General features: G+C 67.7%; 39 protein-coding genes (2 of these 39 cut by a window edge). 21 read left to right on the top strand and 18 right to left on the bottom strand.

Translation table 11 applies throughout. The features are described from left to right. The 3 genes from WC555_RS04200 to kduD form a co-directional block, all read left to right on the top strand. Window positions 1–626, top strand: the 3' portion of a protein-coding gene (locus tag WC555_RS04200) for an HWE histidine kinase domain-containing protein (protein ID WP_373251419.1). The gene continues 364 nt to the left of window position 1, outside the view; only the last 626 of its 990 coding nucleotides appear in the window; the start codon falls outside the window, past its left edge; it ends in the stop codon at window positions 624–626. 193 nt (window positions 627–819) lie between these two features. After that, on the top strand, window positions 820–1,653 hold the full coding sequence (gene kduI, locus WC555_RS04195; RefSeq protein ID WP_373251417.1) for a 5-dehydro-4-deoxy-D-glucuronate isomerase: 834 nt from the start codon (window positions 820–822) through the stop codon (window positions 1,651–1,653). After that, window positions 1,650–2,393 carry a 2-dehydro-3-deoxy-D-gluconate 5-dehydrogenase KduD gene (gene kduD, locus WC555_RS04190; protein ID WP_373251415.1) on the top strand — a complete coding sequence of 248 codons (744 nt, stop codon included), beginning with the start codon at window positions 1,650–1,652 and terminating at the stop codon, window positions 2,391–2,393. The genes kduI and kduD overlap by 4 nt, the downstream gene beginning before the upstream one ends. Window positions 2,394–2,435: 42 nt before the next feature. Here kduD and WC555_RS04185 read toward each other — a convergent pair whose 3' ends face one another. Continuing rightward, window positions 2,436–3,626, bottom strand: coding sequence for a polysaccharide lyase family 1 protein (locus WC555_RS04185; RefSeq protein ID WP_373251411.1), 1,191 nt, complete (start codon window positions 3,624–3,626; stop codon window positions 2,436–2,438). Between the two features lie 339 nt (window positions 3,627–3,965). On the opposite strand from WC555_RS04185, the gene WC555_RS04180 reads away from it, so the two are divergent. The 3 genes from WC555_RS04180 (at window position 3,966) to WC555_RS04170 (ending at window position 9,746) form a co-directional block, all read left to right on the top strand. Next, window positions 3,966–6,971, top strand: a complete 3,006-nt coding sequence (locus WC555_RS04180; protein ID WP_373251408.1) for a TonB-dependent receptor — start codon at window positions 3,966–3,968, stop codon at window positions 6,969–6,971. A gap of 104 nt (window positions 6,972–7,075) precedes the next feature. Continuing rightward, window positions 7,076–8,182, top strand: coding sequence for a PfkB family carbohydrate kinase (locus WC555_RS04175; RefSeq protein ID WP_373251406.1), 1,107 nt, complete (start codon window positions 7,076–7,078; stop codon window positions 8,180–8,182). Window positions 8,183–8,186: 4 nt separating this feature from the next. After that, on the top strand, window positions 8,187–9,746 hold the full coding sequence (locus WC555_RS04170) for a carboxylesterase/lipase family protein (protein WP_373251403.1): 1,560 nt from the start codon (window positions 8,187–8,189) through the stop codon (window positions 9,744–9,746). Here WC555_RS04170 and WC555_RS04165 read toward each other — a convergent pair. Continuing rightward, entirely contained in the window at window positions 9,743–11,179 is a 1,437-nt protein-coding gene (locus tag WC555_RS04165; protein ID WP_373251401.1) for an aldehyde dehydrogenase family protein, read from the bottom strand. The two genes, WC555_RS04170 and WC555_RS04165, sit on opposite strands and share 4 nt — an antisense overlap. 184 nt (window positions 11,180–11,363) lie before the next feature. Continuing rightward, a complete protein-coding gene (locus WC555_RS04160; RefSeq protein WP_373251399.1) occupies window positions 11,364–12,665 on the bottom strand; it encodes an MFS transporter in 1,302 nt (433 codons plus the stop codon). 365 nt (window positions 12,666–13,030) lie between these two features. Here WC555_RS04160 and WC555_RS04155 point away from each other — a divergent pair, with 365 nt between their 5' ends. From WC555_RS04155 to WC555_RS04125, 7 genes are read left to right on the top strand one after another with little or no spacing between them, the layout of a single operon-like run. Further along, window positions 13,031–15,337, top strand: a complete 2,307-nt coding sequence (locus WC555_RS04155) for a TonB-dependent receptor (RefSeq protein ID WP_373251397.1) — start codon at window positions 13,031–13,033, stop codon at window positions 15,335–15,337. Window position 15,338: 1 nt separating this feature from the next. Then, window positions 15,339–16,667, top strand: a complete 1,329-nt coding sequence (locus tag WC555_RS04150) for a spinster family MFS transporter (RefSeq protein WP_373251395.1) — start codon at window positions 15,339–15,341, stop codon at window positions 16,665–16,667. Continuing rightward, window positions 16,664–18,313, top strand: a complete 1,650-nt coding sequence (locus WC555_RS04145; protein ID WP_373251392.1) for a carboxylesterase/lipase family protein — start codon at window positions 16,664–16,666, stop codon at window positions 18,311–18,313. The genes WC555_RS04150 and WC555_RS04145 overlap by 4 nt, the downstream gene beginning before the upstream one ends. After that, window positions 18,310–19,887: an AMP-binding protein gene (locus WC555_RS04140; protein ID WP_373251389.1), complete on the top strand. Its 1,578-nt coding sequence runs from the start codon at window positions 18,310–18,312 to the stop codon at window positions 19,885–19,887. Before WC555_RS04145 ends, WC555_RS04140 begins: the two co-directional genes overlap by 4 nt. Then, entirely contained in the window at window positions 19,874–20,617 is a 744-nt protein-coding gene (locus WC555_RS04135) for a TetR/AcrR family transcriptional regulator (protein WP_373251387.1), read from the top strand. Before WC555_RS04140 ends, WC555_RS04135 begins: the two co-directional genes overlap by 14 nt. Window positions 20,618–20,667: 50 nt before the next feature. After that, window positions 20,668–21,552, top strand: coding sequence for an SDR family NAD(P)-dependent oxidoreductase (locus WC555_RS04130; RefSeq protein ID WP_373251385.1), 885 nt, complete (start codon window positions 20,668–20,670; stop codon window positions 21,550–21,552). Next, a complete protein-coding gene (locus tag WC555_RS04125; RefSeq protein ID WP_373251383.1) occupies window positions 21,552–22,592 on the top strand; it encodes a serine hydrolase domain-containing protein in 1,041 nt (346 codons plus the stop codon). The genes WC555_RS04130 and WC555_RS04125 overlap by 1 nt, the downstream gene beginning before the upstream one ends. 52 nt (window positions 22,593–22,644) lie before the next feature. Here WC555_RS04125 and WC555_RS04120 read toward each other — a convergent pair whose 3' ends face one another. The 9 genes from WC555_RS04120 to WC555_RS04080 form a co-directional block, all read right to left on the bottom strand. Beyond that, entirely contained in the window at window positions 22,645–23,190 is a 546-nt protein-coding gene (locus WC555_RS04120) for a hypothetical protein (RefSeq protein WP_373251381.1), read from the bottom strand. Next, complete coding sequence (locus WC555_RS04115; protein ID WP_373251379.1) at window positions 23,187–25,883, bottom strand: hypothetical protein; 2,697 nt, start codon at window positions 25,881–25,883, stop codon at window positions 23,187–23,189. Before WC555_RS04115 ends, WC555_RS04120 begins: the two co-directional genes overlap by 4 nt. A 62-nt stretch (window positions 25,884–25,945) precedes the next feature. Then, window positions 25,946–26,812 (bottom strand): hypothetical protein, encoded by an 867-nt coding sequence (locus tag WC555_RS04110; protein ID WP_373251378.1) that lies wholly within the window; start codon window positions 26,810–26,812, stop codon window positions 25,946–25,948. Between the two features lie 93 nt (window positions 26,813–26,905). Next, window positions 26,906–27,469, bottom strand: a complete 564-nt coding sequence (locus WC555_RS04105; protein ID WP_373251375.1) for a hypothetical protein — start codon at window positions 27,467–27,469, stop codon at window positions 26,906–26,908. 190 nt (window positions 27,470–27,659) lie between these two features. Next, the gene (locus WC555_RS04100; protein ID WP_373251373.1) at window positions 27,660–28,433 is read right to left on the bottom strand and encodes a L,D-transpeptidase; all 774 of its coding nucleotides are present in this window, start codon (window positions 28,431–28,433) and stop codon (window positions 27,660–27,662) included. A gap of 2 nt (window positions 28,434–28,435) precedes the next feature. Beyond that, complete coding sequence (locus WC555_RS04095) at window positions 28,436–30,814, bottom strand: filamentous hemagglutinin N-terminal domain-containing protein (RefSeq protein ID WP_373251371.1); 2,379 nt, start codon at window positions 30,812–30,814, stop codon at window positions 28,436–28,438. Window positions 30,815–30,866: 52 nt separating this feature from the next. After that, on the bottom strand, window positions 30,867–32,534 hold the full coding sequence (locus tag WC555_RS04090; protein ID WP_373251369.1) for a ShlB/FhaC/HecB family hemolysin secretion/activation protein: 1,668 nt from the start codon (window positions 32,532–32,534) through the stop codon (window positions 30,867–30,869). 584 nt (window positions 32,535–33,118) lie between these two features. Next, entirely contained in the window at window positions 33,119–35,011 is a 1,893-nt protein-coding gene (gene acs / locus WC555_RS04085) for an acetate--CoA ligase (RefSeq protein ID WP_373251448.1), read from the bottom strand. A gap of 74 nt (window positions 35,012–35,085) precedes the next feature. Then, entirely contained in the window at window positions 35,086–36,444 is a 1,359-nt protein-coding gene (locus WC555_RS04080; protein WP_373251367.1) for a DcaP family trimeric outer membrane transporter, read from the bottom strand. Window positions 36,445–36,615: 171 nt separating this feature from the next. Here WC555_RS04080 and WC555_RS04075 point away from each other — a divergent pair, with 171 nt between their 5' ends. Next, window positions 36,616–37,239 (top strand): response regulator, encoded by a 624-nt coding sequence (locus WC555_RS04075; protein ID WP_373251365.1) that lies wholly within the window; start codon window positions 36,616–36,618, stop codon window positions 37,237–37,239. Window positions 37,240–37,244: 5 nt separating this feature from the next. Here the strand turns inward: WC555_RS04075 and WC555_RS04070 are convergent, their stop codons facing one another. Both WC555_RS04070 and WC555_RS04065 read right to left on the bottom strand, forming a co-directional pair. Next, window positions 37,245–40,619 (bottom strand): PAS-domain containing protein, encoded by a 3,375-nt coding sequence (locus tag WC555_RS04070; protein WP_373251362.1) that lies wholly within the window; start codon window positions 40,617–40,619, stop codon window positions 37,245–37,247. A gap of 102 nt (window positions 40,620–40,721) precedes the next feature. After that, a complete protein-coding gene (locus WC555_RS04065; protein ID WP_373251361.1) occupies window positions 40,722–42,395 on the bottom strand; it encodes an MFS transporter in 1,674 nt (557 codons plus the stop codon). Between the two features lie 401 nt (window positions 42,396–42,796). On the opposite strand from WC555_RS04065, the gene WC555_RS04060 reads away from it, so the two are divergent. The 4 genes from WC555_RS04060 (at window position 42,797) to gltB (ending at window position 50,971) form a co-directional block, all read left to right on the top strand. After that, window positions 42,797–44,152 carry an ammonium transporter gene (locus WC555_RS04060; RefSeq protein WP_373251360.1) on the top strand — a complete coding sequence of 452 codons (1,356 nt, stop codon included), beginning with the start codon at window positions 42,797–42,799 and terminating at the stop codon, window positions 44,150–44,152. A 92-nt stretch (window positions 44,153–44,244) separates the two neighbouring features. Continuing rightward, window positions 44,245–44,922, top strand: a complete 678-nt coding sequence (locus WC555_RS04055) for a TorF family putative porin (RefSeq protein WP_373251358.1) — start codon at window positions 44,245–44,247, stop codon at window positions 44,920–44,922. Window positions 44,923–45,077: 155 nt separating this feature from the next. Beyond that, entirely contained in the window at window positions 45,078–46,511 is a 1,434-nt protein-coding gene (locus tag WC555_RS04050; RefSeq protein WP_373251356.1) for an NAD(P)-dependent oxidoreductase, read from the top strand. After that, a complete protein-coding gene (gene gltB / locus WC555_RS04045) occupies window positions 46,508–50,971 on the top strand; it encodes a glutamate synthase large subunit (RefSeq protein ID WP_373251355.1) in 4,464 nt (1,487 codons plus the stop codon). The genes WC555_RS04050 and gltB overlap by 4 nt, the downstream gene beginning before the upstream one ends. Before the next feature lie 4 nt (window positions 50,972–50,975). On the opposite strand, the gene WC555_RS04040 is transcribed toward gltB, so the two are convergent. Genes WC555_RS04040 through WC555_RS04025 form a run of 4 tightly spaced genes read right to left on the bottom strand, consistent with a single transcriptional unit; the run spans window position 50,976 to window position 52,775 of the window. Next, window positions 50,976–51,437, bottom strand: a complete 462-nt coding sequence (locus WC555_RS04040) for a hypothetical protein (protein ID WP_373251353.1) — start codon at window positions 51,435–51,437, stop codon at window positions 50,976–50,978. Window positions 51,438–51,445: 8 nt separating this feature from the next. Next, window positions 51,446–52,015, bottom strand: a complete 570-nt coding sequence (locus tag WC555_RS04035) for a response regulator (protein ID WP_373251351.1) — start codon at window positions 52,013–52,015, stop codon at window positions 51,446–51,448. A 36-nt stretch (window positions 52,016–52,051) separates the two neighbouring features. Beyond that, window positions 52,052–52,387 carry a hypothetical protein gene (locus tag WC555_RS04030; protein ID WP_373251348.1) on the bottom strand — a complete coding sequence of 112 codons (336 nt, stop codon included), beginning with the start codon at window positions 52,385–52,387 and terminating at the stop codon, window positions 52,052–52,054. Between the two features lies 1 nt (window position 52,388). Further along, window positions 52,389–52,775: a response regulator gene (locus tag WC555_RS04025; protein WP_373251346.1), complete on the bottom strand. Its 387-nt coding sequence runs from the start codon at window positions 52,773–52,775 to the stop codon at window positions 52,389–52,391. A 314-nt stretch (window positions 52,776–53,089) separates the two neighbouring features. On the opposite strand from WC555_RS04025, the gene WC555_RS04020 reads away from it, so the two are divergent. The 3 genes from WC555_RS04020 to WC555_RS04010 form a co-directional block, all read left to right on the top strand. Beyond that, window positions 53,090–56,062, top strand: a complete 2,973-nt coding sequence (locus WC555_RS04020; protein WP_373251344.1) for a chemotaxis protein CheW — start codon at window positions 53,090–53,092, stop codon at window positions 56,060–56,062. Further along, window positions 56,059–56,541 carry a chemotaxis protein CheW gene (locus WC555_RS04015; RefSeq protein ID WP_373251342.1) on the top strand — a complete coding sequence of 161 codons (483 nt, stop codon included), beginning with the start codon at window positions 56,059–56,061 and terminating at the stop codon, window positions 56,539–56,541. Before WC555_RS04020 ends, WC555_RS04015 begins: the two co-directional genes overlap by 4 nt. A gap of 62 nt (window positions 56,542–56,603) precedes the next feature. Next, window positions 56,604–57,671 carry the 5' portion of a PAS domain S-box protein gene (locus WC555_RS04010; protein WP_373251341.1) on the top strand. Its footprint extends 900 nt past the window's final position, so the window shows 1,068 of its 1,968 coding nt (coding positions 1–1,068); the start codon lies at window positions 56,604–56,606; its stop codon lies beyond the right edge, outside the window.

Below are 57,671 nucleotides of genomic sequence, written 5' to 3'. Positions count from 1 at the left end.
CCCTGCTTACCGTCGTCGTCCGGGATATGAGCTACCGGAACGCGCTGGACGAGCAACGGAACCTGATTGCGTCGGAAATGGCGCACCGGTTCAAGAATATCATGGCGGTCGTCAATGCGGTGATCTCGCTGACAGCGCGCTCGGTCTCGTCCGTCGAGGAATTTCGCGATGTCCTTGAAGGTCGACTGCGATCAATATCGCGGACCCAGGATGCACTGCTGGGGCCATGGCAAGACGTTCAGCTGATCGAGCTTTTGGAACTCGAGCTGGCCCCGTTTCGAAACGACGCCGGCGACCGTGTCGGACTCCATGGCCCGGTAGTGACCATTCCTCCACAACAGGCGGTGTCGATGTCTCTGGTGCTGCACGAGCTGGCGACAAACGCGGCCAAATATGGCTCGCTCAGCAACAGTGAAGGGTCTGTGCAGCTGGACTGGACGGTCGAACACGATGGCGATGCCGACTACCTCTTGCTTGATTGGACCGAGACGGGCGGGCCGCGCGTCGCGCTTCCGGTCCGGCGCGGGTTTGGCAGTGACCTGATCGAGCGATGTTTCGGGCCGTCCAGCAGCGTCATCAAATACAATCCGGAAGGCCTCACGGCGCATTTCCGCATCCGGCTTTGAACGCCACGATTTGCGGTCGGCCCGATCCTGTCAATCTCGCTCGAGCCAGTCGCCCACCGTTGGTCCGGAGCATCGAACCCCTGGCTGACGCCGGCGATGGGTCGGAAGCCGACCCAACCCTCCCGCCAGCCTTGCTCCCATCCATGACACCGGTTACCTAGACGTCGCGTTCCGACCCGGACAAGGTGATCCCATGTACTGCAAGACCTATCACGCCACCCACCCGGACATGATGGACGGGGTCACCAACGACCAGCTGCGCGAGCGCTATCTGATCGACGGTCTGTTCGAGGGCGGGCGCATCCGCCTGACCTACACCCACTACGAGCGCTTCGTGATCGGCGGCGTCGAGCCGGAGGCGGCGACGGTGAGACTGCCCGACCAGACCGAGCCGGCCTCGGCCGCGGGCCGTCCCTTCCTCGAGCGGCGCGAGCTCGGCGTGGTCAATGTCGGCGGCGCGACCGGCACCGTCACGGTCGACGGTCAGGCCTATACACTGGAGCCCAATGACGGCCTCTACATCGCTATGGGCTCGAAGGACGTCACCTTCGCCGGCGACACCCGCTTCTATCTGGCGTCGACGCCGGCCCACGTCCGCTACGAGACGAAGCACATCTCGCTCAGCCAGGCCGTGCCGCTGGAACGAGGCGCGCTGGAGACCTCGAACGAACGGACCATCTACCAGTACATCGTCCCGACCACCTGCCAGTCGTGCCAGCTGCTGCTGGGGCTGACGATCCTCAAGACCGGCAGCGTCTGGAACACCATGCCGCCGCACCTGCATGACCGGCGGTCCGAGGTCTATTTCTACTTCGGCCTCGGCGAGAACGACCGCGTCTTCCACTTCATGGGCGAGCCGGACGCCCAGCGGCATATCGTGGTCGCCGACGGCGAGGCCGTGGTGTCGCCGCCGTGGTCGATCCACATGGGTTCGGGCACGTCCAACTACACCTTCATCTGGGCCATGGGCGGCGAGAACCTCGACTACACCGACATGCACGTCCTCGACATCTGCCAGCTGAAATGAGCGGCTTCGACCTCAGCGGGCGAGTCGCCCTGGTCACCGGCGCCAACACCGGGCTGGGCCAGGCCATCGCGGTCGGACTGGCCGGGGCGGGGGCCGACATCGTCGCCGTCGGCCGGTCGGCGCCGACCGAGACCGAGGCCCTCGTCACTGGTCTGGACCGCGCCTTCAAGGCCGTCTCCGCCGACCTTGGCTCCATCGCCCCGATCGCCGACGTGGTCGCCCAGGCGGGCCCGGTCGACATCCTCGTCAACAACGCCGGCATCATCCGTCGCGCCGACAGCCTCGACTTCACCGAGGAAGACTGGGACGCGGTGATGGACACCAATCTGAAGACCGCCTTCTTCCTCAGCCAGGCTGTGGCCCGCACCTGGGTCGCCGACGGCCGGGGCGGCAAGATCATCAACATCTGCTCGATGCTGTCCTTCCAGGGCGGCATCCGTGTGCCGTCCTACACGGCGTCCAAGAGCGGCCTCGCCGGCCTGACCCGCCTGCTGGCCTGCGAGTGGGCGTCGAAAGGCATCAACGTCAACGGCATCGCGCCGGGCTATTTCGCGACCAACAACACCGAGGCCCTGCGCGCCGACGAGACCCGCAATCGCGACATCCTGGCCCGCATTCCCGCCGGCCATTGGGGCCAGCCGTCCGATCTGGCGGGGGCCGCGGTCTTCCTGTCTTCGGACGCCGCCAGCTATGTTCACGGCACGGTCCTGGCCGTCGACGGCGGCTGGCTGGCCCGGTAGGTTTTCGCCCCGGTCCGGATCTGACGCAGGTGGAAGGGTCCCTCAGTCCGCCAGACTGTTCATCCAGTCCTCGAGATTGGTCCAGCCGTCGCCGTTGCGGTCGGCCGGACCGTCCCCGGCGTCGGCAGGGTCCAGCCCGTTGGCCCGCTCCCAGTCGTCGGGCATGCCGTCGTCGTCGCCATCGATCCACGGCGTCCCGGCCTCCAGCGCGGGCCAGCCGCCGACCTGGCTCTGGCTGTCGATGATGCGCAGCGACCGCGAACGGACGCCGGCCACGATCCGCGCGTCCACGGCGTCGCGGACGGGACCGGCGCCCGCGCGCGCCAGCACCTTCGCCCCGGTCTCGCCCACCGGTCCGGCCACGGGGTCAGCCCAGTCCGGACGCGCCGCCATCCGGTAGCCGGGGCGGTCCGAATCCTTCACCAGACTCCACGGATCCGCCGGGACCTCGTCGTCCATTGCATTGCCTTCGAACCAGGCGCGGGCGAGGGGATTGGATTCCTCGAAGGCCCAGCGGCCCGTCGAGTCAGGACCCGGGATGTAGGCGTTGCCGATGAAGGCGTAGGTCGACAGGCTTTCGGTGTCGGCGTTGTAGCCCGCATGCGATCCTCCCCAGTCGTGGAAAACGTTTGAGCGGAACTCGAACCTCGGGCCTTCCGGATCGACCGACGGCGGATTGTAGTTGCCGGGCCGGGGCATCCGCGCCCGGTGCGCCGCCCACAGATTGTGGTGGAAGGTCATCCGCGCGCCATGCCCGCCCCGGACCAGCGACCCATAGCCGTGCTCGCCCTTGGCGTGGGCCGAGGCGTTCAGGGACTCGGCGATGATCGACCACTGCACGGTGACGTCATAAATCCCGCGCTCGGGCGGATCGTAGCGGCTGCCGACCGACAGGGTCTCGTCCACCGACCATGAGGCCGAGACGTGGTCCAGAATGATGCGCCGGCCGCGCTCGACAGAGATGGCGTCCGATTCGCTCCCGCTCTCGTCGCCGAGCCGCGATCGGATATGACGGACGACGACATCGTCCGCGGCGATGACCAGCGGATGGTCGCGCAGGGTGACCCCGCCGCCCGGCGCCGTCTGGCCGGCGAGGGTGATCCGCCCGCGCCGGATCGTCAGCGGCGACGCCAGCTGTATCGTCCCGCCAATATCGAAGACCACGGTGCGCGGCCCGTCGGCCTCGACCGCCGCGCGCAGGCTGCCCGGCCCCGCATCGTTCAGGTTTGTCACCCGGAGGACGCGTCCGCCTCGTCCGCCCAGCGCCATCCGGCCCGCGCCTTCCGCGCCTGGAAATGCGACAGGGCCGGCCGCCGCCGCCTGGGCCCGCGCGGGGTGTGCTTCCAAAGCCACGCAAACCAGCGTTATGGCCGCGCTTGCCAGGGTCGTGCGCAAAACCGGGGTTGCGAAAACGCGGATCATGAGGGTAGGCTCCGATTGATACCGGTGTCAGGAACTATTCCACGCCAATATGACACCGGTGTCAAACGGGACGGCCAACGATGTCGGCCCGCAAAAATCGATAGACCGGGGTCACCCCGGCGTCCTGTATGCCCAATTGGGAGGAGGCATATGATGCAAGCCATTCAGCCGGGGATGACCCGCGCCTTTCGCCGTACCCTGTTCGCGGGAGCGTCCGGACTGGCCGTAGCCCTCTCGCTGGGGATCGGGGCCGCCGCGGCGCAGGATGCGCCGCCTCCCGGCCAGGACGACACTACCGAGATTGACGAGGTCGTCGTCACCGGCTTTCGCGCCAGCCTGAGCGCAGGCCTCGAGGCCAAGAAGCGCGAAAACAACATGGTCGACGTGATCGTCGCCGAGGATATCGCCGACTTCCCGGACCTCAACCTGGCAGAGTCGATCCAGCGCGTTCCGGGCGTCTCCATCGACCGCGACGCCGGCGAAGGCCGCACGATCACGGTCCGGGGTCTGGGCCCCGACTTCACCCGCACCCGCATCAACGGCATGGAGGCCCAGGCCACCGCCGGCGGCACGGACTCCTCGGGCGGCGCCAACCGCGGCCGGGGCTTCGATTTCAACGTCTTTGCCTCGGAACTCTTCAACTCGATCACCGTGCGCAAGACCGCCGCGGCCGAGACGGAAGAGGGCTCGCTCGGCGCCACCGTCGACCTGCAGGGCACGCGCCCGTTCGACCGTAACGGCTTCACCGCCGCCGCCTCGTTCCAGGCCGGCTACAATGACCTCTCGGAAGAGTACAACCCGCGTTACGCCCTCCTGCTGAGCAACACCTTCGGCGCCAATGACGAGTTCGGCGCCCTGGTTTCGGTCGCCTACAGCGAACGCAGCCTGTTGGAGGAGGGCTTCAGTTCGGTCCGCTGGGCGCCGGCCGCAGCGCCGGGTTCGACCAACAGCGGCGGCTTCTGCAGCCCCGTCGGCTTCGCCCCCCAGAATCCCGGCAACAGCACCGCCAACGGCTCGAATGCCGCGAACTGCGCCACCGGCGTGGCCCGTCCGGCCAACACGGCCGCCAACAACACCGCCTTCACGACGGCGAACCAGGCCGGCGTCTTCATTCCGCGCCTGCCGCGCTACGGCCGCCTGACCCACGAGCAGGAACGCCTGGGCGTCACCGGCTCGTTCCAGTGGCGACCGGCCGAGACCACCCTGTTCTCGCTGGACATCCTGTATTCCAAACTGGACGCCACCCGTCAGGAGGACTTCCTGGAAGCCCTGTCCTTCAGCCGCAACGCTGCGGCCGGCGGCCAGACCCAGATCCACGTCCGGGACGCCGTGGTCGAGAACAACATGCTGGTCTACGGCCTGTTCGACAACGTCGATATCCGCTCCGAGAGCCGCTACGACGTGCTCTCGACCGAATACACCCAGATCAGCTTCTCGGCCGAGCACGACTTCTCGGATCGCCTGCGCGGCAGCTTCTACTACGGTCGGGCGGAGTCGAACTTCGAAAACCCGATCCAGACGACGGTCACGCTCGATCGGCAGAACACCCAGGGCTATTCCTGGGACTTCCGCGGCAATGCGGAAGCGCCGGTGATCAACTACGGCTTCGACGTGACCAACCCGGCCAACTGGGCCTGGCGAGGCGCCAACCTGGGCACGGGCCTGGCTGTTCTGCCGCGCTCGGAAATCCGCCTGCGGCCCAACGGCGTCGACACCCTGTTCACCACGGCCCAGGCCGACATCGCCTATGACGCCAGTGAGTTCGTCACCTTCAAGGCGGGGATCAACTTCAAGACCTACGACACCGATTCCTATGAGTCGCGACGCGCCGACGAAACCCTCGTACCCGCGCTGCCCGCCGGGACCACCGTGGCCAACATCTCCAACCTGCTGACGGGTTTCGGCCAGAATCTGGTTCCGACGGGCACAGACACCAGCTGGCTGCGGCCCGACCTGAACGCCATCGCCAGCCTGTTCAACATCTACTGCAACTGCGACACCGGCGTGCCGGGCGGTGACTTCCGACTGACCAGCATTACCAACGGCAACGCCCGCGGCGGCAACCGGTCGATCCACGAGCAGGATCTGGCCTTCTACGTCCAGGCCGATTTCGACACCGAACTGTTCAACATGCCGTTCCGCGGCAACATCGGCGTGCGGCAGGCCAACACCGTTCTCGAGGCCACCGGCTACAGCTCGACCGGGGGCGGCACCCTGGTGACCGGCGACAACGAATATTCCGACACCCTGCCGTCGATGAACCTGGTGCTGGAACCCGCCGAAAACCTGTTCCTGCGCTTCGGCGCGGCCAAGGTGATGGCGCGTCCGCCGATCAACAACAACCTGGCCGGCACCAACTTCCTCGTTCCGACAACCTCCCTGTCCACCGGTCCGAACTTCACCGCGACGATCGGCAATGTGAAGCTGGAGCCGTTCCGCGCGGACACCTACGACTTCAGCATCGAGTGGTATTTCGCGCCGGAAAGCCTCCTGTCCTTCGCCTACTTCTACAAGGACATCGACACCTACATTCAGCTCGTCCGCCAAGACCTTCCCTATTCGGCCCTGACGGCCCTGAACCCCTCGGCGTTCGCCCCGAGCTTCTGCAACGCGCCCTGCTCGGCCTCGACCATCTTCCAGCTGACCGCGGCGGTGAATACCGAAGGCGGCCCGCTGAAGGGCTTCGAGATCAGCTATCAGCAGCCCTTCCGTTTCCTGCCGGGCTTCCTCGCCAACACGGGCGTGCAGCTGAACTACACCCACGTCGAGTCCGAGATCGACTACTGCAACGATGCAACCTGCTCTGTGTTCGTCACCGCGGACCTGATCAATCTGTCGCCCCAGTCCTACAACGCCACCCTTTACTATGAGGACGACAAGTTCTCGGCGCGGGTCTCGGCGGCGATCCGGGATTCGTATCTCCAGAACGTGCCTGGCCGGAACGGCAACGCCATCGAAGGCAAGATGGAGACGTTCAACCTCGACGCCTCGGCCTCGTACCAGCTGACCGAACAGGTCCAGCTCACGCTTGAGGCCCTGAACCTGACGGACGAGGAGAACCATCAGTTCGTCGGCGACGGCGCTTCCCGCGAAAGCACCTCGGTCTATCATCACACGGGCCGTCAGCTCTTCGTCGGCGCCCGGTATCGCTTCTAGAAACGCGTTCTCCTGAACGTGCCTTGAGGGTCGGCGGCGTCAGTCGTCGGCCCTCTCTTTCTTTCGCTCCAACGCCGTCAGGACACGGCGTATAGGATTTCGGGATGTCCGCGCTGTTGAACCTCCGCCCGTCCGAAGACTGCCGCTGGGACATGGTCGCCCTGGGCGAGGTCATGCTGCGGTTCGATCCCGGCGAGCGGCGGGTGCGCAACGCCCGCTCGTTCGACGTCTGGGAGGGCGGCGGCGAATACAATGTGGCGCGGGCCATGGCGAAGACGTTCGGCCAGCGCAGCGCGGTCGTCACGGCCCTGCCCGACAATGATCTCGGCTGGCTGGCCGATGACCTGATCGCCCAGGGTGGCGTGGACCGCAGCCATGTCGTCTGGCGTGAGGCTGACGGAATGGGTCGCAACACCCGCCTCGGCCTGAACTTCACCGAGCGGGGGTTCGGCGTCCGCCCGGCGCGGGGCCTGTCGGACCGCGCCAATTCCGCGGCCAGTCAGATGCGGCCGGGCGAGATCGACTGGGACCGGCTGTTCGGTGGGGAGGGCGTCCGCTGGTTCCACACCGGCGGCATCTTCGCCGCCCTGTCCGCCTCGACCGCGGAGGTCGCGATCGAGGCTGTGGAGGCCGCCCGGCGGCACGGGACGGTGGTGTCCTATGACCTCAACTATCGCGCCAGCCTGTGGGACAGCCATCCGGACCCGGACGCCGCCCGCCGCGTGAACCGCGCCATCGCGGGCGCCGTCGACGTGATGATCGGCGATGGTCACGGGTTCCGGACCTGTCTTGGCGTCGACGTCAAAGGGGCGGCGACAGGTGATGACGCGGACCTCGGAGCGTCCGGCTTCGCCGCGGCCGCCGAGGCGTTCTCCGGCCTCTATCCCGGGGTGAAGGTCGTCGCCGCCACCTTGCGCCGCCCGTCGACGGCCAGCCGCAACGACTGGTCGGCGGCGGCATGGAGCGGGAACCAACTGCACATGGCGCCGGTCTGGACCGATCTGGAAATCCTCGACCGGGTCGGGGGCGGGGACAGCTTCGTCTCTGGCCTGGCCTGGGCGCTGATGAAAGGCCTGCCGGTCGGCGAGGCGGTCGCCTGGGGGGCCGCCCACGGCGCCCTGGCCATGACGACTCCCGGCGACGCCTCCATGGTTTCGCGTCAGGAGATCGAGGCTCTGCTGGCCGGCGGCGACGGCCGGTCGATCCGGTGATTCCGTGCTGACCCGTCGCGGCGCTCTGGGTGCGCTGGCGGCGGCCGCGGCGCTGCCCGCCCGCCCGGTTCGTGCGTCGACGTCGCCGCGCGCCAGCACGACCCATGGCCCGGTCATCGGTTTGCGCGATGGCGGAATCCTCAGCTTCAAGGGTGTGCGCTACGGCGCCGACACCCGTCAGACCCGGTTCCAGCCGCCGCGTCCGCCGGCTCCCTGGACGCGACCCGTCGAGGCGGTGGACTACGGCGCCGCCTGTCCCCAGCCGGGCGGCGAACCGAACCAGTCCGAAGACTGCCTGTTTCTGAACGTCTGGACGCCCGGGCTGGACGCCGGGCGTCGGCCGGTCATGGTCTATGTCCACGGCGGCGCCTATTCGACCGGTTCGGGCTCATCGCCTCTGACCGATGGGGCGAGGCTGGCCGCGCGAGGCGATGTGGTCGTGGTCACGCTGAACCACCGGCTCAACCTGTTCGGTTACGCCTATATGGCCCGGCTGGACGCCAGCCTTCCGCATTCGGGCAATGCGGGACAGCTGGACCTGGTTCTGGCGCTGCGCTGGGTGAGGGACAATATCGCGGCCTTCGGCGGCGATCCGGATCGGGTCATGCTCTTCGGCCAGTCGGGCGGCGGCGCCAAGATCGCCACCCTGATGGCCATGCCGGCGGCCTCCGGGCTGTTTCACCGCGCCGCGACGATGAGCGGCCAGCAGGTCACAGCGTCCGGTCCTCTGAACGCCGGACGACGCACCCGGGCCTGGCTCGATGCGTCAGGCGTCGCGCCCGACCGGGTCCGCGATCTGCACCGGACCCCGGCGGAGGCGCTGCTTGAGGCCGCCCGGATCACGGACCCTGTGCTGGGCTATGGCAGCCTGTATTTCGGCCCGGTGGTCGATCAGCAGAGTCTGTTTCGTCACCCCTTCTACCCGGACGCGCCGGCCCAGTCGGCGGGGGTGCCCATGATCATCGGCGCCACCCGGGACGAGACCCTGGCCTTCCTCGGCGGCGATTCCGCCAACGCCGGACTGACGTGGGAGAGCCTTCCGGCGCGGATGTCGCCCGAGGTGATGCGGATCGATGTCGCCCCGGAGACCGTGATCGCCGAGTACCGGCGTCTGCACCCCGACTGGTCGCCGGACCAGGTGCTGATCGGCGCCTCCACCGCCGGCCGGTCATGGCGCGCGGCGGTCATCGAAGCCGAGGCGCGGGCCGTCCAGGGGGCGCCGGCCTGGGTCTATCAGATGGACTTTCCCGGAACCCTGGAGAACGGCCGATCCGGCGCCTTCCACACGGTGGATATCCCTCTGGCGTTCGACAATGTGGACGCCGCCGGATCGCGGGTTACGGGCCCGGGCGCCCACGCCGTCGCCGCTCGCCTGAGCGAGGCCTTCATCGCCTTTGCGCGCTCGGGCGATCCGAACCATCCCGGCCTTCCGGTCTGGGTCCCGTATGGCCTTCCTGACCGCGAGACGATGGTGTTCGATGTCGAGACCCGGCTGGAGAACGATCCTCGCGGGGCCGAGCGCCGCTTCTTCGCCATGACGCCCTATGTCCAGCCCGGGACCTAGGGGCGCTTCCTGATCACGAGATTGCGGATCTCGGTCATATCTTCCATGGCGAACTTGACCCCCTCGCGGCCGAGCCCTGAATCCTTGACGCCGCCGTAGGGCATGTTGTCGACCCGGTAACTGGGCACGTCGCCGATCAAGACGCCGCCGACCTCCAGCACCTCCCAGGCGCGCATGGCCTTGTGGATGTCGCGGGTGAAGACGCCCGCCTGCAGGCCGAAGCGGCTGTCGTTGACCTCTTCCAGCGCCGCCTCGAAATCGGAGAAGCGCGACAGGATCGCGACCGGCCCGAACGCCTCCTCGTCACGAATTTTCAGCCCGCGTCCGACGCCCTCCAGCAGCGTGGCCTCCAGCATCGCCCCCTTGCGTCCTCCGCCGCACAGCAAGGTCGCTCCGGCGGCGACATCGTCGGCGATCCACTCCTCCAGCCGTCGGGCTTCCGTCTCGTCGATCATGGGGCCGATGAAGACGTTTTCATCCTGGGGATCGCCGGACACCAGCGCGCGCGTCTTCGTCACCAGCCTGTCCCTCAAGGCGTCATAGACGTCGTCATGGATCAGGATGCGCTGCACCCCGATGCAGGACTGGCCCGACTGGTAGAAGGCGCCGAAGATGATCCGGTCGGCGGCGTCTTCCAGATCCGTGTCGTGGTCGACGATCACCGCGGCATTGCCGCCCAGCTCCAGCACCACCTTCTTCTTGCCGGACCTTGCCTTGAGCGCCCAGCCGACCTCCGGCGAGCCGGTGAAGGACAACAGTTTCAGCCTGTCGTCCGTCGTGAACAGGTCGGCCCCGTCACGGGTCGCCGGCAGGATGGAGAAGGCCCCCCTGGGCAGATTCGTTTCTGCCAGGACTTCGCCGATGATCAGCGCCCCCAGCGGCGTGCGCGACGCCGGCTTCATCATGAACGGGCAGCCCACGGCCAACGCCGGGGCGATCTTGTGCGCCGCGAGGTTCAGGGGAAAATTGAAGGGCGAAATGAAGGAGCAGGGGCCGATCGGGACACGCTTCCACATGCCCTGATAGCCCTTCGCCCGGGCCGAGATGTCCAGGGGCTGGACTTCTCCGGTCATGCGGACGGACTCCTCGGCCGCGATCCGGAAGGTGTCGATCAACCGGCCGACCTCGCCCCTGGAATCCTTGATCGGCTTGCCCGCCTCGATGCACAGGGCATAGGCCAGTTCGTCGAACCGTTCCTGGAACCGCGTCACGCAATGGGCGAGGACCGCCTGCCGCTCATAGGCCGCCATCTCAGCCATGGGCCGGGTCGCCTCGACCGCGGCCCCGATGGCCTTGTCGATGGTTGCTGCGTCGGCCATGGCGACGCGGGTCGCCACCTTGCCCGAGTATTTGTCGGTGACCTCCAGGTCCTGATTGGGGGTCAGCGCCTCATTGGCGAGGTACAGTGGATAGGACGTTTTCAGGGACGGCATGGGATCGCTCCGGAACAGGACTGACCGCCAGCCTACAGCCCGGGGCTCGGCTCGCGTATGTCCTTGCTCAGGATTTTGGTCGCATTCCAGGCGGCCAAGGTGAAAAGAAGCGACCGCGCGGCTTCCCGCGCGACGCCTCCTACGGGCTCGCCCGTCAGTGTCAGCCGATCCCAGCCGGCGGCTTCTAGACCTTCGCCGGCGCATAGCGCGGCGACAGCAGGTGGATGACCAGCAGCGCGATCAGATAGGCCGAGGCGGCGACGACGAAGATCGGCGTGTAGCTGCCGATCTTTTCCAGAACGAAGCCCGCGTATTTGGCCATGGCCATGCCGCCGAAGCCGCCGATCATGCCGCCGATGCCGACGACGGACCCCACGGCCGATCGCGGGAAGACATCCCCCGGCATGGCGTAGAGGTTGGCCGAGAAGCCCTGGTGGGCGGCGGTCGCGACGCCGATGATCAGGACCGCGGTCCAGACGTTCGACGCCATGCCGGCGAAGGCCACCGGAAGGACGGCCAGGGCGCAGATGAGCATGGTCAGCTTGCGCGCTGCGTTGAGACTCATGCCCCGTTTGAGGAACTGCCCGGACAGCCAGCCGCCGCCGATCGAGCCCACGTCGCTCATCAGATAGATGGCGATCAGCGGCGGGCCGAAGGTCAGAAGGTTGAGATCGTACTGGGTCCCGAGGAAGCCCGGCAGCCAGAACAGGAAGAACCACCAGATCGGGTCGATCAGGAATTTGCCCAGCGCATAGGCCCAGGTCTCCTTGACCGTCAGCAGCTTCAACCAGCTGATCTTGTGCGCGGGATCGGGGGCGTCCTGGGCGATATAGTCGAGTTCTTCGGGGGTGACCTTGCTGTGCTCGCCCGGGCGCTTGTAGACCATGAACCAGATCGGCACCCAGATCATGCCGGCCGCACCGACGATGATCAGGGCCATCCGCCAGTTCGGATCCTCGGCCGTGCCGAGCCAGACGGAGGCGATCAGCGGTATGATCAGGGGCGTCACGATCGCCCCGATATTGGTCCCCGCGTTGAACAGACCGACAGCGAAGGCGCGTTCCTTCTTGGGGAACCATTCGGTGACCGCCTTGATGCCGGCGGGGAAGCCGCCGCCCTCGCCGACGCCCAGCGCCAGGCGGACGAAGATGGCGTGGTTGAGGTTGCGGATTCCGGCGTGGGCGATGAAGGCGATCTGCCAGATGATGAAGGCGAGCCCGAAGCCCCAGCGGGCTCCGATCTTGTCGACGATCCGGCCCCACAGCAGGTAGGACACGGCATAGGCCGCCTGGAACCAGAAGATGATGTTGGCGAAGTCGCCCTCGGTCCAGCCGAACTCGCCCATCAGGGTGGGCTTCAGCACGCCGATGGCCTGACGGTCGACGTAGTTGATGACCATGGCGGCGAACAGCAGCCACACCACCACCCAGCGGTATTTACCGGGGGGCGCCGGCTGGTTCGCGGTCACGCCTGCAACGTCGCCCATGATCGCCTCGTCCCGTCTGTTTCCCGGCCGGCCCGCCCTGTTCCCGGGCGGTTGTCGGCGATTTCAGCCTGAGAATGCGGATGCAAGGTAACCGGTGTCAATCCTTATTCCATCCGCTCCGGAAACTGACGGTCGACGAGCCGACGGGCCGGAATCAGCGCGGTCGCCGAGGTCATCGACGCCCGCAACGGTCGAGGTTCTGGACGGACAGCGCAGGCTCGGCCTTGTGGCGGCGCACCGGTTTCGCGGCCAATGCGCCATGATATTCACGCACACGAGAGCGAATGTTGACAACAGCCCGGGCCCGTGTCCCTCTTCCTTCCGAGCGCCGACGTTCATGATCGACGCCGTGGGAGGGAATTCACATGAGGGCGATACTGCTCGCTTCTGCCTGCGCGATCGCGCAGGCGGTGGTCATCGCGCCGGCTCAGGCCCAGGCGCAACAACAGCAACCGGCGGCGTCGGCGTCGCAGACGGAACGCCAGAGCCGGGAAGACACCACTCTCGAAGAGGTCATCGTCACCGCCACGCGGCGGGAAGAGCGCCTTCGGGACGTGCCCGTCAGCATCACGGCCCTGTCGCAGGAAGAACTGAACGAGCGCGGCATCGTCAACTACGACGGTCTCGCCACGGCCACGCCCGGCGTGGTGCTGAACCGCGCCTCGGCCAACTTCAACAATTTCACGGCTCGCGGCATCGGCACCAATGGCTATGGCGCCAATCTGCAGAGCACGGTCGCCATCTACATCGACGAGCTGCCGATCTCGTCCAACGGCAACTCCACCATTCTCGATCCCAGCCTCTACGACATCGAGCGGATCGAATTCCTGCGCGGGCCCCAGGGCACCCTGTTCGGGTCGGGGTCCCTGGCCGGGGCCTTGCGCATTCTGACCCACGATCCGGATCCCACGGGCTTTGACGCCTCGTTTCTGGTCGATCTCGGAACCATGGAGGAGGGCGGTCTTCGCCAGCGCTACAATGCGATGGTCAACGTCCCGCTGATCGAGGACAAGCTGGCGCTCCGTGTCGTCGGCTTCTCGCGGAACGAAGAGGGCTGGGTCGACAACGTCGGCACGGGAATCGAGAATTCCAACTCCCTGATTCAGTACGGCGGCCGGGCCATCCTGCTGTGGGAGCCCAACGACCGGTTCTCCGCGCGTCTGATGTATTCGAGGGAGATCAGCAATCCGCACGATTCCTCGCTGACCAATCCGACGCGAGGCGAATACGTCCGTCTGACCGACCGGCCCGACCTCTTCCAGAGCGACATGGCCAACTACAATGCGACCCTGGAATATCAGTTCGACGGCGCGTTGCTGACCAGCTCGACCACCCAGTCCGACTATACGGGCCTGTTCTACGTGGATCTCGCCGGGACCTACGCCCAGGCCTTCCCCTTCGCCCTCGATGCGGAGGCCTATGACGACACCTTTGTTCAGGAGGTGCGGCTGGTGTCTGATCCGGGCGGGCGGGTCGACTGGTCGCTGGGCGGCTTCTATTTCCGCAAGCGCCGGGACGTGGATTACAACTATCGCGGCACCGAGGAATTCATGGCCGCCCAAGGGTTCACCGGCCTTACGGATGAATACTATCTGCGGTTCGGCTCGCATTTCATCGCTCACGAGGTCGCGGCCTTCGGCCAGCTGACCTACCGGTTCACGCCGGACCTGTGGGTGACCGGCGGCCTGCGCTACGGCACGACGGACGCCCAGGGATTCACCGAGCCGGGTGGCTACAATTCCAACTATCTGACGCGGGCCTATGTGGCGAAGGTTCTGAATTTCCCGAACCCGGGTCCGCTCGTCATCACCGCCGTTCCGCCGGTGACGGGGGTCAAGGCCGAGGAGAGCGGTCTCTCCTACCGCCTTAGCCTGTCGTGGCGTCCCACGCCTTCGGTGACAACCTACGCGGCGGTCTCCACCGGCTTCCGGCCCCCGATCGTCAACGCGCGGGCGGGCGCCGTCAGCACGATCGATCCGACCGACATCGTCATTCCCGACGGCGCCACGTCCGACAACCTGATCAACTATGAGCTCGGGGTGAAGGGGCGGTGGTTCGGCGGCCGGCTTGTGGCTGATGCTGCCGTATACTGGATCGACTGGAACGACATCCAGGTCCAGGCGAACCGCGTCTCGGACTCGGTCCAGTTCGCCACCAACATCGGCGGCGCCACCAGCAAGGGCGTCGAGGTCTCGGTTGTCGCCATTCCCGCGGACGGGTGGACGGTGGCCCTGACCGGCGGCGTCAACGAGGCCAAGGTCGATGACCTCACGCCTGCGGAAGCGGCCATCTCCGGCGCCGTGCTCGACGCGCGGCTGGCGGGACCGGAGCTTCAGGGATCGTTGCGGGTCAACTACGAATGGCAGCCGGCGGCGGGCATGACGGCCAACGCCTCCGTGGCGGTCTCCCATGTCGGCAGCTTCCCGAACAGCTTCCCGAACACCCCGGGCCGGCCCCTCGTTCCGTTGCCGACCTATGACGACACCGACGCCTACACCTTCGTGAACGCGAATCTGGCGGTGGCCTTCAAGGAGTTCACGGTGGCGGCCTATGTCGAGAACGTCTTTGACGACCATTCGGTGAACTACATCCACCCGGAGGCCTTCCTCGACGGTCGTTACGGCCGGCTGCGGCCGCGGACCATCGGCGTGCGCGTCGGTTATGAGTACTGAGGTGGCCGGACCTTCCGAGACCGCACTCCCGGGCGCGCCAACCGCGCGCCCGGGAGCCCAGGCCTGGTTCGTCCTGGCCATGCTCTGCTTCGTCTATGTGCTGAACTTCCTCGACCGCCAGTTGCTGTCGATCCTGGCCAAGCCGATCCAGGACGAGCTGGGCGTCACCGACGGTCAACTGGGCCTGATCAGCGGCCTGTATTTCGCTCTGTTCTACTGCATCCTGGCGATCCCGGTCGGCTGGCTGGCGGATCGGACCAACCGGGTGAGGGTCCTGGCCTTCTCCTGCGCCCTGTGGAGCGCGGCGACGGCGGCCTGCGGCTTGTCGACCAACTACGGTCAGCTGGCCCTCTCGCGCATGGCGGTGGGGGTCGGCGAGGCGGGCGGCGTGCCGCCCTCCTACGCCATCATTTCGGATTACTTCCCCTCAGGGACGAGAGGCACGGCGCTCAGCCTGTTCAACCTCGGCCCGCCGATCGGCTCGGCGCTGGGCGTCGCCTTCGGCGCCTCGATCGCCGCGGCCTATTCATGGCGTGACGCCTTCCTCTGGGTCGGGGGGGTGGGCGTGGTCACCGCCGTGATCGTCTGGCTGTTCGTGCGTGAGCCGAAGAAGGGCGGGCTGGACCAGAAGCTGGAGACCCATCCGCCGGCCGACGCGGCCCCGATACCCCGGGCCGGCTTCATGTCCACCTGCAAGATGTATTTCGGCAATCCCGTCCTGCGCGGCATGGCGCTGGCCTGCGGCGCGACCCAGTTCATCACCTACGCCCTGCTCAATTTCGCCACCCTGTTCCTGATGCGCGAGAAGGGCATGACCCTGCCGGAGGTGGCCCTCTGGTACGCCCTGGTCGTGGGCGTCGGAGTCAGCGCGGGAATGTTCGTGTCGGGCCGGCTGATCGACCGGCTGAGCCGACGCTCGAAGACCGCCTACGCCTGGCTGCCGGCTATCGGTCTGGCGCTTGCCGCGCCGCTCTTCGCGGCCTTCGTGTGGGCTCCGAGCTGGCAACTCGGGCTGATCTTCCTCATTCTGCCGATGGGGCTGAACTACTTCTATCTCTCACCGGCCATCACCATGGTCCAGGAGGAGGTTCGGCCGGATCAACGGGTCCTGTCCGGCGCCCTGCTGCTGCTGGTGATGAACCTGATCGGCCTTGGCCTGGGCCCGACCTATCTCGGGGCCGCCAGCGACTTCTTCCGGGCCAGTCATCCCGACAACTCGTTGCAGATGGCCATGTACACCCTGATTCCCTTCTACGGGTTGGCGATCGCGATGTTCGTCGGCCTGGCCGGGACGATCCGGCGGCAGGCGGCCAGGGAGGCCAAGGCATGATGCGGCTTCCCAACGGCCTTCTGGCCGCCCTGGCCCTTGTCGGTTGCGCCCTGATCCCCACGGCCGCGCCGGCCCAGCCCGTCGTCGACGCGCCGGCCGGCGCGGTGCGCGGCGAGACCACGGAGGGCGTCAACGCCTTCCGGGGCGTGCCCTACGCCCTGCCGCCGACGGGTTGGCGCCGCTGGCGTCCGCCAGCGGAAATGCCGCGATGGCGCGAGACCCGGGACGCGACCCGGTTCGGGCCCGCCTGTCACCAGCCGACGGCGCGCGGGACCAGCATCTACGCCGCCGCCGAAGCGCCGACGATGAGCGAGGACTGTCTGTCGCTCAACGTCTGGACCCCCGAGGGCGCGCGGGCCGCGCCGGTTTTCGTCTGGATCCACGGCGGCGCCCTGACGACGGGCGCCGGCAGCGAGGGCATGTACGACGGCGCGCGGATGGCCGCCTCCCAGGGCATGGTGGTCGTGTCGATCAACTATCGCCTCGGCGTCCTCGGCTATCTGGCTCACCCGGAACTCAGCGCGGAGTCGCGACAGAACATCTCCGGCAACTACGGCCTGATGGACCAGATCGCGGCCCTGCGCTGGATCGAGGCGAATATCGCCGCCTTCGGGGGCGATCCGGACAATGTCACCATCGTCGGGGAATCCGCCGGCGCCCTCAGCGTCATGTACCTGATGGCCTCTCCCAAGGCGCACGGACTGTTCGACCGGGCCATCGCCCAGAGCGCCTATATGATCTCGACGCCGGAGCTGCGCTCGCGCCGCTATGGCGACCCGCCGGCCCAAGCCGTCGGCGTGTGGTTGCAGACCCAGCTGGGCCTGTCGAACCTCGCCGACCTGCGCGCCATGGATGCCCAGACGTTGACCGCCACGTCGCTCCAGAAGGGCTATATGCCGTGGGGCACGATCGACGGCGAGGTCCTGCCCGAGCAACTGGTCGAGATTTTCGACCGCAAGGCGCAGGCGCCCGTGCCGCTGCTGGTCGGCTTCAACGAGGGCGAGATCCGTTCGCTGCGCGCCCTGGCGCCGCCTGCTCCGGCGGACGCCGCCGCCTATGAAGTGGCGGTCCGCACCCGCTATGGCGATCTGGCTGACGCCTTCCTCGCCCTCTACCCTTCCAGCGACATCGCCGCCAGCATCCTGGCGGCGCCGCGTGACGCCCTCTACGGCTGGACGGCCGAACGCCTCTCCCGGCGCCAGACGGCGCTGGGCCAGCCGGCCTTCCTCTACTTCTTCAACCATGGCTATCCGGCGGCCGACGAGGCCGACCTGCACGCCTTCCACGCCTCGGAAATTCCCTATGTCTTCGGCACCGCCGACCGCGTGCCGCCGCGGTGGCCCGCCGTGCCGGACACGCCCCTCGAGCATCAGTTGTCCGACGCCATGATGGCCTATTGGGCGTCCTTCGCCCGCGACGGCGTTCCATCCGCGCCGGGTCAACCGGACTGGCCGGCCTACGACCGAGATCGCGCCTACATGGCCTTCGAGGAAGCTCCCGTCGTGCGTGAACGCATCATGCCCGGAATGTTCGAGCTGCGGGAAGCCGAGGTCTGCCGCCGTCGCGTGACCGGCGGGACGCCGTGGACCTGGGCCGTCGGCGTGGTCGCCGCGCCCCTGCCTGCCGCGGCGCCGGCGTGCCCATGATCGACGGGGAAATGCAGGCTTTCGCCCTGACCCTGGACAAGTTCCTGGATCACGCCGCAAAGTGGCGTCCCGGTACCGAGGTCGTGACGGCAGGGGACGGCGGACAGGTTGAGCGGATCGGCTACGCCCAGCTCCGGGGGCGCAGCCTCAGGGTCTCCGGCGTCCTGGCGGGTCTGGGGGTGCGTTCCGGCGATCGGGTGGCGACTCTGGCGTGGAACACCCAGGCCCATGTGGAGGTCTGGTACGCGATCATGGGCATGGGGGCGGTGTGTCATACGCTCAACCCGCGACTGACCGAGGCGCAGCTGGCGTCCATGGTCGCCCAGTCCCAGGCGCAAATCCTGATCGCCAGCGTCGATCTGCTTCCCCTGGCCCGGCGGGTCGCCGCGCGAACGCCGTCGCTGAAGCGGGTGCTGATCATTGACGGACCGGCGACCCCGGACGCGGCGGACGCCGACGCGCTTGAGCCGATGATCAGGGAGGCTGGCGTGTCGGGGGTCTGGGGCGGGTTCGAAGAGACCGCGCCCTGCGGCCTGTGCTTTACGTCGGGCACCACGGGCGCGCCCAAGGGCGTCACCTACACCCACCGCTCCAGCTTCCTGCACACGCTCCGCCTGTTGCAGGCCGACGTCATGGCCATCACCGCCGCCGACACGGTCCTGGCGGCTGTTCCGATGTTCCACGCCAACGCCTGGGGTCTGCCGTTCGCGGCGCCGGCGGCGGGGGCGCGGCTGGTGTTGCCGGGCCGAAATCTGGACGGCGCCAGCCTCGCCGGCCTGATCAACGAGGAGGCGGTGACGATCGCGGTGGGCATCGCCACGGTATGGCTCGGCGTGGTTGAGCATCTCGAAGCGAACGGCGGAGAAACGCCGACGCTGAAGCGCGTCATCGTCGGAGGCGCGCCCATGGCGCCGGCGCTCATGGAACGCATCGAGCAGCGGCTCGGCGTGACGCTCCAGACCAGCTGGGGCATGACCGAACTGTCGCCACTGGGCACCTGCGCGCCGCCTGACGACCCCGACCGCGCCGCCCAGGTTTCGGGCCGCCCCGTTTTCGGCGTGGACCTGCTCCTGTCCGACGCGGACGGGCGGCCCCTGCCCGAACAACGCGGCGTCGAGGGACACCTTTACGTGCGCGGGCCCGCCGTCATCGAACGCTATTTCGGCGAAACGAGCAGCGCGACCGACGGTGAGGGCTGGTTCGCGACCGGCGATCTGGCGAGGATCGATACGGAGGGCGATCTGGTCATCACCGGGCGGGCCAAGGATCTGATCAAGTCGGGTGGCGAATGGATCAACCCGGCCGAGATCGAGGCCGTCGTCAATGAGCATCCCTCGGTCTCCCTCGCGGCCGTGATCGGTCGCCCGGATCCCAAATGGGGCGAGCGTCCCATTCTGGTGATACAGACAAGGGAGTTCCAGGACGTCAGCGACGAAGACATCCTGTCGCCATTGCGTGGCCGGGTCGCTCCGTGGTGGATTCCCGATGAAGTCATTCGCTTGCCGCAGATGCCCCTGGCGTCCACCGGCAAGATCGACAAGATGCGTTTGAGAGTTGACTATGGCGGTTGTTAAACAGAAGTCCGAACTCCCGCCTTCCAAGGCGCGAGGCGAGCCGGCCGACGCCGCCAAGCCGCGCCGCAGCCGGACCAAGGTCGAGCAGCGCGCCGACAAGATGGAGCAGATCCTCGACGCGGCCGAGTATCTGTTCTCGATCCACGGCCTGTATGGCGTGACCCTGAAGGACGTCGCCCAGCGCGTCGGAGTCCATCACACGCTGTTGAACTACTATTTCACGGACAAGAAAAAGCTGTTCGACGCCGTCATCGCGCGGCGCGCGGAGGTGACCATCCAGCTGCGGATGCAGGCCCTGGACGACTATGACGCCGCTACAAAGGGCAAGCCGACGGTCGAGGGCGCCCTGCGGGCCTTTCTGGACACGGACCTGGACCTCTACAGCCAGGGCGGCGAGAACTGGAAGAACTACGGCGCCCTCGGCGCGCAGGTGTCAAACACGCCCTATGGCGCAGAGTTGTTCGACCTGCATTTCGACCCGGTGGTGTTGCGGCTGATCGACCTTCTGAAAAAGGCTCTGCCAGGCTGCGCCGAGGCGGACATCTTCTGGGGTTATCATTTCGTCACCGGCTCCCTGATGCTGACGCTCGCGCGCACCGGACGGATCAACAGACTGTCGGGGGGGCTCTGCGACTCCGACGACTTCGAAGCGGTAAAGGACCGTATGGCCACCTTCATGGCCGCCGGTTTCATGAGCATCTGCAAGCCCGACGCCGACGCCTCGCTCTAGGGGGCGCGGCCGGTCTTTTCACACAGACACACGGAAATTGGAGACAAGGCATGACGCTTGAGGGCCGGGTTGCGATCGTGACGGGTGCGGGCGGCGGGCTGGGGCGTCAGCACGCCCTGTACCTGGCCCGTCAGGGAGCCCATGTGGCGGTCAACGATCTGGGCCAGGAGGCCGCCGAGGCCGTGGTCGCCGAGATCGTCGCGGCGGGCGGTCACGCCATCGCCGTCGCGGGCTCGGTGACGGACGAAGCCGCCGTGGAGGCCATGGTGGAACGCACCCTCGCGACCTGGGGCCGGATCGACATCCTGATCAACAACGCCGGCATCCTGCGCGACAAGAGCTTCGCCAAGATGAGCCTCGACGACTTCCGGCTGGTGATCGACGTCCACCTCATGGGCGCCGCCGTCTGTTCAAAGGCGGTGTGGGAAATCATGCGCCGACAGCAGTACGGCCGCATCGTGATGACGACCTCGTCCTCGGGCCTCTACGGCAATTTCGGCCAAGCCAACTACGGCGCGGCCAAGATGGCGCTGGTCGGGCTGATGCAGACCCTCGCCATCGAGGGGGAGAAATACGGTGTCCGCGTGAACTGCCTGGCGCCGACGGCGGCCACACAGATGACCGCGGGCGTGTTGTCGGAGGCGAGCCTGCACCAGCTCGATCCGGCGCTGGTCAGCCCGGCGCTTCTTCCCCTGGTGGTCGAGGACGCGCCGACGCGCGCCATCGTCTGCGCCGGCGCCGGTCATTTCGCCCGGGCCTATGTCACCCTGACGCCGGGCCAGTACATCGGGGGCGGCGCCGACGCGGGCGAGCGCCTTCTGGCCGCCTGGGAGGCCGTGTCGGATCCGGCGGGTTCCATCGTCCCGGAGTACGGATTCGCCCAGGCCGAACGCGAGGTCGCCAGCGCCGAGGCGCATGCGGCCGCCCTCGTCTGATGACCGCGGACAAAACGCACGCCTGTCTGTCGCGCCGCGCGATTCTCGCGGGAGGGGCCGCGGTCGCGGGTTGCGCCGCCGGGCCCGCCCTGGCCCGATCGCCGGAGGACCTTGCGGCGGTCCTCGACCTCGCCATGGCCCAGCGGAGCACCGGCGTTCTGGTGGGCCGGGCCGGGGATGTCCTGGCCGAGCGTTACGCACCCGGCTGGGGTCCGGACCGCCCGCGTGAAGTCGCTTCGGTCGCGAAAAGCATCGTCGCCGTGTTGGTCGCCATGGCCGTCGAAGACGGAGCGTTCACCAGCCTGGATCAGGCGGCGGCCGATTTCATTCCGATATGGCGGGACGACCCCCGCGCCGCCATCACCCTGCGTCACCTGATGAGCATGACATCGGGTCTGGACGACACGGGCCTGGCGCTGCGAGGGATCGAGGGGGACCAGTTCGCGATCAACGCCGCCGCGCCCCTGCGGCACCCACCCGGCACGCGCTGGGCCTACAACACCGCCGCCTATCATCTCCTGTTTCACGTGCTTGCGCGGGCCGTCGGCCAGGGCGTCGAGGGCTATGCCGGAACCCGCCTGTTCGCGCCGCTCGGCATGGCCGATACGAGCTGGATCGTTTCGCGCGGATCGGGCGCACAGGGGCCCGTCACCAACTACTACAGCGCCCTGTCGACAGCGCGGGACCTGGCCCGGTTCGGTGAACTGATCCTGGGCGCCGGAAGCTGGAACGGTCGCCGGCTGATCGGCTCCGGGATGCTCCAGACCCTGCTCAGCCCCTCCCAGACCTTGAACCCCTCCTATGGCCTGCTGTGGTGGTCGAACGCGCGGCCCGGCGCGGATGCGTTCGGACGGGGAGACGGCCTGCGCTTCCCATCCGCGCCGCGCGACACGGTGGCGGCTCTCGGGGCGGGCGGTCAGATGCTGCTCGTCGTTCCCTCGCGGAACCTGATTGTCGTGCGCCAGGGCGACGCTCCCGGATCCGCCACGTTCGGGGACGACCTGCTCAAGGCCGCCCTTCGCGCAGTTGACGACCGGTAGGAGGCTCCCGGACGCCCGGGCGGCGCGCGACGCGCCCTCCGAAAAGCGTTCGTCAGGACGGGTTCACTGTCACGGTGAAGGTCACGGTGTAGGTGTCGATCAGCCCGTCCGCGGCGGTGTTCATTTCCAGAACCCCGCCCATCAGAACCCGCGCCACGCCATTGTTCATCCGCACCAGCCATTCACGCTGGGCGGGGTCCGCGTTGAGAAGCGTGCCCTCCAGCATCGAGATTCGATCGACGACGGCGGTGAAGGACGAAGCCAGATCCCGGCTCGCCGGGGTCACGCTGAGAATGAATTCGCAGTCCGCCGACGGATCCGTCACCCGGACCGAGAGGGGGAGGCCGGTCTGGGCCGAAACCAGCCGTCCCGTCGCATTGACCAGGCCTGAGGCTGGATCCAGCGTCGCCGTTCCCGACACCCCCGCCGTCACATACAGGCGACCGAAGTCGAGCGTGCCGCTGACGGGCGGATCAAGAGCCAGGCCGGTGCAAGCCTGGCCACGGGCCACGGCGGGAAGCATGAAGCCGAAGGCGATCGCCAGGATCGCAAGACCGCGGCGCCGGCCGGTCAGCGGCCGGAAACGAACAAATGTCATGGAGGCGATCTCCCATATCCGGATCCCGGCGCGTCGATGACGGCGGCGGTATAGCCGATCAGTCCGCCGCCCCGGGCGTCAAACTGGAACCCAAGGCCGTTGACGATCAGGCCCCGCGGGCCGACTATCGTCTGTACGAAGGCCGGGCCGACCGGCGTTCCGGCGACTGACTGGCCGGCATGGGCGCGCACGATCCAACGCCCTGGCGGGACCTGGTCGAACAGCCATGCGCCGTCGAACATGCTCACCGCCGTGGCCCGCACCTCACCCTGTTCGTCAACCAGTTCGAGCCGGACTCCGTGTAACGGCGCGCGGCGGGTGTCGTCCAGCAGTTCGACCACGCCCGAAATCTCGCCACTTTCCACGATCGGAATTTCCAGCCGGAAGGCCCGGCCGGGCCGGGGTTCCACCGCAATCTCGGCCCGGGCCGGCGCCAGAAAGGCGTCCGGCAGGCTGGAGGCGTCGACCCCGAGACGCACCGGTTCGCCGGGCGCCAATCCCGTCAGCCAGGCGCGCCCCCCCGCGTCGGTTCGCGCGGCCGGCGCAGGGTACCGGTTCACCAGCAACTGCACGTCGGCGAGCGGTTCGTCGACGCCGGCCTGGTAATGACCGTCGCCCCCGCGATCGAGAAAGACGAAGGGCTCGATCGCGCCCATTCGCGCTTGCGGCCGGCTGGACAGGCGCGGGCCTCGCGAGTCGAAGCCAAAGGAGACGGTCAGGCCGGCTCCGATCGTATATTCTCCATTGTCGTCCCACGATGCGCCCAGGTTGAGGAAGGCGAAGCCCAGGTCGCGGCTGATCCCGAAATTGCCGCCGGTCAGGCCGCTCATCTGATCGCGGAACATCCCCGTCGATACGATCAGCGTGTCCGACAGACGATACTGGATGCTGACGTCATAGGTCTCCAGGTCGCTTTCGCCCGAAAAGCCGTAGCGTAGCGCCGCGCGTGCGCTCAGCGGTCCGCGGGTCAGCGACGCGGCCCCGGCGTAGAAGGCCTGATCAAGCGTCGAGCCATCGATGCGCCGTTCGGTCCTGTATTCCACGCCATGGTCGAAATTGATCCCGCGGGTTTCGACGCGCCAGTTGAGACGCGCCGCCGTTTCCTGCCGTCCCGACACCAGCTCGGAGCGATCAGCGGACAGGGAGATGCTTCCCAGGCCGGGTCCCAGGGCGGACAGCGGCGTTGACAGCCGCACCCGGCTGAAGCGCCGCAACGGGATGGCGGCCAGCTCCGTGTCCAGGCTTCGGTAACCGTCGAGGTATTCCTCATGACGGACCGTCAGGCTGGCGGGCCCCAGGCTGGTCAACCCGCCCGCGCGCCACGCCCAACCGCCGGCCTCGCGCGCCGCCGCCGCCGCTTCCACGGCGACCGGGCCGACGGTCGTACGGACGACAACGCCTCCGTAGGACGCGAAGTCGCTGCCCGTCCGACTGCTCGCCGGACTCCGCGCCGCGAAGGCGCCGACCGACAGGCTGCGGGTCAGCCCGACGTCCAGCATGACGCTACCGGCCACCCCGTCGTAGCGCGGCCGACGATCCAGCAAACCCTCGAACAGTCGGCGATCCGGCTGGTTCACGAAGGCGGCCCAACGGACTGCGCCCGGGGGCGCCATATCGGCCCCGATACCGATCGTCTGCACGGTTTCCCGCATCTGGCCCTGCGGCCCGTACAACCGGACCAGCAGCCGGTTGCGGCCGAAGCTGAGGGCGACATCCTCGAAACGGTAGCGACCATCCGGTCCAATCCTCTGGATCGAGACCAGCTCATCGTTGCGGTAGAGTTCGGCATCCCACCCGGGCAGGGCGTCGCCCTCGACCCGGGTGACGTCGAACTCCGCCGGCTGGGTCAGCGGCCGACCGCCGAGGCTGACGCCCCGGCCCATCGGGGGGCGGCCGACCATCGGTACCGTGTGGCCCATGACATCCCCGGCCGCCGCCTCGTACAGTGAGGGAATACCGAAAACTCCGCCGTCGTAGTCCCGCCGCCCGCTGGTCAGGCGCAGGTCGTCCGGCCCGCCGTCCGCGGGGCCCGACACATAGAGTTCGTGCGTCAGCCACGCCAATTCGCCGATGATCAATGCGTTGTAATCGACGCTTCCTGCGCCGTCGGAGTCCGTTCGCGCGTTCACGGCGACGTCGCCCATCACGGGGGCGTACAGCGCCCACGGGGTCTCCGTCACCGGGGGCGGTCCCGACTCCGGTTCAGTCCCGACGATCGCGCGGCGTCGCCAGCCGGCCTCGCGCGCGAGCCGCTCCTCGACCGGAAGAGGCGTCCCCGCAGACCGCACCGTCAGGACATCGCGCTCCAGATCGGCCTCAAGGTCGATCGAGAACGCCGCCTCGGCATACGGCATGGGGATGAAAACGGCCCCGTCCTCGATGATCGCTCCCGCCTCGGCCGCGGTCAGGCTGATCGGTGTCTCACCCGTCGGTTCGCGTCCCCCGACCAACAGGGTCTGTCCATCTTCCGATAGTCTGTGGGGACGTTCGATCAACTCAACCAGCCTCACCGCCGGCAGATAGAGAACGCCGTCGATCAGGATGGCGTCGAGAGCGGGGTCGATCTCTTCGGCCGCGACGCGAACCCTCAACAACCTGGGGTCAGCCGTCTCGGGAGAGGCGCTGGCGGACGCGCCCGTGGGGAGGCCGGCGGTCGCCATGGCCGCCCCCGCCAGGAAGTGAAGCAGGCGCACACGCTTACACCGCGCCATCCGCCCCCCCTGCGCCCGGCCAGGCGGAGCCGGGCAGGATCCTGTCAGTTCCCGGCCGCAATCCGGTTCCCATGACCGGCGTTCCCCGTGCCGTGAGCTCCCGATCCCACCGGCTCGGAACAGGTCTGCTGGGCCGCGCCCCCGCCGCGACCCGTCCAGAACCGGATACAGGCCCGTGATCCGGGCGGCGCCTCGCTCCGGGTCAGTTCCAGGTTCACGGGCCGTCGGTCGGTGTCGGGATAGAGGGTGACGTCGGTCTCCCGCAGCACCCGCTCCCCGCCATCCGGGCCAGCTACGACGACGGCATAGCGTCCGAGCACAGACCCGCCGTCATGGTTATTGGCCAGGATGAAACTCAGATTCTGACCGGCCTCTGATGGCTGGACGGCCAGCGCCTCAAGTCGCGCGGTGCCGGGCCCCACGCCGTGCCGTACGAGAACCCGGACAGCCTGGGCCACCTGGAGGTTGATGTTGACGCCGATCGCCTGATCGTCGGCGGTCGTAGGCCGATCCGGCGTCGGCCCGATATTGGTCACCCGCAAATGCAACCGATACTCGCCATTCGGCAGGTCCGTCGGCGGTCGTGCTGAAAGCCTGATGGTGCGGGTCGCGCCGGGCTGGACCTCGAATTGACGCGGCGCCCAGCGCAGAAAGCTGATCGCAGAGCCTGCCTGCGCTTCGGCCGGCTCGAAACGCTGGACGCCGTCCGGGTCGATGACGGCGTGGAGCGGATCCAGCCGGAAGGTTGCGGTGCGGTCGCCGAAATTGATCACATCGAAGCCGACGGGCCGTCCCCGCGTATCGAGTATCACCATCATGGGCGCCACGGACACGCCGCCGCCCTGCGACCTGGCGGGGACGCCGGTCGCCAGCAGAAGGCTGGCCGCGACGGCAAGGCCGAAACGTCTCATGATGAACTCCGGGATGAGCTCCGGGCGAAGAACTTCACTCGCCCGCCATGCGCGCCGGGCGAGTGAAGCCGGCCGTGGCGACAGTCGATGAACCTAGTCCAGCGCCACCGTGGCGGTCAGCGTCGCGGTATAGGCGCCGAAGTCGACGTGCGACGCCGGAATGGTGACCGTGCCATGGAATGGAATGACGCCGTTGGCCAGGCCGGTCTTGCCCCCGGTCGCGTTGACGCCGCCGGAGACCTGAACGGTGGCCAGCAGGGTGTGGGTGGCGCCGTCACTCAGCGAAACGCCCGTCAGCCCCCCCGCAGCCGGGGTTCCGCTTCCGCCGCTCAGGGTGACGTTCGCGGTGTCAGCGCCCTGCAGGCCGCTGATCGTGCATTGTCCGACCGCCCCTCCCGTGACGGCCACCGAGGCGTGGTTGGAGCTCGTGGCCCCGCCCGACGTAAGCGTGATGACCGCCTGGGCATTGGTGGCGCCGACATAGGCCGTGCCGAAGCTCAGGTTCTGGCCGCAGGCGATCGCCACGGCGGCGTTGGTCGTGACCGAGACGTCGAAATCATCCGCAGCCTGCGCCTGCGCCGATTCTGAAAGCAAAGTTAACGTGAGTACACCAACAGCTACTGCCGCGATAACTGGTTTTTTGAGTTTTACGGACACCTGAAGCTCCCTTGGTTCCCAAAATTGGTTAACTGCCAGTAAGCAATGCCACAACTACACAATTATTACTTGTATCCTACATTGTCCGGGAGTCCCAGACAAAACCTGAGCTTGGGCTTATCGGAAGATTTGGACAGCAGCGTCGGCGATCGCCGGGACGCGAACCGTGAATCGGCTGGTGACCGTGGTGTCAGTCCAGCGGAAACCTGTCTCCGTCCGCGGGTGCGACAACGTCCGGAGCCCGGGAAAACAGGTCTCCGAGCGAGCGCGCCTCCGGCAGGATATAGACGATCCCGGTCGTGCCGTTGAACACGGACTGTACGATCTCCCGGTAGAATTTCTCAGGCACGTTCACGCAGCCATAAGAAATCCGGTTGTCCTCGGCTGTGGCCGAAGCGAGGCGCTGCAGGCGCCGGTCCGCTGCCCGTGTGGTGATGACGGGGTGCAGGGACAGGGCGGAGTCATAGTCGATCCACAGAATACCCTTGCCGCTGAGGTTCTCGCCGATGGACGCGAGGAAGCGACCGGCCGGGGTGATGCGTTCGCCCGGCGTGATGGCGGACAGGGGACGGTCGCCTATGCCGGGCGGCGAGACGTCGCCGCGGGCCAGGCCCAGCAGCGCGGGAGCGATGCCACGCAGTTGGCCCTCGCGGTCAAAGGCCAGGACCTGCGCATTGATCTTGTCGATGACGAGGAAGGGCAACCCCTGATTGTCGGCCGTTTCACGGACCCAGGCCGCGACCTCGCTCGCGGCGGACGAGGCGGTGACGTTCGCAGCGGCGTCACGGGTTCCCGGCGAGTAAAGACGCTCGTCCGCCAGGCTGGCCTGGGCGAACGCCAGCCCCAGGACCAGTCCTGCCGCCGCTGCCCATGGTCCCGGCCTGCCGGACCGGGCGCCGGACCCGCGCCCGTCAGCTGTCGTCCGGGGTACAGACTTCAGGGGCGGGCGCACCGGGGCCTGCATTGTCAGTTGCGATCCTGCTTGCGGGGGTAGACGGGGACCGGCGGCGCGATCGGCGCGACCGGCGCGGGCGCGGGCGCCTTGACCACCGGCGTGATCGGCGGAGAGACGGGGGGCGATTCGTACGGCGGCAGCCGGACGCCTCCTTCGACCACGTCGAACGTCAGGTCCGGCAACGGGGTCGGCGTCGGGCGTGGCGTCACGATCGGGTAGAATATCGTCGGCGGCGTCACATCCGGCGGCGTCACGGGCGGCGTGAACGGCGGCGGCGTCACCGGCGGCGTCACCGGCGGCGGCGGAGGCGGAGGCGGAGGCGGAGGCGGAGGAGGAGGAGGAGGAGGAGGAGGAGGAGGAGGAGGCGGCGGAGGCGGAGGCGGCGGCGGCGGAGCGGCGGCGGTGATCGTCCCGCGCGTCCGGAAGGTCGGGGTGCAGCAAGAGCTGGCCAGGGCGTACTGGTCAGCGTTGGCGCCCGCGAGGGTGTAGCCGCTGTAGGTGATCCCGACATCGGCGCCGACCACCGCCGAATCGAACGTCGCGGTGGCTCCGGGGCCGGCCACCAGGGTGACCCCGGAGGGGAGGCCCGAGTCCGCCGTGGTCCTGAAACCGGTCAAGGTGGTCGCCGTCGTCCCGTCGAACACCCGGCCGCCGTCGGGGAACAGCAGCATGCGCTGGGTCAGCGTGGCGCCTTCCGTCAGGGTGAACCGGGGCAGGTAGTCCGTCGGGGTCGTGTAGGACACGGCATTGTAGTTGATGGTCGCCGGGGCGTTGGTGACGGTGACCCGGGGGGCCAGCGGGCTGAACACGATGGTTCCGCCGTTCACGCCCGGCCCCGTCCCGTCCGCGCCGGAGATCAGGGTCAGGCCGATCGGCAGGCCCAGGCTCTGCGCCGGGATGGTGCTGCCCCGGGTCAGGGTGATGGCCGCATCGATGAACACGTCGTGCCCGGCGCACAGGGCGATGTTGCCGTCGGTCGTGGTGATCGCATGGTAGACGTTCACATTGCGGCCGCCCTCCAGCAGGACGCTGCCGTTCACCGTGGTGATGGGCGCATTGACGTTCACGTCGCGGCCACAACAGGCGATAAGATTGCCATTGGTGGCGGTGATCGCGGCGTTGATGTTGATGTCGCGGTGGGCGTTCAGCGTAAGGGTCGTCGGGGTCGAAGACGCGGTCCAGGCGATGGCGTCGTTGATGAAGATGTCGCCATTGCCGGGCTGGCTGTTCCCGGGTTCGGTCAGCGTGCTGATCACAATATTGGTGGTCACCAGCTGAGCGGACAGGGTGGCCCCCGAAATGTTGCCTCCGCCGCCGACGATGAAGTCTGCGGGATCGATCAGCCAGGTCCCGGTCGCGCCTGTCGGGGCATCGGTCGTTACGCGGGTGTCGGCGGCGATGTTCACGGTCCTGGCGGAGGTCTCGATGAAGCCGCCGTCGCCGCCGTCGGGCGCACTGGCGTCGAGAACGCCGTCCACGTTCACCGTGCCGCTCTGCATATCGCCCAGCAGCAGGATCACGCCGTTGCGTTCCCCGATCGTGCGGGCCTGAATGACGCCGGTGTTGTTCACCACCGTCCTCAGCAGGTCGCCCGCCCCCTGGGCCGTCATCAGCACCCGGCCGCCATCGGCCTGAAGCATGCCGCCATTGCGGACCAGGGCATTGGCCGCCCCCCGGTCAATGGCCACGTTGAGCAGGCCGTCGCCGGCGACGTCGAGCGTGACGGCCTCGCCCGCGGCGAGGGCGATCGTGCCCAGATTGGCCTGGATCAGGCCCTCGTTGCTGACCTGCCCGCCCAGCAGGGCGACATAGCCGCCGTTGGCGATGATCGTGCCCTGGTTGAGTACCGAGCCGCCGCTGCCCGAGAACCTGTAGTCGCCGGCCATGAAGTCGGCGTCGGTCATCCCCAGGGTGGACGCGACCAGTCCGCCGACATTGACCTGGGATCCCTGCCCGAACAGCACGCCGTTCGGATTGATCAGGAACACCTGCCCGTTGGCGGTCAGACTGCCGAAGATGGCGGAGGCGTCAGGCCCGAGCACCCGATTCAGCGCGACCGAACTGCTGTTGGGCTGCACGAAGACGACGCTGCCGCCCTGGCCGATGGAGAAGCTCTGCCAGTTGATCGACGCGTTCTGCGATGACTGGTTGACCGTCATCGTGCCGGGACCGCTGGTGATGGTCGCGCCGCCGGCGACCACCGACCCGCCGGTGGGCAGGGTCTGCGCATGGGCGGCCGTTCCCGGCAGAAGCGACGCGGACAGCCCCATCACGGCCCAGGCCGCGACCCCCGCCAGGCCGGTTGAGGCGCACAGGGCGCCCTTGCGACGCCGCTGGCCGGAATGGCGCCGGCTCTGTGCGCCGGCGATCGGGTGATGGAGTCTGGTCATCAGAACGTCCTTGTCGAAAAGCGTACAGAGAAAGGGCAGGTCGGGGCGGCCATCAGAACAGCTTGACGATCTGGAACCAGGCGCGGCCCGTCTCGTCGGGCCCCGAGGTCGAGATCTGGTCGTTGAAGCGGCGCGCATAGGAGGCGCGGATGATCAGGTCGTCCGGACCGAACCAGTTCAGCCCGATCCCGCCGCCGCTGCGTCGGGCGTGATTGGATCCCGTGAACCAGGGGTCATGGGCGAAGTCGACCTCGCCCGCATCGACAAAGGCGATCAGCTGGAGCCGGCCGGGCAGGTCGCCGGTCCACTGGTCCAGTTCGAGACGGGCCTCGATGGTGGCGACATAGCCCTCGTCGCCGTAGCCCTCGCCTTCCGGGTAGGCGCGGACCGCATAGGCGCCGCCCAGCTCCATCTTCTCGGAACTGTCGAGATTGTCGGTGGCGAGCTGTCCGCGCAGCGAGCCGTAGACCGACAGCGGTCCGCTGACGGCCTGGAGCCGCGAGACGGCGTACTGCAGCTTGTTGAACCCGCCTTGGGAACGTGCGCTCGCCGCGTCTGCGGCGCGCTCGACGGGACTTTCGATGTCGAGGTCGCCCGATGTCCATGACAGCGATCCGGCGTTCCAGCCGCCACCGCCGAACGCGTCCCGGGAATCGCCGCGCAGGCCGATGGTCACGGCCCGGATTTCCTTGTCGGACACCTGCGAGACCAGACCGATCTCGTCTGTCAGATATTTGGCGTCCAGACTGGCCAGGGCATAGAGGTTGGCGGTCCGCGACCGGATCAGGGGATAGCTGGCGAAGGCGCTGACGATGTCCGCCGTGCCGCCCGCGTCGAGCGCCCGGAACTCGCGACCGAGATCATACTCCATGTGCGTATAGGCGATGCCGACGGTGGCGTCGCCCCACGGGGCCTGCCAGGCGGCCCGGCCGTAGGCGAGACCCTTTGTGGATGCGAGCAGGCGCAGGCTCAGCAGGTCTCCGAAGCCCGTCGGATTGCTGACGTTGACCGATCCGCCGAACCTGTAGGCGCCGGTATATCGATTGCCCGCATTGTCGGCCTCGAGACTGCCCGAGATCCGCGGCGCCCGGGCCAGATCGATGGTCAGGTCCGCGGCGCCGACCTCGGCGCCAGGAGACAGGGTCGAATGAACGACGACGCCCGGGACGTCGGAGAGCAGAAGCAGCCGTCGTTCCAGCGGCGCGATCGCGACGGGGTCGCCCGTATTGAGGCCGGCGGTTATGCGCCGGGCCACGTCGTCGGATACGCCAGACTCGTTGCGCACGTTGATCGCGCCGTAACGACCCTCGATCACGGCGATGGTTACGACGCCTTGAAGGACGTCCTGGGCAGGCAGATAGGCCTGCGCCAGAATATAGCCGCGGCTGTTGTAGAAGCGCGTGATCTCGGCCGCCGCATTGCGAAGCTCGGGCAGGCTCAGGTCCGTCCCCGGTGTGAAACCCGTGGCCGCGATCAGTTCCGCTTCCGGGAACAGGGTCGCGCCGGTGATGCGGAGGGACTCCACCCGGATCCGCGCGCCTTCGGCGGCGTCACCCGTCGGCGTTTCGGGTCGCTCGATGCGGATGTCGGGAGCCGGCCGCTGCGGCAGCGCGGGGGGGGGAATCTGCTGCAATTGTCCGCCCGCGCCGGGCACTTGCTGGGCGTAGGCGGCCTGGCTCGTGGCCAGCAGCGCGGCCGCCATCAGGCTGGATCTCAACATAGCTACCTCGAAACGCGGCCGCGAAAACAGGGCGTGCCGGCCCCCACGCAGCGGAAAGCAACGGCACGTAGGAAGCTTGGGACGACCGACCATTCGAAATGTATTTGAAATTCAATCACCAAGTGTGGTGATGTCATGAGTTTTGGCGGAACGGATTCGGTGGTTAACAATAAGTAAATCGCCATCCATCTTGGCAATCTGTGCATACAAGTTGCGAGGCGAACACTTTGTTCCGAAGTTTGAATAAAATATCCGTTGAACCTGCAAAAGATATCGCCGCAGCTGTTCAGCCTCGGTTCATGCTGGGTTGGTGCGTGAGGTGAGCAATAGCTCGTCGGGAAGACTGATCTTACCCGCCGATCAGGACCTCCCCGTCGGGGCCGACGCACTTGCGGCTTCGCGGGAACATTTTCCTGCCATCAGCAAGCCATTGTGCCGCGTGATCCCGAAACGGTTGTCAGGCGAACACTTGTCCGATCCGGCGACAGGGCCCCTGCACGGATGGTCTGTTTCAGGGTTCGGGATCGGAGCCCCGGCGTCGAAGGTCGGGGTGAAGGGGAGGATGCAGGGGCCCCAAGCCCCCCTCAGCTTTTCCTGTTCCGAACCAATTCATCGACCACGCCGGGGTCCGCCAGCGTCGACGTATCCCCCAACGCGCCCACATCCCCCTCGGCGATCTTCCGCAATATCCGCCGCATGATCTTGCCCGAGCGGGTCTTCGGCAAACCCGGGGCCCAGTGGATCACGTCGGGGGCGGCGATCGGGCCGATCTCCTTCCTCACATGCGCGACCAGCGCCCGCTTCAGGTCGTCATGCGGTTCGACGCCGGCGTTCAGGGTGACATAGGCGTAGATGCCCTGGCCCTTGATGTCGTGCGGGAAGCCGACCACGGCCGCCTCGGCGACGTCGTCGTGCAGGACCAGCGCGCTCTCGACCTCGGCCGTGCCCATGCGGTGGCCGGAGACGTTGATGACGTCATCGACCCGGCCGGTGATCCAGTAATAGCCATCCTCGTCGCGGCGGCAGCCGTCGCCGGTGAAATACTTGCCCGGATAGGCGCTGAAATAGGTGTCGAAGAAGCGCTGGTGGTCGCCCCAGACGGTGCGCATCTGGCCCGGCCAGCTGTCGGTGATGACCAGATTGCCTGAGGTCGCGCCTTCCAGAACGGCGCCCTCGGCGTCGACCAGTTGAAGGGCGACGCCCGGCAGGGGTCTGGTCGCGGAACCGGGCTTGAGATCCGTCGCGCCCGGCAGCGGCGAAACGAGGATCCCGCCGGTCTCGGTCTGCCACCAGGTGTCGACGATCGGACAGCGGCCTTCGCCGACGACCTCGTGATACCAGCGCCAGGCCTCGGGGTTTATCGGCTCGCCGACGCTGCCCAGCAGGCGCAGGGACTTGCGCGAGGTCGCCTTCACCGGCCCGTCGCCCTCGCGCATCAGGGCCCGGAGCGCGGTCGGGGCGGTGTAGAAAATCTCGACCTTGTGCTTGTCGATCACCTGCCAGAACCGGCTGTGATCGGGATAGTTGGGCACGCCCTCGAACATAAGGGTCGTGGCGCCGTTGGCCAGCGGGCCGTAGACGCAATAACTGTGGCCGGTGACCCAGCCCACGTCGGCGGTGCACCAGAACACCTCGCCCGGGCGATAGTCGAACACCAGCTCGTGCGTCCACGCCGCCCAGAACAGATAGCCGCCCGTGGTGTGCAGCACGCCCTTGGGTTTGCCCGTCGATCCCGAGGTGTAGAGGATGAACAGCGGGTCCTCGGCGTTCATCGGTTCGCAGGGACAGTCGTCGGAGACGCCGTGTTTGGCTTCGCCATAACGGACGTCGCGGCCCTCGACGATCGGGATGTCGGCGTTGGTGTGCGACACGATCAGGACGTGCCTGACCTCGCTTCCGGCCGGGAGCTTCTCCAGCGCCGCGTCGACATTGGCTTTCAAGGGCACGCGCTTGCCGCCGCGCAGCCCCTCGTCGGCGGTGACGACCACCGTCGAGCCGCAGTCCTCGATCCGTCCCGCCAGGCTGTCGGGCGAGAAGCCGCCGAAGACGACAGAGTGAACCGCGCCGATCCGGGCGCAGGCCAGCATGGCGACGGCCGCCGCCGGGATCATCGGCATGTACAGGGTGACGCGGTCGCCCTTCACTACGCCCAGGCCCTTGAGCACATTGGCCATGCGGCAGACTTCGGCGTGGAGCTCGCGATAGGTCAGGCCGCCCGACCGGGTCGGCTCATCGCCTTCCCAGATGATCGCCGTCTCGTCGCCGCGTTCGGCCAGATGCCGGTCGAGGCAGTTCCAGGCGACGTTCAGGACACCGTCGTCGAACCAGCGGATGCGGAAGTCGGCCTTGTCGAACGAGACGTCCTTCATCCGCGTAGGCGGCGTCGTCCAGTCGAGGCGCCGGGCCTGCTCGCCCCAGAAGGCGTCGGGCGTTTCGCCTGCCGCAACGCGCGCCTCCTCATAGCTGGAGGCGTTCATGTGCGCGCGCGCGGCCCATTGGGCGGGAACGGGGTAGAACTCGGAGTCGGTCAAATCGTGTCGGCCTTCAGCCTCTAGAAACCGTATTTTGCAAAGATCTGCAGGCGAGTCAGCTGACCCGAGGCGCCCGATTCCAGTTCGCGCTCACCGAACATCAGTTCAGCACCGAGGTCCAGCGCGGGCAGCGGGGTCCAGATCACGTTGCCGCGCACGCTTTGTGAGGACTTGTTGGCGGCGAGACTGATCAGGGAACGGTCGTTGTCGACGCTCTGGGCGGAGTAGGTGAAGTTCGAACGCCATTGCGGCGTCCAGATGTGCCGATAGCTGGCGAAGCCCGCGATCAGGCCGATGGCCTCCAGCTCGCCGGACGCGTCCAGGACGGCGTCGTTGGCGAAGTTCAGGCCGACGTAGCGACCGATGCCCTCGCCGCCCGAGAGCATGATCCTGAGGTCGTCCTTCTCGCCCACCTTGATTTTGGCCGCCGCCGACAGGCCCCAGCCCATGGTCGAAGAGTCGATCGCGCCGACGCCGGTCGTTTCATAGGCCAGTTGACGCACGATGCCCGCGATCGAAGCCTCGCCCCAGGGCCGCGTCACGGCATAGCGGGCGGTTACGTCCGGCAGGCTGTTGTCGTCGGCTATGATCCGGCTGGCGGCGAGGAAAGGGGTGACGGTGGTTTCGGGGTTCTCGATGGAGATCGAGAACGGACCGCGGGTGTAGCGCACCTGGACCTGGCGGGCGAAGACGGTGCCCTCGCTGGAGCCTATGTAGTCCGCGGTGTCGGGGAGGACGCCGATGTTCTGGAAGTTGCTCCACTCCTGCCCGAACAGCCAGTTGTCGACGGTGACGAAGGCGCGGCGGAGGGACAGGTTGGAGGGACTCGTCGTGCGTTGATCGCCGGCTCCGGGCAGGACCTGGAAGTCCATCTCGATACGGGTCCCGACCTTTCGACCGCCCAGCAATCCCTCGGTGGTCAGCCAGAATCGCGTCTGGCGGGCGTTGAAGTCCGTCGCCGTGCTCTCGTCCGCGCCGCCGATCGGGATCGAGCCCGGGAGGTAGAAGTCGCGCAGCAGATCGCCATTGCCGGGATCGCCGCCGTCGTAGCTGGACGCGATGAAGTCCGCCTTCACGAAGCCGCCGAACTTGACGGTGTTATTGCCGACGCGGAAGCCGTCGGCGGGCGGCGCCGGGGGAGGGGGCGTCGTCGCCGGGGTAGGGGCGGCGGCGACCTGACGATCGAGACGGACGATCTCGGCGTTCTGGGCGGATTGCGCGGCGCGGGAGGCGGCGACGTCGCCCCGCAGTTCAGCGAGCTGGGCTTCCAGCTGCGCGATCCGCGCCTCGAGCGCAGCGGGATCGGACTGGGCGACGCCCACTCCGGGTGCGGCCAGAAGGGCGGCGGCGGCGGCGCCGGCGAGCAGATGAATCTTCATTCGGTGTCCTCCCGGGTTCGTCTGATGCGAACCTCCCGGGGAACAGCTTCCCGGATGCCGCCCGGGTGGGGCCATTAGCCATTGGTCTACTTTCGACGAAAGTCGAACTGCGTCACTATGATCCTGTGGCCCGACGTCGCGGAGCGCGGGCCGCGAAAGGGAAGCAACGCCATGGACCGCATCGTCGTCGCCGACGATCATCCCCTGTTTCGGGCCGCCCTGGGTTCGGCCCTTGCCCGCGCCGCGCCGGGCGCGCTTATCGACGAGTGCGACAGCCTTTCGGGCGCGCGGGCCGCGCTGAAGACGCGCGCCGATCTGTTGCTGCTGGATCTCAAACTGTCCGACTGCGACGGCTTCGCCGGACTGGTCGCGGTGCGCAGCGAATTTCCCGCCGTGCCCGTGGTCGTGGTTTCGGCCAGCGAGGACGCCGCGACGGTCCGGCGCGCCCTGGCCTTCGGGGCGTCGGGCTTCATTCCCAAGTCCGCGCCCCTGGCCGAGATGGTCGACGCCTTGCGCGCCGTCCTCGCGGGAGAGATGGCGGCGCCCGATCTTGGCGAGGACCCGGTTTCGGTCGAGCTGGAGCATCGCATCGCCAGCCTGACTCCCTCCCAGCTCAAGATCCTGACGGGACTTCAGCAGGGACGACTGAACAAGCAGATCGCCTTCGACCTCGGCGTGACGGAGGCGACCATCAAGGCCCACCTGACGGGCGTATTCCGCAAATTGGGCGTCCAGAACCGCACCCAGGCCGTCATCGCCTCGCGGAGCCTGGCGCTGGATCCCGTCGCGGGCTGAGGGTGCTAGAGCGAGCGCCGGCTGAGGAAGGCCTTGAGCGCGGCCGGCTTCAGCGGCTTGGCCAGCAAGGTCGCGCCGGCGGCGGCTGCGCGGGCCGACAGGGTTTCGTCGGCGTCGGCGGTGATCAGGGCGATATGGGTCAGGCCGCGCCGGCGGAGCGCCTCGACGACCGCAAGGCCGTCCGGGCCGTCTCCCAGATGCAGGTCCACCAGGGCGACGTCGAACAAGCCCCCGGCGTCGAGCGCTCCCCGGGCGTCGGCGACGACGGTCGTCAATGCGCCCCATCGCGCCAGAAGGGCCGTCAGGCCTTCCAGGATGGCGGGGTCGTTATCGACGCACAGGACACGAAGGCCGCCGAGGCCGACCGCCATCCTCGTCGGGGCAGTCCTGACCGCCGCCACCGGCGCGGCGCGCGGCGCGGTCACCGCGAAGGTCGAGCCCTTGCCGGGGCGCGACGCCAGCGTCACCGTCTGGCCCATCAACTCGGCGACCTTGCGGACGATGGCCAGGCCGAGACCGGCGCCCGGTTCGTCGCCGGGGTTGGCTGGAAGGCGGACGAACTCGGCGAAGATGGTTTCGCGCTGCGCCGTCGGAACGCCGCGCCCCGTATCGTGAACCTCGAAACGGACCCCCGCGCCATGGCGCCGAACGCCCAGCAGGACGCCGCCGCGATCCGTGTAGCGCACGGCGTTGCCGAGCAAATTCTGCAGCATCGACCGCAGCAGGTCGCGATCGGAGGCGACCCACAGGCTGGACGGGACGACGCTGAAATCCAGGCCGCGGGCTGCGGCGAGGGGAGCGAACTCACGCCGCAGGTCGTCGAACAGGCTCTGGATCGACAGCGGCTCCACGGTCGGACGGACCCCGCCGGCCTCGAGCCGTGAGAGGTTGAGCAGGGCCTTCAGAAGCCGGTGGGCGCTTTCGATCGATCGGTCCGCATTGTCCGCCAGGGCGTGGGGGCCCGGCGCGGACAGGCCCGGCTCTTCCTTCAGGGCGGCGATGAACAGCCGCGCGGCGTGCAGGGGCTGGAGCAGGTCGTGGCTGGCCGCCGCGAGGTAGCGGGTCTTGGAGGCGGTGGCGTCCTCGGCCATGCGTTTGGCCTCTGCGAGCCGTTCGGTGCGGTCGGCGACCCGGGCCTCCAGCCGTTCGTTCGCCTCTTCCAGCGCCTCGGCGGCCCGGCGCAGGGCGGTGATGTCGGTATAGCTGGTGACATAGCCGCCCCCCGACATGGGCGTGCCGGTCGAGCGCAGCACGCGGCCGTTCGGCTGGATGCGCTCGTAGACATGGGGTTCGCGCCGGCGCAGGGCCTCCAGCCGGCGCTCGACCCAGGCGTCGACGTCGCCCGCCACCTCGCCCCGCTCGGCGTTCAGGCGATAGATGGAGGCCACCGGCTGGCCGACGTGGACGAAGCCCGCGGGCAGGTCGAACAGCGCCACATAGCGGGCGTTCCAGGCGATCAAACGGAGGTCGGCGTCGACCACGCTCACGCCCTGATCGATGTTGTCCAGGGTCGCCTGCAGAAGCTCGCGGTTGAACTGGACCGCCTGCGATGCCTCGTCGAGCATGCGAACGACATCTTCCGGCGCGCGCCCGCCGCCGGCCAGGGCGGCGGAGATGACCCGACGGGCTGAGGAGGCGCCGACGGCGCCGGCCAGCATGCGTTCGGCCGCCCGCGCCAGCCCCGCGTCGGCGGGGTCGTTGTCCTTCAGCACGTGTCCCGTCTCCCGCCCCAGGGCGTCGAATGCGCGCATGGCGCCCGCCTCGCCGACGAAGCGCGCGACCAGGGTCTTGAGGTCGCCGACCAGGGCGCCGGCCGGGGCCGGGTTCGGTTCGCGCCAGTCGGGACTGAGGCGGTCGACGAAGGCGCGCGCCTGGACCCGGTCGATCAGGCGGGGGCTGACGAGGCGAGAGACGCTGACATAGATGGCGGTGTTGACCAGAAGGCTCAGGAAGACGCCCAGCGGCAGGGTGTCTTTCAGGCCGAACGGGGTCGGATCGGCCAGGCCCATCGACGACCCGACCTGCGGCCAGGCCAGCAGCACCAGCCAGATCGCCGTCCCGGCCACGATCCCCGCGAAGGCTCCGCGTGCATGACCGTCGCGCCACAGGACGGCTCCGAACAGCGCCGGGGCCAGCTGCGCCAGGGCGGCGAAGGACGTCAGGCCGATGGAGGCCAGTCCGCTGGACCGGTCCATGGCCTGAAAATACAGCCAGGCCAGAAACAGGACGGCGCAAATGACCACACGCCGGACCTGGAGGATCGCGCCGGCCATGTCGGACCCGTCCTCGCGGGCGCGCCAGCGATCCCGGGCCACCAGCGGCAGGATCAGGCTGTTCGAGGCCATGGCCGAAAGGGCGACCGTCTCGACGATGACCATGGCGGTCGCGGCCGAGAAACCGCCGACGAAGACGATGGCGGTGAGCAGGCCTCCGCCATGGCTGAACGGGAGGTCCAGGACGAAAAGGTCCGGATTGGAAATGCCGGAGAACAGTCCGCCCGCGGCCAGCAGGGGGATGACCGCGAGACTGGTGATCAGCAGGTAGATCGGGAAGACCCAGCGCGCCCGCCGGATGTCCGCCGGCGCCGCCCCCTCGACGAACGCCACATGGAACTGCCGGGGCAGACAGAAGATCGCCAGGGTCGACAGCAGCGTGATGGCGATGAAGCGGCCATCAAGGTCGGGAAGGACGGCCAGGCGGCCGAGGCTGGCCTTGAGATCCGCGCCGTCCGGTGCGCCGAGGATTAACACCGTGGCGAAGCCCGCCACGGCCACCAGGGCCGCCAGTTTCACCACCGACTCCAGGGCGATAGCCTGGATCAGGCCGCGGTTATGATCGGTCAGGTCGGCCCGGCGCGCGCCGAACAGGATGGTGAATCCGGCCAGCACCACGGCCACGCCCGTGACCGTCAGGCCCTCTGATCCGGCGACGGGCGTCCCGGCCATGACCAGGGCCCAGGCCATCGCCAGCGACTTCAACTGTAGCGCGATATAGGGAAGGGAGCCGATTATGGCGACGCAGGCGACCAACGCGCCGAGCCCCTGGCTCTTGCCATATCGCGACGAGATGAAGTCGGCGATCGACCCCACGTTCTCGCGACGGGCCGCGGCCGCGATGCGGCGCCAGATCGGGAACAGAACGACGATGCCGACCGCGGGTCCGATGTAGATCGGCAGATACTCCCACCCGTTCCGCGCCGCCGTCCCCACGGCGCCGTAGTAGGTCCAGGAGGTGCAGTAGATCGCCAGGGACAGGGCGTAGGCCCAGGACCCCAGCCGGCCCGGCTGTCCTCGAAGGGCCCGACGCTCGCTGCGCCAGGCCACCACGAACAGCACCGCCATATAGGCGGCCACCATCGACAGGATCACCAGGCTGAGCATCGGATCTATCTAGAAAGGGTCCAGGCCGTCCCCGCAAGGTTGAGGGGCGGACCAACCGTCGCCGGTCGATCCGCCCCCCAATCTCGGCCTGACACAGCAGGATCAGGCGTTGATGTCGACGTCCTTGCCTTCCTTGACCAGCAGGAAGCCCAGCACGACCGTCGCGACGGCGACGATGATCGGGTACCAGAGGCCGTAGAAGATGTTGCCGGTCGCCGCGACCATGGCGAAGGCCGTGGTCGGCAGGAACCCGCCGAACCAGCCGTTGCCGATGTGATAGGGCAGCGACATCGAGGTGTAGCGGATGTTGGTCGGGAACATCTCGACCAGGGCCGCGGCGATCGGGCCGTAAACCATGGTCACATAGAAGCCGAGGATGAACAGGATCAGCACGACCATCGGCTTGTTGACCTGGGCGCTGTCGGCCTTGGCGGGGTAGCCGGCGGCCGTCAGGGCTTCGCCCAGCCCGGTCTCCCAGGTCTTCTTCTGCGCGGCGAAGTCGGCGGCGGGCAGGGCGTCGCCCCGGAAGCTGGGAACGACGGCGCTGTCTCCGATGCGGACCTCGGCCACCGTCCCGGCCGGGGCCGCGACGTTGGTGTAGTTGATGCCCGCCTTGGCGACATAGGATTTTGCCAGGTCGCAGGACTGGTTGAACACCGTCTTGCCCACGGGGTCGAACTGAAGGTTACAGTCGGCCGGATCGGCGTAGATGGTCACGGGCTGAGATTCCGTGGCCTCGGCCAGCGCCGGGTTGGCGGCGTGGGTCAGGGCCTGGAACAGCGGGAAATAGGTAATCGCCGCGATCAGGCAGCCGGCGAGGATGATCGGCTTGCGTCCCACCTTGTCCGACAGCCAGCCCCAGAAGACGAAGAAGGGCGAGGCCAGCAGAAGGGCGATGGCCAGCAGGATATAGACCAGGGTGGCATCGACCTTCATCACCCGTTCGAGGAAGAACAGGGCGTAGAACTGGCCCGTGTACCAGATCACGGCCTGGCCGGCGGTCAGACCCACAAGGGCGATGATCACCAGTTTCAGATTCGGCCATTTGAGGAAGGAATCGGTGAGCGGGGCCGACGAGCCTTTCCCTTCCTCCTTCATGCGCTTGAAGGACGGGCTTTCGGCCAGTTTCAGCCTGATCCAGAGCGACACGCCCAGCAGCAGGATCGACACCAGGAACGGAATCCTCCAGCCCCAGGACGTGAAGGCCTCTTCACCGACCGCCAGGCGCACGCCCAGGATGACCAGCAGGCTGAGAACCAGTCCTGCGGTGGCGGTGATCTGGATGAAGGACGTGTAGTAGCCTCGCTTGCCGTGCGGGGCGTGCTCCGCGACATAGGTCGCGGCTCCCCCGTACTCGCCGCCCAGGGCCAGGCCCTGGATCAGTCGCATGGCCACGAGGATGATCGGGGCCGCGAGGCCGATGGCGGCGTAGGACGGCAGAAGGCCGACCACGAAGGTCGACAGCCCCATCAGCATCATGGTCACCAGGAAGGTGTTCTTGCGTCCCCACAGGTCGCCGAGGCGGCCGAAGAAGACGGCGCCGAACGGGCGGACGGCGAACCCGGCCGCAAAGGCCATCAGGGCGAAGATGTAGCCGGTGGTCTCGTTCACGCCCGAGAAAAATTGGGCCGTGATGATCGCGGCGAGCGAGCCGTACAGATAGAAATCGTACCACTCGATCACGGTGCCGACGGATGACGCAAGGATCACAAGGCGGTCGTTCCTGTCGACCGTGTGTTCCGGTTCAACCGGCGCGCCGATGGCGCTGTCTGTCATTGTCTAGCCTCCCAACCTCGCCGTTTTCGGCTGTTTTCGCGCGTCGCTGAAGCGAACGTCCGGGCGACACTGACAGCCGGGCCCGGGAGTGCAGAGAGCGACTTTGGTCGAAGGCGATGCGAACCCGCGTGAGGGGACGGCTACGGTCCGCTGGCCGGGACGCGAGACCTGCGTGCTCGGCGTTCATGCAGGCGGGATAATTGCTGCAACTGCGAGCGAATCTGAGTCCGGCGCACGAAAAGATGTCCAGCAAATCAATTTATACGAAACTAACTTGCCGAAATTGCGAGATTTTCCTCCACGAGGGCAAATATTATTCCCGAAACGCTGTTAACCCACTTGCCTGTTTCGCAAATGCGATAAACATTTCGCATCTGCGTAATCGTCTTTTGGGGGATCAAATGACACGACTTCGTATTGGGCTTGCAGGGGCCTTGTCCCTCGCGTTGAGCGGCCTGGCCGGCCAGGCCGCGGCCGCTGTTCCGGCGGAACCGGCCCTTCTGGCGCACCAGGCGACTCTCGCCCTGGATGGCGCGGCCACGGCCTGGATCCTGACGGCCACGGCGCTGGTTCTGCTCATGACCCTGCCGGGGCTGGCCCTGTTCTATGGCGGCATGGTCCGGCGCAAGAACGTCATCGCCACCATCACCCAGTCGCTGGGCGTGGCCTCGGTGGTGACCCTTGCGTGGTTCATCGCGGGCTACAGTCTGTCTTTCGGCGTCGGCCAGCCGATCGGCGCCTACTCCGGCGACGAGGTCCAGAGCTACATCGGCTCGCTCCAGGCGCTGTTCCTGAACGGCGTCACCCCGACCACGGCCCACAGCCTCGCTCCGGGTCTCCCGGAATATCTCTGGATCGCCTACCAGCTGACCTTCGCCATCATCACCCCGGCGCTGATCGCGGGCGCCTTCGCGGAGCGGATCAAATACTCGGGCCTGCTGCTGTTCACCGGCCTGTGGACCCTGCTGGTCTATGCGCCGATCTGTCACTGGGTCTGGGGCGGGGGCTTCCTTGGCGCGGCAGGGGTGCTGGATTTCGCGGGCGGCGCCGTGGTGCACGTCAATGCGGGCGTGGCCGGTCTGGTCTGCGCCATCTTCCTCGGGGCGCGGAAAGGCTACGGCAAGGAAACCATCGTCGCCCACAATCCGGTCCTGACCATGATCGGCGCCTGCCTGCTGCTGGTGGGCTGGATCGGCTTCAACGCCGGCTCGGCCTGGACCGCCGACTCGATCGCGTCCGTCGCCCTCCTCAACACCATTCTGGCCGCCATGGCCGGCTCCCTGACCTGGAAGATCGTCGAGGTGATGGAGAAGCGTAAGCCGTCCCTGATCGGCGTGCTGTCCGGTCTGATCGCCGGTCTGGTCGCCATCACCCCCGCGGCGGGCCTGGTCGATCCCAAGGGCGCGGTGATCATCGGTCTGGCCTCGGGCCCGGTCTGCTATGCGGCCTCGGTCTGGATCAAGAAGCTGCTGCGCTATGACGACAGCCTGGACGCCTTCGGCATCCACGGCGCCGGCGGCATCCTGGGCGCGCTCCTGACCGGCGTCTTCGCCTCGGCGGCCGTCAATGGCGTGGCCGAGGGGGCGACGATCGCCAAACAGGCCTGGGGGCTGGGCGTTACCATCGGCTGGAGCGCCGTGGCCACCTTCCTGATCCTGATCGTCTGCAAGTTCACCACCGGCCTGCGCGTCACAGCCGCACAGGAGGCCGAGGGGCTGGACGGGCATCTGCACGGCGAGGTGATGGAGGGCGTCTGATCACCAGCGACAGGCGGCGCGGAGCCTCCCCTCCGCGCCGCCGCCCAGTAGGCATGACGCTCCAATAACCATCGACAACAGGGGATACGAAGATGAGAACTGCTTTCGCCTGCGCGGCCTTGATGGCCGCCCTTCTGACCGCCGGGGCCGCCAGCGCCCAGTCCGCGCCCGAGGTGGCGTGGAACGTCGGCGTGGTCAGCGACTATGTCTTCCGCGGCTACACCCAGACTGACGAGGAGCCGGCCATCCAGGGCGGCGTCGACGCCACGATCGGGTCCTTCTACGTCGGCGCCTGGGCTTCCAATGTCGACTTCGGCGACGACACCGACGCCGAGGTCGACATCTATGGCGGCTATCGCGGCGAGGCGGGGGGCTTCGCCTTCGACGTCGGGGTGGTCGGCTACGGCTATGTCAACGCGCCGGACGGAGCCGACTATGACTATCTGGAGCTCAAGGCGGCAGCGTCGCGCGCCATCGGCCCGGCGACGTTCGGCGCCGCGATCTACTGGTCGCCGGACTTCTTCGGACTGGACGAGGAGGCGACCTACGCCGAGGTCAACACCGCCTTCGCCCCGGCCGACAGGTGGACCGTATCGGCGGCGGTCGGCCGGCAGTGGCTGGACGTGAACGACGACTATGCGACCTGGAACGTCGGGGTCGGCTACGCCGTCACCGAGCATGTGGCGATCGATGTCCGCTATCATGACACGGACGTCGACGGGCCGCTGTCGGACAGCCGGGCCGTCGCCGGAATCAAATTCCTGTTCTGATGCGACGCACAAGGCGAGCTGGTCGGACGTTGCGGATATGCGCGTCCGACCGGTTTGTTTTTGCGCAATCAAAGGCGCGGATTGCATATCTTGCACGGAAGTTGCCACGTCGCCTTCCTGACCCTAAGTCTTGATGCAACAGCGAAGGGATCGATGTGGCGTCCGTGAACCAGACTTTCGTGGTCACTCCGAGGACCGGCCCGGCCAAGGCCGCGGCCGCCGATCGCGTGCGCGGCTTCGACGAAATCTATGCGGACTTCAGCGTCGCCGCCGGGACGGTGCAGTCCAGCCGCTGCGCCCAGTGCGGGGTGCCCTTCTGTCAGACCGGCTGCCCCTTGCAGAACAACATTCCCGACTGGCTGAAGCTGGCCGCCGAGGGCCGGGCCGAAGAGGCCTGGCGGCAGGCGGCCGCGACCTCGACCCTCCCCGAAATCTGCGGCCGCATCTGTCCGCAGGACCGGTTGTGCGAGGGGGCCTGCACCCTTGAGCAGGCGGGCTGGGAAACAGTGACCATCGGCTCGGTCGAGCGCTGGCTTGGCGACATGGCGTTCGAGAACGGCTGGGTCGATCCGATCCGGCCGCGGATGGAACGCGGCGCCTCGGTGGGGATCGTCGGCGCCGGGCCCGCCGGCATGGCGGCGGCGGACCGGCTGCGGTCGGCGGGTTATGCGGTGACCGTCTATGACCGACATGATCGCGCGGGCGGCCTTCTGACCTATGGGATCCCCGGTTTCAAGCTGGAGAAACACGTCGTCCAGCGCCGCCTCGACCGGTTGGCCGAGGGCGGGGTCGAGTTCCGGCTGGGCGTCGATGTCGGCGGCGATCTGCCCTTCGCCGAGGTGCGCGCGGCTCATGACGCCGTGCTGGTGGCGACGGGGGTCTATCAGGCGCGGCGGCTGACGGCGCCGGGCTGCGGCTCCGACGGCGTCGTCGCGGCGCTGGACTATCTGATCGCCTCGAACCGCAAGGGATTCGGCGACGCCGTGCCCGCCTTTGACGACGGCGGCCTGAATGCTTCTGGCAAGCGGGTGGTGGTGATCGGCGGCGGCGACACGGCGATGGACTGCGTCCGCACCGCCATCCGTCAGGGCGCGACTTCCGTCACCTGTCTGTATCGCCGCGACCGCGACAACATGCCGGGCAGCGCGCGCGAGGTCGCCAACGCCGAGGAGGAGGGCGTGGTGTTCGAATGGCTGGCCGCGCCGCGCGCCGTGCTGGGCGAGGCCGAGCGGGTCAGCGGCGTGCGGGCCCAGCGGATGGCTCTGGCCGCCCGCTCCGGGGACGGCCGCTCGAGCGTCGAGCCGGTTCCGGGCGGGGAGTTCGATGTGGCCGCCGATCTGGTGATCGAGGCCCTGGGTTTCGATCCGGAGGATATGCCCGGACTGTTCCAAGAGCCCGATCTGGCCCTGACCGAATGGCGCACGATCCGGACGGCGGGTCAGACGAAGGCGACGACGCTGGACGGCGTGTTCGCCGCCGGCGACATCGTGCGCGGGGCGTCGCTGGTGGTCTGGGCGGTGAGGGACGGGCAGGATGCGGCGGCCGAAATCGACGCCTGGCTGACCAGCCGCGAGCGGGCGGCGGCATGACCTTCGATCCCGAACAATACGAGCGCGACCGTCAGCGCCTGATCGACGGCCATGCCTATGATCCCGCCTCGGAGCGGGACGCCTGCGGCGTGGGTCTGGTCGCCGCTATCGACGGCCAGCCGCGGCGTGAGGTGGTCGACCTGGCCCTCAAGGCGTTGAAGGCCGTCTGGCATCGCGGGGCCGTCGACGCCGACGGCAAGTCAGGCGACGGCGCGGGAATCCTGATCGGCCTGCCGCGCGCCTTCTTCGAGGCCCAGGTGCGCGACGCCGGCCACGCGCCGCGGCCCGGTCCGATCGCCGTGGGAATGGTCTTCCTGCCCCGCGTCGATCTCGGCGCCCAGGAGCGGGCCCGCACCATCGTCGAACGGGAGGTGATGGCGGCGGGCTTCTGGCTCTACGGCTGGCGCCAGGTGCCGACGGATGTCGCCGTACTGGGCGAGCGGGCGGCGGCGACGCGGCCCGAGGTCGAGCAGATCATGCTCAGCCCGCCGGACGGGCTGGAGGGCGAGGCACTGGAGCGGGCCCTGTACCTGCTGCGCCGCCGGATCGAGGCGCGGGCGACGGCGGCGGGCCTGCAGCATTTCTACGTCTGCTCGCTGTCGGCCCGGTCGGTCATCTACAAGGGCATGATGCTGGCCCAGGCGCTGGCGGACTTCTATCCCGACCTGAACGACCCGCGGGTCGAGGCCAATGTGGCCCTGTTCCATCAACGCTATTCGACCAACACCTTCCCCGAATGGCGGCTGGCGCAGCCGTTCCGGATGCTGGCCCACAATGGCGAGATCAACACCCTGCGCGGCAACGCCAGCTGGATGCGCAGCCACGAAATCCGCATGACCGCCGAAGCCTTCGGCGCCGACGACGCCACGGTCAAGCCGGTGATCCAGGCCGGGGGCTCGGACTCGGCCGCGCTGGACAATGTGTTCGAGGTGCTGGTCCGCGCCGGCCGTCCCGCCCCCATGGTCAAGGCCCTGTTGATGCCCGAGGCGCCGATCGAGGGCGTCATCTCCGACGACCATCGCGCCCTCTACGCCTATTGCAACGCCGTCATGGAGCCGTGGGACGGGCCCGCCGCGATCTGCGCCACCGACGGCCGGTGGGTGGTGGCGGGCAAGGACCGCAACGGCCTGCGCCCCCTGCGCGTCGCCGAGACGGTCGATGGCCTGCTGATCTGCGGATCCGAAGTCGGCATGACCGGCGTCGCCGACGAACGGATCAAGCGGCGTCTCCACATCGGCGGCGGCCGGATGATCTCCGTCGATCTGGAGGCGGGCGTTCTTTATGACGAGACACAGACGGTCGATCGGCTGGCCGGGGCGCTGCCCTATCGTCAGTGGCTGTCGAACATGGTCGAGCTGGAGCCGCGGATCGGCCCCGGACCGGAACCCAGGCGCCTGTCCGGCGAGGCCCTGACCCGGTTCCAGTCCGCAGTTGGCTGGACCCAGGAAGACATCGACGTCGTGCTGGATTCCATGGCGGGCGAGGGCAAGGAGGCCGTGGCCTCCATGGGCGACGACACGCCTCCCGCGGTGCTGTCGCATCAGGACCGGCCCTTCGCCCACTATTTCCGGCAGGCCTTCGCCCAGGTCACCAATCCGCCGATCGACTCGCTGCGCGAGGCCGGCGCGATGAGCCTGAGGACCCGGTTCAAGAACCTGGGCAACATCCTCGCCCAGGACGAAACCCAGACGAAGGTCTTCGTGCTGGACAGTCCGGTGCTGACGACCGGCATGTACGAGCGGATGCTGGACGTCGTCGGGGCCGGGGCGACCACCGTGGTCGACTGCACCTTCCCGGCCGGAGAGGGCGCCCTGAAGGTCGCGCTCGACCGCATCCAGGCCGAGGCGGTCGCGGCGGCCCGCGGCGGAGCGGGGTTGATCGTCCTCACCGACGAACGGGCGGACGAGGACCGACCGCTGATCCCGATGATCCTCGCCACCGCCGCCGTGCATGGTCGGCTGGTGGACGAGGGGTTGCGCACCTATTGCTCCCTGGTGGTGCGGGCGGCCGAGGCGATCGACGCCCACGCCTTCGCCGTGCTGGTCGGCGTCGGCGCCACCGCCGTCAACGGCTGGCTGGCGCAGGAAAGTTTTCTCGAACGGCTGGAGAGCGGGCGCTATCCCGGCCTGACCCTTCGCGACGCCTGCCTGAACTACAAGGCGGCGGTCGAGGCGGGGTTGATGAAAATCCTCGCCAAGAAGGGGATCTCGGTCATCTCCGCCTATCGCGGGGCTTGCGAATTCGAGGGTCTGGGTCTGTCACGCGCCCTGGTCGCCGAATATTTCCCCGGCATGACCTCGCGCATCTCCGGCATCGGTTTGGCGGGGCTGGAGGCCCAGTCGATCCGGAAGGCCGAGCGAGGCTTTGGCGCCTGGCGGCCGGCGTTGCGCATCGGCGGCTCGCATCGGATCCGGGCCGGAGAGGAGACTCACGGCTGGGACGCCGAGCTGATCCACCGGCTGCAGGATGCGACGACCCGCGGCGACTATGGGCGGTTCAAGGCCTACTCCCGCCGGGTTCGCGACCTGCCTTCAACGGCGCTGCGGGATCTGCTGGATTTCCGCGAGACTGTCCCGGTCGCCGTCGACGAGGTCGAGAGCGTCAACGACATCCGCCGGCGGTTCGTCACGCCCGGCATGTCGCTGGGGGCCCTGTCTCCCGAGGCGCACGAGACGCTGAACATCGCCATGAACCGCATCGGAGCCCGCTCGGTCTCCGGCGAGGGCGGCGAGGACCCCGAGCGCTACACGCCGCGCGCCAATGGGGACAACGCCAACAGCGCGGTGAAGCAGATCGCCTCCGGGCGGTTCGGGGTGACGACGGAATATCTGAACCAGTGCAGGGAGATAGAGATCAAGGTCGCCCAAGGTGCAAAGCCGGGTGAAGGCGGACAACTGCCCGGTTTCAAGGTGACGGAATTCATCGCCCGCATGCGGCATTCGACGCCGGGCGTGGGCCTGATCAGCCCGCCGCCGCACCACGACGTCTATTCGATCGAGGACCTGGCCCAGCTGATCTACGACCTGAAGCAGGTCAATCCGGACGCGCGGGTGACGGTGAAACTGGTGTCCCAGTCCGGCATCGGGGCGGTCGCGGCGGGGGTGGCCAAGGCCAAGGCCGACATCATCCTGATCTCCGGGCACAACGGCGGCACGGGCGCCTCGGCGCTGGGCTCGATCAAGCACGCCGGGATGCCGTGGGAGTTGGGCCTGTCCGAAGCGCATCAGGTGCTGAGTCTGAACGGCTTGCGCGGCCGGGTGCGGTTGCGCACCGACGGCGGGCTGCGGACGGGACGGGATATCGTCATCGCGGCCATGCTGGGCGCCGAGGAGTTCGGCATCGGGACAGCGTCGCTCGTGGCCGTGGGCTGCCTGATGGTGCGTCAGTGCCATTCAAACACCTGCCCGGTCGGGGTCTGCGTCCAGGACGAGCGGTTGCGGGCCATGTTCACGGGCACGCCCGAGAAGGTCGTGAACCTGTTCAGTTTCATCGCCGAGGAAACGCGCGAGGTGCTGGCTTCTCTGGGCCTGCGGTCGCTGGACGAGGCTGTTGGGCGGACGGACCTGCTGCGCCAGGTGTCACGCGGCGACGCCCATCTGGACGATCTGGATCTCAACCCCCTGCTCATGCGGGTCGGGGAGGGCGACGTGCGCTGCGCCGAGCCGCCCTGGAACGCCGTGCCGGATACGCTTGACGCACGGGTTGTCGAGGACGCGACCCGCTTCCTCGAGCGGCGCGAGAAGATGCAGCTGACCTATGCGGTGACCAACACCCAGCGCGCCATCGGCGCCCGGATTTCGTCGCATATCGTGCGGCGATACGGGTCGACCCTGCCCCCTGGCCACCTGACGCTGAAGCTGCGGGGAGCGGCCGGTCAGTCGCTGGCCGCGTGGGGAATCGCCGGCCTGCGCATCGAACTGGACGGCGAAGCGAACGACTATGTGGCCAAGGGTCTGTCAGGCGCGGAGGTCATCGTGCGTCCGTCCGCCTGGGCCGCCGGAGAAGCGTTGATCGGAAACACCTGCCTGTACGGCGCCACCTCGGGCGCCCTGTTCGCGGCGGGCGCGGCGGGCGAGCGGTTCGCGGTCAGGAACTCCGGCGCCACCGCCGTGGTCGAGGGCTGCGGCGCGCATGGCTGCGAATACATGACGGGCGGGACGGTGGTGATTCTCGGTTCGACGGGCTGGAACTTCGGCGCCGGAATGTCGGGCGGCGAAGCCTTCATCCATGATCCGGACGGCACGGCGCATGTGCGTTGCAACGGCGAGTCGGTTGTTGACGGCGCTGTGACGGGCGAGGCGGCGACGCGGCTTTGGACGCTGGTCGCGCGGCATGCGGCCGAAACACGGTCTCCCCTCGCCCTGCGCCTGCTCGAACTGTGGCCGGTCGCGCTCGGCCACTTCCGTCACATCCTGCCGCGCGCCGAGCGACAGGCGTCCGCCAGCGCCCGACGCGCCTGACGATTCAATCCGTGAAGCCGAGAGAAAATCTCAGCGACCTGAGTTCTTCCACCATCGTCAGGCCTGCGGCCTGACCGGTCTGACCGTGCACGAGGGTCAAGGCGCGCAGGTGAAGACGTAGCGCATCCGTGTGCCATATCCCCCGGCTGATCAGGCCGTCGAGCATGACGCAGATCCCGCGGGCGACGGCGCCGACGGCGTCCATTCCGGCCGCCTCAGCCACCTCGGCGATATTCATCGCCGGCTCTCCGATGGCCTGACACCCGCCGAACAGCGCCTCCTCGGGCTGTTCGGCGTAGGCGGCGAGGACTGCGACCTTGCCGGCCACGAAAGCGCCGATACGGTCAGCGAGGAGCGCGACCCGCGCATCGGCATCCGACACCAGGCTGTCGACCGTTGGCCCGTCCTTCGAAAGCAGGGCCTCCGAAATGCGATTCCTGACCGCGTAAACCCGCGCTTCGCTCATGGCCTCTCCTAACCGAACAGCGCCGAAATATCGTCCTGGGACATGGCCCGCTCCGGGTCGTCGACCAGGGCGAGCGCGTCTCTCCGACGCTCGGGGTTCTCGGGCGACAGCGGGACAGTCCTGATCCGGCGATCTGGTCCGCAATAGCCGTCTGACTCAACGAACTGACGGGTGTCCCGCGCGATCCATTCGATGCGGCTCAGCAAGACCCCCGGCGCGACCGGCTTCCTCACAATCATGTTGGCGCCGGCGTCGCGGGCCTGAATGACCATGTGCTCAGGCGTGTAGCCGTGCAGGATAAGAATCGGCGCCGTATGATTGGGCAGGGATGGTTCCGACCGGATATGGCGGGCCAGCTGAAGGCCGTCCTCTTCCGGCATCGCGAAGTCGATGAGGATCAGGTCAAATCTCTCGCGGGCGACAAGGGATCGGGCCTCGTCGGCGGACTGACAGGATCTCAGCTTGCCCAGCCGGAAACCCGAGAGAATCTGCGAGAGGAGTTCCAGCGATTGGGGGTTGTCGTCGACGACCAAAGCTGTGGTCTTGCGCAAGTCCAGCCGGATGCCGAATGCCGCCATGGTTGCGTTCGCTCCCTCTACCGCGCCGGGGCGTCGCTAGGATTCCTGCAGAAGACGGTCGGCCGTCGCCTGGTCGAGCCCCTGCCCATCGAGGGCGGGTCCGTTCAGGAGGGGGTCTGGTCGACCGGCGGGTGAAGGGTCGTCGCCGAGCATGGCGGCAAGCTGTTCCAGCCGTTGACCCGTGAGGTCCTGAAACGCGCAGCTTTCAAGTATCTGCAGCAGATTTCGCTCGAGCCTTTCCGCTGTAGCCGGGTCGCATGTGCTGATCGCGGGAAGTTCCCGAAGCCCGGCGGTGGCGGCGGTCAGGATGGACTCTACCGCTGCTTCGATTTCCTGCCGAACCACAGACAAGGTCTCTTGTGGATCGCTCATTTCAGAGTTCTCCCAGTACGGTGGTCAGTTTCTGCTTCAGAACCGAAAGGGTGAAAGGTTTGATGATGTAGTTGTTCACGCCGGCCTGGCGCGCCGCTACGACGTTTTCAGTCTTGGCCTCCGCTGTGATCATGACGAACGGAGTCGCCTTGGTTCGCGGGTCCGCCCGAACCGCCTTGAGAAGATCGTATCCTGTCATGGGCGTCATGTTCCAATCCGACAGGATCAGCCCGTAGTCGTTCTGCTGGATCTTCTGGAGCGCGGTGGTCCCGTCCATCGCATCGTCGATATTCTTGAAACCCAGCTGTTCGAGCAGTCCGCGCACGATGCGGACCATCGTCTTGTAATCGTCAACGACGAGCACGTTCATAGACTTGTCGACTGCCATCTCTGGGCTCTCGTTATGTAGACGGGACCGTCCCTCGCCACAAAAGTGCTGGCTGATGGATAACAACAGGTTACCGACTGCGCGCGACCCCCTGTATTTGAGTCAATGTTTGGGTCATAAAATGCATCTGAGGTGTAAAAAACCACTCAAAACAATGTGGCATAGTATCATAGAGAAGCATTCGATGGTCGGTGTTGACTAATGTTCAGAGAGCCAGCGAAGATATTGTTGGCTCAATTTGCAAATTATGGATCTATTAACCAACCTAACCCTCTCTCTACAGGTAGATGAATTGGGGGTGGCGCTTGGACGACTTGGTTGCCGATTTTATCGCCGAAACCCGCGAGGGCCTGGAGGCGCTCGACAGTGAATTGGTGCGGTTCGAGCAGCAGCCTGGCGACCCCGCCACTCTCGGCGGCATCTTCAGACTGATACACACCATAAAGGGCACCTGCGGCTTCCTCGGGCTCGTCCGCCTGCAGACGGTGGCTCACGCGGCGGAGAACGTACTCGGCGCTTTCCGGGACGGCGTATTGCCTGTGACGCCGGTGGCGGTGTCGGCCGTCCTGGAAACGGTTGATCTGATCCGGTCCCTGACCGATGCGCTCGGCGCGACGGCGTCCGAACCGGAGGGGGATGATTCGGCCCTGATCGCCCGGCTGGAAGGCCTGCTCGAGGCGACCCCGCCCGTGGCCGCCGATGCGCCGGCCGCCGCAGCGCGCTCCCAGGGGGACGGGGACGCGCGTCGGTTGATCGACCGCCTGGGCGGAGACGCCACGCTCGATGCGGCCGCCGAGGCGGCGGTCGGCAGGCTGCCGTCGGACGGCGTCATCGGGCCTCTGTTCCGGAATGCGGACGCCGACCGGCTCCAGGCCGCGATCCGGGAAAGTCTCGGCGCGCTGGCCCGGAAGATGGAACGGGGGCGCGCCTTTGCGACCGCCCTGGCCGGCTTCGTCGACAAGCCCCTGACGGGCGCGGAGGCCGAGGGAGTGTTCGCCCTGGTCGCGGAAGCCCTGGGCGCCCTGGATATTTCGGACGCCGCCATCGACCAGCTGGCGATGCTGGTTGATTGCGAACCCGCCGGGGCGGCGGGCTCTGCTCCGGACCCGCGCGCCGCCGCAACGCCGGACGCCGTCGTCACGCCCGATCCGGCGGCGCCGGCGACCGCCGCTCCGCTCCGTGGGGACGCGCCGTCGCCGAAGGGGGAGGGCGAGACCTCCGGCCCGGCCCAGACCATCCGGGTGAGCGTCGATGCTCTGGAGCATCTGATGACGGTGGTCAGCGAGCTGGTGCTGATCCGCAACCAGCTGATCCAGACCCTTCGCCTTGAGCCCGAGAGCCCGTTCGCGGCGCCGTTGAACCGGCTCAACCAGGTCACCAGCGAACTGCAGGAAGGCGTGATGACCACGCGGATGCAGCCGATCAGCGGGGCCTGGGCCAAGCTGCCTCGCCTGGTGCGCGATTTGGCGCAGGACCTCGGCAAGTCCATCGATCTGGTGATGGTCGGACAGGACACCGAACTGGATCGTCAGGTCCTTGAACTGATCAAGGACCCGCTCACCCACATGATCCGCAACGCCGCGGACCATGGGCTGGAGACCCCCGCCGAACGGGCTGCGGCCGGCAAGCCCGAGACCGGGCGGATCACCCTGCAAGCCCGCCACGAGGGCGGTGCGATCGTCATCGAAATCTCCGACGACGGGCGGGGACTTCCGGCCGAGAAGCTCCGCGCCAAGGCGGTGGCGGCCGGCATCCTGACGCCCGTTCAGGCCGAGCAGATGTCCGACCTCGAGGCGCGGCAGCTGATCTTCCTGCCCGGTCTTTCGACCGCGGCGGAGGTGACCTCCGTGTCCGGACGGGGCGTGGGGATGGACGTGGTCAGGACCAATATCGAGAAGATCGGCGGGGCGATTGAGCTGGCGTCGGTCGAGGGCCGGGGCGCCTGTTTCACCATCCGCATCCCGCTGACCCTGACCATCGTCTCGGCCCTGATCGTGGAATGCTGCGGCGAGCGTTTCGCCATGCCCCAGTCAAGCCTGGTCGAACTGGTCAGCGCCAGCGACGGCTCGGGACGGACCATCGAATACATCGATGGGGTGGCGGTGCTGAGGCTGCGCGACCGCCTGCTGCCGCTGGTGTCCCTGCAGACGTTGCTGGGCCTTGAGCCCGCGGGCGAGCCGCCGGCCGAGACCTGCATCATCGTCGCGCGGGTCGGCGCCTTTACCTTCGGCGTGATCGTGGACCGGGTCTTTGACACGGAGGAGATCGTCGTCAAGCCGGTCGCCAGCGTCCTCAGGCACCTGAAGCTCTATTCGGGGGCCACCATCCTGGGGGACGGGTCGGTCATCCTGATCCTCGACCTCAAGGGCATCTCCGTTGAGACCGGCGCGGGCCAGGGCGCGGCGGGGGTGGCGGACGGCGACGACGCCGAGGAGGCCGGCAAGCGTCAGGCGATGTCCGCCCTGCTGGTGTTCCGCGCCGCCAACGATACGCTCAAGGCCGCGCCGCTGGCGAGCGTCTCGCGCATCGAGGAGGTCGCGGCCGACCAGATCGAATGGATCGATGGCCGCAGCGTCATCCAGTACCGTGGGCGGCTCATGCCGATCATCGGGCCGGACGCGGCGGCGGCGAACGCCTGGGACGGGCCGGAACAGCGTCCGCTGCTGGTCTTCACCCGCGACGACCGGTCGGTCGGCCTGCTCGTCAACGAGATCGTCGACATCGTCGAAAGCGTGGTCGAGACCGACATGACCGCCGCCGGCGCGGGCGCCCTGGGCGGCCTGATCATCGGCGGCGTGGCGACCGAGTTGATCGACGTCTCCTATTACTGGAGCCGGGCTTTCCCCGACGAGGACGCCGGCGCCGGCGGAGTCGCTGACCCACCGGCCGCCCCGGTGGTCGAGGCACGGGAGACGGCGTCCTCCGCCGACCCGACCGGGCGACGACGCCTGCTGCTGGTCGATCAGAGCCCGTTCTCGCAGCTCCTGCTCAGGCCCCTCCTGGCCCAGGCGGGGTACGAGGTGATCGTCGCCGAAGACCCCGTCGCCGCGCTTGGCCTTTATGACGCCGGCGAAGAGTTCCAGCTGATCATGGCCGACACCTCGAGCCCGGAAAACGCGCGGCAACTGGCGGTCACACTCAATCGCGCGGCCGGCTGGCACAAGACGCCGCTGCTCAGCCTGGCCATCCACAACACCATGACCACCGGGGCGGCGGGCGGCATGGCCCATTCGACGCTCCTGGACGCCGTGTCCGGCGCCCTCGGCGAACTGAGGGGAGCGGCATGAGCATTCGGGTCGAGAACTCCCTGGTCGCGACCGACTCCTCCGACGGTCTGGTGTCGATCCGGGTCGGCGCCCAGACCTTCGGCGTGCCCGTCCTGTCGGTGCAGGACGTCATCTCCGAGACGCCGATCAACCGGGTGCCGCTGGCCCCGCCGGAGGTGGCCGGATCGCTCAACCTGCGCGGCCGGATCGTCACGGCCGTCGATATGCGTCGCCGCCTGGGCATGGAGCCGCGGGCCCCGGACGACCGCTCGATGAGCGTGATTGTCGAGCACGGCGGCGAACTCTATGCGCTGGTCGTCGACGACGTCGGCGACGTCCTGTGGCTGGAGCCCGCCGAGCATGAGCCCGGCCCCGTGACCCTTTCGTCCGAATGGCGCGCCGTCTGCACCGGCCTCTACCGCCTCGAGAACGAACTCCTGCTGGTCCTCAACATCGCCCAGGTCCTGATGCTGACCGGCCACTCAACCCTGGCCGCCTGACACGAAAACCTCCGCCAAACCCCGCCGCCAGCCCGGTCGGCGAGCCTCAGAAGGGATCCACCATGTCCACCGCCGCCGCCCTCAAAGCACCCGATGATTCCGCCACGTTCGACGCCCTGCTGGACGACTACCGCGGGCAGGTCGACGCCATCCGCAAATCCCAGGCCGTGATCGAATTCGCCCTCGACGGCACGGTCCTCGACGCCAACGACAACTTCCTCAACGCCCTCGGCTATTCGCTCGCCGAGGTGCGCGGCAAGCACCACAGCCTGTTCGTCGACCCGGCCGAGCAGGCCGGCTCCGAATACCGCGCCTTCTGGGAGCGGCTGGGTCGCGGTGAATACGACGCCGGTCAGTACCGGCGCATCGGCAAGGGCGGCCGCGAGGTGTGGATCCAGGCCAGCTACAATCCGATCATGGACGCGTCGGGCAGGCCCACGAAGGTGGTCAAATACGCCACCGACATCACCCGCATCGTCCACGAGCGGCAGGCGGGCCTGCGGGTCCAGCGCGCCACCGAAACCCTGTCCAGCTCGGTCATGATGGTCGACCGGGACCTGAACATCACCTACGTCAACGCAAGCACCAGGGCGCTGCTGAAGGGCATCGCGCCGGAGATCCGGCTGCTGTGGGCCGACTTCGATCCGGACCGGATCGTCGGAACCTGTATCGACCGCTTCCACAAGGATCCGTCGCACCAGCGTCGCCTGCTCGCCGACCCGTCACGGATGCCTTACGAGACGGACATTCGCATCGGCGGCCTGATCGTCCACCTCTGCGTCAACGCCACCTATGACGAGAACGGCGCGCACGTCGGCAACTCGCTGGAATGGGCCAATGTGACGGAGATTCGCACGGCCGAGGCGCTGAACACCGACCTGGCCAACCAGATGGCGGCGATCAGCAAGGCCCAGGCGGTGATCGAGTTTTCCATGGACGGCCGGATCGTGACCGCGAACGCCAATTTCCTGAAGACCCTCGGCTACTCGCTCGAAGAGATCCAGGGCCAGCATCACAGCATGTTCCTGGCCCCCGCGGAGCGGAACACGCCCGAGTATCGCGCCTTCTGGGAGAAGCTGAACCGCGGCGAACACGACAGCAACCAGTACAAGCGGATCACCAAGGACGGA

It is taken from the genome of Brevundimonas sp., from assembly GCF_041648615.1.
Taxonomy (GTDB): Bacteria; Pseudomonadota; Alphaproteobacteria; order Caulobacterales; family Caulobacteraceae; genus Brevundimonas.
The sequence above is the reverse complement of the archived record's forward strand: the minus strand, read 5'-3'. Positions and strand labels throughout refer to the sequence as shown.

Excerpts from the sequence above, each read along its gene's own strand:
- WC555_RS04015 (WP_373251342.1), top strand. The coding sequence starts at position 56,059 with ATGAGCATTCGGGTCGAGAACTCCCTGGTCGCGACCGACTCCTCCGAC.
- WC555_RS04060 (WP_373251360.1), top strand. The coding sequence starts at position 42,797 with ATGACACGACTTCGTATTGGGCTTGCAGGGGCCTTGTCCCTCGCGTTG.
- WC555_RS04130 (WP_373251385.1), top strand. The coding sequence starts at position 20,668 with ATGACGCTTGAGGGCCGGGTTGCGATCGTGACGGGTGCGGGCGGCGGG.
- WC555_RS04070 (WP_373251362.1), bottom strand. The coding sequence starts at position 40,619 with ATGCTCAGCCTGGTGATCCTGTCGATGGTGGCCGCCTATATGGCGGTG.
- WC555_RS04095 (WP_373251371.1), bottom strand. The coding sequence starts at position 30,814 with ATGACCAGACTCCATCACCCGATCGCCGGCGCACAGAGCCGGCGCCAT.
- WC555_RS04035 (WP_373251351.1), bottom strand. The coding sequence starts at position 52,015 with ATGGCGGCATTCGGCATCCGGCTGGACTTGCGCAAGACCACAGCTTTG.
- WC555_RS04145 (WP_373251392.1), top strand. The coding sequence starts at position 16,664 with ATGATGCGGCTTCCCAACGGCCTTCTGGCCGCCCTGGCCCTTGTCGGT.
- WC555_RS04055 (WP_373251358.1), top strand. The coding sequence starts at position 44,245 with ATGAGAACTGCTTTCGCCTGCGCGGCCTTGATGGCCGCCCTTCTGACC.
- WC555_RS04180 (WP_373251408.1), top strand. The coding sequence starts at position 3,966 with ATGATGCAAGCCATTCAGCCGGGGATGACCCGCGCCTTTCGCCGTACC.
- WC555_RS04135 (WP_373251387.1), top strand. The coding sequence starts at position 19,874 with ATGGCGGTTGTTAAACAGAAGTCCGAACTCCCGCCTTCCAAGGCGCGA.
- WC555_RS04025 (WP_373251346.1), bottom strand. The coding sequence starts at position 52,775 with ATGGCAGTCGACAAGTCTATGAACGTGCTCGTCGTTGACGATTACAAG.
- WC555_RS04175 (WP_373251406.1), top strand. The coding sequence starts at position 7,076 with ATGTCCGCGCTGTTGAACCTCCGCCCGTCCGAAGACTGCCGCTGGGAC.
- WC555_RS04065 (WP_373251361.1), bottom strand. The coding sequence starts at position 42,395 with ATGACAGACAGCGCCATCGGCGCGCCGGTTGAACCGGAACACACGGTC.
- WC555_RS04165 (WP_373251401.1), bottom strand. The coding sequence starts at position 11,179 with ATGCCGTCCCTGAAAACGTCCTATCCACTGTACCTCGCCAATGAGGCG.
- WC555_RS04040 (WP_373251353.1), bottom strand. The coding sequence starts at position 51,437 with ATGAGCGAAGCGCGGGTTTACGCGGTCAGGAATCGCATTTCGGAGGCC.
- WC555_RS04075 (WP_373251365.1), top strand. The coding sequence starts at position 36,616 with ATGGACCGCATCGTCGTCGCCGACGATCATCCCCTGTTTCGGGCCGCC.
- WC555_RS04090 (WP_373251369.1), bottom strand. The coding sequence starts at position 32,534 with ATGTTGAGATCCAGCCTGATGGCGGCCGCGCTGCTGGCCACGAGCCAG.
- WC555_RS04030 (WP_373251348.1), bottom strand. The coding sequence starts at position 52,387 with ATGAGCGATCCACAAGAGACCTTGTCTGTGGTTCGGCAGGAAATCGAA.
- acs (WP_373251448.1), bottom strand. The coding sequence starts at position 35,011 with ATGAACGCCTCCAGCTATGAGGAGGCGCGCGTTGCGGCAGGCGAAACG.
- WC555_RS04160 (WP_373251399.1), bottom strand. The coding sequence starts at position 12,665 with ATGGGCGACGTTGCAGGCGTGACCGCGAACCAGCCGGCGCCCCCCGGT.
- WC555_RS04100 (WP_373251373.1), bottom strand. The coding sequence starts at position 28,433 with ATGCAGGCCCCGGTGCGCCCGCCCCTGAAGTCTGTACCCCGGACGACA.
- WC555_RS04155 (WP_373251397.1), top strand. The coding sequence starts at position 13,031 with ATGAGGGCGATACTGCTCGCTTCTGCCTGCGCGATCGCGCAGGCGGTG.
- WC555_RS04110 (WP_373251378.1), bottom strand. The coding sequence starts at position 26,812 with ATGAGACGTTTCGGCCTTGCCGTCGCGGCCAGCCTTCTGCTGGCGACC.
- WC555_RS04120 (WP_373251381.1), bottom strand. The coding sequence starts at position 23,190 with ATGACATTTGTTCGTTTCCGGCCGCTGACCGGCCGGCGCCGCGGTCTT.
- WC555_RS04140 (WP_373251389.1), top strand. The coding sequence starts at position 18,310 with ATGATCGACGGGGAAATGCAGGCTTTCGCCCTGACCCTGGACAAGTTC.
- gltB (WP_373251355.1), top strand. The coding sequence starts at position 46,508 with ATGACCTTCGATCCCGAACAATACGAGCGCGACCGTCAGCGCCTGATC.
- kduD (WP_373251415.1), top strand. The coding sequence starts at position 1,650 with ATGAGCGGCTTCGACCTCAGCGGGCGAGTCGCCCTGGTCACCGGCGCC.
- kduI (WP_373251417.1), top strand. The coding sequence starts at position 820 with ATGTACTGCAAGACCTATCACGCCACCCACCCGGACATGATGGACGGG.
- WC555_RS04080 (WP_373251367.1), bottom strand. The coding sequence starts at position 36,444 with ATGAAGATTCATCTGCTCGCCGGCGCCGCCGCCGCCGCCCTTCTGGCC.
- WC555_RS04125 (WP_373251383.1), top strand. The coding sequence starts at position 21,552 with ATGACCGCGGACAAAACGCACGCCTGTCTGTCGCGCCGCGCGATTCTC.